This is a genomic window from Caldinitratiruptor microaerophilus, from assembly GCF_025999835.1.
In the GTDB taxonomy this organism is placed as follows: Bacteria; Bacillota; Sulfobacillia; order Symbiobacteriales; family ZC4RG38; genus Caldinitratiruptor; species Caldinitratiruptor microaerophilus.
On the sequence record NZ_AP025628.1, the window covers coordinates 57,672 to 114,341 of the forward strand.

The 56,670-nt window shown below is 70.4% G+C and carries 54 protein-coding genes, 2 pseudogenes and 2 riboswitches (2 of these 58 running past the window's edge); of the genes and pseudogenes, 30 read left to right on the top strand and 26 right to left on the bottom strand.

Annotated features, from left to right (window positions below; all coding sequences use genetic code 11):
* From hutI to caldi_RS00310, 6 genes are all read right to left on the bottom strand, one after another.
* On the bottom strand, positions 1–1,131 hold the 5' portion of the coding sequence (hutI, locus tag caldi_RS00285) for an imidazolonepropionase (protein WP_264843083.1). The gene continues 180 nt to the left of window position 1, outside the view; 1,131 of the gene's 1,311 nt are visible here — the first part of the coding sequence; the start codon lies at positions 1,129–1,131; its stop codon lies off the left edge, out of view.
* Between the two features lie 8 nt (positions 1,132–1,139).
* Complete coding sequence (locus tag caldi_RS00290) at positions 1,140–2,000, bottom strand: cyclodeaminase/cyclohydrolase family protein (protein ID WP_264843084.1); 861 nt, start codon at positions 1,998–2,000, stop codon at positions 1,140–1,142.
* Positions 2,001–2,013: 13 nt separating this feature from the next.
* Positions 2,014–3,681 carry a urocanate hydratase gene (gene hutU / locus caldi_RS00295; RefSeq protein WP_264843085.1) on the bottom strand — a complete coding sequence of 556 codons (1,668 nt, stop codon included), beginning with the start codon at positions 3,679–3,681 and terminating at the stop codon, positions 2,014–2,016.
* A 39-nt stretch (positions 3,682–3,720) separates the two neighbouring features.
* Positions 3,721–4,578: an IclR family transcriptional regulator gene (locus tag caldi_RS00300; protein ID WP_264843086.1), complete on the bottom strand. Its 858-nt coding sequence runs from the start codon at positions 4,576–4,578 to the stop codon at positions 3,721–3,723.
* A 111-nt stretch (positions 4,579–4,689) separates the two neighbouring features.
* Positions 4,690–5,448 carry a hydrogen peroxide-dependent heme synthase gene (hemQ, locus tag caldi_RS00305; RefSeq protein ID WP_264843087.1) on the bottom strand — a complete coding sequence of 253 codons (759 nt, stop codon included), beginning with the start codon at positions 5,446–5,448 and terminating at the stop codon, positions 4,690–4,692.
* Positions 5,449–5,493: 45 nt separating this feature from the next.
* Positions 5,494–6,447, bottom strand: coding sequence for an NAD(P)-dependent oxidoreductase (locus caldi_RS00310; protein ID WP_264843088.1), 954 nt, complete (start codon positions 6,445–6,447; stop codon positions 5,494–5,496).
* Positions 6,448–7,042: 595 nt separating this feature from the next.
* On the opposite strand from caldi_RS00310, the gene caldi_RS00315 reads away from it, so the two are divergent.
* Both caldi_RS00315 and caldi_RS00320 read left to right on the top strand, forming a co-directional pair.
* Positions 7,043–7,345, top strand: a complete 303-nt coding sequence (locus caldi_RS00315; RefSeq protein ID WP_264843089.1) for an autorepressor SdpR family transcription factor — start codon at positions 7,043–7,045, stop codon at positions 7,343–7,345.
* On the top strand, positions 7,320–8,009 hold the full coding sequence (locus caldi_RS00320; protein WP_264843090.1) for an SdpI family protein: 690 nt from the start codon (positions 7,320–7,322) through the stop codon (positions 8,007–8,009). The genes caldi_RS00315 and caldi_RS00320 overlap by 26 nt, the downstream gene beginning before the upstream one ends.
* Before the next feature lie 304 nt (positions 8,010–8,313).
* Here caldi_RS00320 and caldi_RS00325 read toward each other — a convergent pair whose 3' ends face one another.
* The gene (locus tag caldi_RS00325; RefSeq protein ID WP_264843091.1) at positions 8,314–8,667 is read right to left on the bottom strand and encodes a thiol-disulfide oxidoreductase DCC family protein; all 354 of its coding nucleotides are present in this window, start codon (positions 8,665–8,667) and stop codon (positions 8,314–8,316) included.
* A gap of 89 nt (positions 8,668–8,756) precedes the next feature.
* Here caldi_RS00325 and caldi_RS00330 point away from each other — a divergent pair, with 89 nt between their 5' ends.
* Entirely contained in the window at positions 8,757–9,194 is a 438-nt protein-coding gene (locus tag caldi_RS00330) for a DUF420 domain-containing protein (protein WP_264843092.1), read from the top strand.
* 41 nt (positions 9,195–9,235) lie between these two features.
* On the opposite strand, the gene caldi_RS00335 is transcribed toward caldi_RS00330, so the two are convergent.
* The 4 genes from caldi_RS00335 to caldi_RS00350 form a co-directional block, all read right to left on the bottom strand.
* Positions 9,236–10,141 (bottom strand): SDR family oxidoreductase, encoded by a 906-nt coding sequence (locus caldi_RS00335; RefSeq protein WP_264843093.1) that lies wholly within the window; start codon positions 10,139–10,141, stop codon positions 9,236–9,238.
* Between the two features lie 17 nt (positions 10,142–10,158).
* Positions 10,159–10,428, bottom strand: coding sequence for a hypothetical protein (locus tag caldi_RS00340; RefSeq protein ID WP_264843094.1), 270 nt, complete (start codon positions 10,426–10,428; stop codon positions 10,159–10,161).
* 445 nt (positions 10,429–10,873) lie between these two features.
* Positions 10,874–11,908 (bottom strand): homoserine O-acetyltransferase family protein, encoded by a 1,035-nt coding sequence (locus caldi_RS00345; RefSeq protein WP_264843095.1) that lies wholly within the window; start codon positions 11,906–11,908, stop codon positions 10,874–10,876.
* Between the two features lie 19 nt (positions 11,909–11,927).
* A complete protein-coding gene (locus caldi_RS00350) occupies positions 11,928–12,704 on the bottom strand; it encodes an SDR family oxidoreductase (RefSeq protein ID WP_264843096.1) in 777 nt (258 codons plus the stop codon).
* 293 nt (positions 12,705–12,997) lie between these two features.
* On the opposite strand from caldi_RS00350, the gene caldi_RS00355 reads away from it, so the two are divergent.
* The 3 genes from caldi_RS00355 (at position 12,998) to caldi_RS00365 (ending at position 15,406) form a co-directional block, all read left to right on the top strand.
* On the top strand, positions 12,998–13,765 hold the full coding sequence (locus caldi_RS00355) for an SIR2 family NAD-dependent protein deacylase (protein WP_264843097.1): 768 nt from the start codon (positions 12,998–13,000) through the stop codon (positions 13,763–13,765).
* 57 nt (positions 13,766–13,822) lie between these two features.
* Positions 13,823–14,578: a TetR/AcrR family transcriptional regulator gene (locus caldi_RS00360; RefSeq protein WP_264843098.1), complete on the top strand. Its 756-nt coding sequence runs from the start codon at positions 13,823–13,825 to the stop codon at positions 14,576–14,578.
* 156 nt (positions 14,579–14,734) lie between these two features.
* Entirely contained in the window at positions 14,735–15,406 is a 672-nt protein-coding gene (locus caldi_RS00365) for a DUF4346 domain-containing protein (protein ID WP_264843099.1), read from the top strand.
* A gap of 43 nt (positions 15,407–15,449) precedes the next feature.
* On the opposite strand, the gene caldi_RS00370 is transcribed toward caldi_RS00365, so the two are convergent.
* The 4 genes from caldi_RS00370 to caldi_RS00385 all read right to left on the bottom strand — a co-directional run bounded on the left by caldi_RS00370 (position 15,450) and on the right by caldi_RS00385 (position 19,992).
* Positions 15,450–15,998, bottom strand: a complete 549-nt coding sequence (locus tag caldi_RS00370) for a YceI family protein (protein ID WP_264843100.1) — start codon at positions 15,996–15,998, stop codon at positions 15,450–15,452.
* 262 nt (positions 15,999–16,260) lie between these two features.
* Positions 16,261–17,880: a long-chain fatty acid--CoA ligase gene (locus tag caldi_RS00375; RefSeq protein WP_264843101.1), complete on the bottom strand. Its 1,620-nt coding sequence runs from the start codon at positions 17,878–17,880 to the stop codon at positions 16,261–16,263.
* 158 nt (positions 17,881–18,038) lie between these two features.
* Positions 18,039–18,830 carry a 2,4-dienoyl-CoA reductase gene (fadH, locus tag caldi_RS00380; RefSeq protein ID WP_264843102.1) on the bottom strand — a complete coding sequence of 264 codons (792 nt, stop codon included), beginning with the start codon at positions 18,828–18,830 and terminating at the stop codon, positions 18,039–18,041.
* A 13-nt stretch (positions 18,831–18,843) separates the two neighbouring features.
* On the bottom strand, positions 18,844–19,992 hold the full coding sequence (locus tag caldi_RS00385; RefSeq protein WP_264843103.1) for an acyl-CoA dehydrogenase family protein: 1,149 nt from the start codon (positions 19,990–19,992) through the stop codon (positions 18,844–18,846).
* Positions 19,993–20,413: 421 nt separating this feature from the next.
* Between caldi_RS00385 and caldi_RS00390 the strand changes: the two genes are divergently transcribed.
* Positions 20,414–20,671, top strand: a complete 258-nt coding sequence (locus tag caldi_RS00390; protein WP_264843104.1) for a 4-hydroxyphenylacetate 3-hydroxylase N-terminal domain-containing protein — start codon at positions 20,414–20,416, stop codon at positions 20,669–20,671.
* A 164-nt stretch (positions 20,672–20,835) separates the two neighbouring features.
* Here the strand turns inward: caldi_RS00390 and caldi_RS00395 are convergent, their stop codons facing one another.
* From caldi_RS00395 to caldi_RS00415, 5 genes are read right to left on the bottom strand one after another with little or no spacing between them, the layout of a single operon-like run.
* Positions 20,836–21,540: an ABC transporter ATP-binding protein gene (locus caldi_RS00395; protein ID WP_264843105.1), complete on the bottom strand. Its 705-nt coding sequence runs from the start codon at positions 21,538–21,540 to the stop codon at positions 20,836–20,838.
* Positions 21,533–22,297, bottom strand: coding sequence for an ABC transporter ATP-binding protein (locus caldi_RS00400; protein WP_264843106.1), 765 nt, complete (start codon positions 22,295–22,297; stop codon positions 21,533–21,535). Before caldi_RS00400 ends, caldi_RS00395 begins: the two co-directional genes overlap by 8 nt.
* A 4-nt stretch (positions 22,298–22,301) precedes the next feature.
* Positions 22,302–23,351, bottom strand: coding sequence for a branched-chain amino acid ABC transporter permease (locus caldi_RS00405; protein ID WP_264843107.1), 1,050 nt, complete (start codon positions 23,349–23,351; stop codon positions 22,302–22,304).
* Between the two features lie 4 nt (positions 23,352–23,355).
* On the bottom strand, positions 23,356–24,216 hold the full coding sequence (locus caldi_RS00410) for a branched-chain amino acid ABC transporter permease (protein ID WP_264843108.1): 861 nt from the start codon (positions 24,214–24,216) through the stop codon (positions 23,356–23,358).
* Between the two features lie 16 nt (positions 24,217–24,232).
* A complete protein-coding gene (locus caldi_RS00415) occupies positions 24,233–25,468 on the bottom strand; it encodes an ABC transporter substrate-binding protein (protein WP_264843109.1) in 1,236 nt (411 codons plus the stop codon).
* Between the two features lie 354 nt (positions 25,469–25,822).
* Here caldi_RS00415 and caldi_RS00420 point away from each other — a divergent pair, with 354 nt between their 5' ends.
* The 8 genes and pseudogenes from caldi_RS00420 (at position 25,823) to caldi_RS00455 (ending at position 33,612) form a co-directional block, all read left to right on the top strand.
* Positions 25,823–27,571: a sigma-54 interaction domain-containing protein gene (locus caldi_RS00420; protein WP_264843110.1), complete on the top strand. Its 1,749-nt coding sequence runs from the start codon at positions 25,823–25,825 to the stop codon at positions 27,569–27,571.
* 222 nt (positions 27,572–27,793) lie between these two features.
* Positions 27,794–28,189, top strand: coding sequence for a MaoC family dehydratase N-terminal domain-containing protein (locus tag caldi_RS00425; protein ID WP_264843111.1), 396 nt, complete (start codon positions 27,794–27,796; stop codon positions 28,187–28,189).
* A gap of 33 nt (positions 28,190–28,222) precedes the next feature.
* Positions 28,223–28,567, top strand: a pseudogene (locus caldi_RS00430) (MaoC/PaaZ C-terminal domain-containing protein); the annotation flags it as partial.
* 63 nt (positions 28,568–28,630) lie between these two features.
* Positions 28,631–29,389: a beta-ketoacyl-ACP reductase gene (locus caldi_RS00435; RefSeq protein ID WP_264844700.1), complete on the top strand. Its 759-nt coding sequence runs from the start codon at positions 28,631–28,633 to the stop codon at positions 29,387–29,389.
* A gap of 44 nt (positions 29,390–29,433) precedes the next feature.
* Entirely contained in the window at positions 29,434–30,615 is a 1,182-nt protein-coding gene (locus caldi_RS00440; protein WP_319951781.1) for a thiolase family protein, read from the top strand.
* A 27-nt stretch (positions 30,616–30,642) separates the two neighbouring features.
* Positions 30,643–31,107, top strand: a complete 465-nt coding sequence (locus caldi_RS00445) for a DinB family protein (protein WP_264843112.1) — start codon at positions 30,643–30,645, stop codon at positions 31,105–31,107.
* 56 nt (positions 31,108–31,163) lie between these two features.
* A complete protein-coding gene (locus caldi_RS00450) occupies positions 31,164–31,964 on the top strand; it encodes an SDR family oxidoreductase (RefSeq protein WP_264843113.1) in 801 nt (266 codons plus the stop codon).
* A 43-nt stretch (positions 31,965–32,007) separates the two neighbouring features.
* Complete coding sequence (locus caldi_RS00455) at positions 32,008–33,612, top strand: long-chain-fatty-acid--CoA ligase (protein WP_264843114.1); 1,605 nt, start codon at positions 32,008–32,010, stop codon at positions 33,610–33,612.
* Positions 33,613–33,693: 81 nt separating this feature from the next.
* On the opposite strand, the gene caldi_RS00460 is transcribed toward caldi_RS00455, so the two are convergent.
* From caldi_RS00460 to caldi_RS00470, 3 genes are all read right to left on the bottom strand, one after another.
* Positions 33,694–34,560, bottom strand: a complete 867-nt coding sequence (locus caldi_RS00460; protein WP_264843115.1) for a MetQ/NlpA family ABC transporter substrate-binding protein — start codon at positions 34,558–34,560, stop codon at positions 33,694–33,696.
* A gap of 151 nt (positions 34,561–34,711) precedes the next feature.
* Positions 34,712–35,392, bottom strand: a complete 681-nt coding sequence (locus caldi_RS00465) for a methionine ABC transporter permease (protein ID WP_264843116.1) — start codon at positions 35,390–35,392, stop codon at positions 34,712–34,714.
* Positions 35,385–36,419, bottom strand: a complete 1,035-nt coding sequence (locus tag caldi_RS00470; protein WP_264843117.1) for a methionine ABC transporter ATP-binding protein — start codon at positions 36,417–36,419, stop codon at positions 35,385–35,387. Before caldi_RS00470 ends, caldi_RS00465 begins: the two co-directional genes overlap by 8 nt.
* Positions 36,420–36,546: 127 nt before the next feature.
* Positions 36,547–36,659: riboswitch (SAM riboswitch) on the bottom strand.
* A 230-nt stretch (positions 36,660–36,889) separates the two neighbouring features.
* On the opposite strand from caldi_RS00470, the gene caldi_RS00475 reads away from it, so the two are divergent.
* From caldi_RS00475 to caldi_RS17695, 10 genes and pseudogenes are all read left to right on the top strand, one after another.
* Positions 36,890–38,806 (top strand): sigma 54-interacting transcriptional regulator, encoded by a 1,917-nt coding sequence (locus caldi_RS00475; protein WP_264843118.1) that lies wholly within the window; start codon positions 36,890–36,892, stop codon positions 38,804–38,806.
* 198 nt (positions 38,807–39,004) lie between these two features.
* Complete coding sequence (locus tag caldi_RS00480) at positions 39,005–40,237, top strand: CaiB/BaiF CoA transferase family protein (protein ID WP_264843119.1); 1,233 nt, start codon at positions 39,005–39,007, stop codon at positions 40,235–40,237.
* 3 nt (positions 40,238–40,240) lie between these two features.
* Positions 40,241–41,158 carry a hydroxymethylglutaryl-CoA lyase gene (locus caldi_RS00485; protein ID WP_264843120.1) on the top strand — a complete coding sequence of 306 codons (918 nt, stop codon included), beginning with the start codon at positions 40,241–40,243 and terminating at the stop codon, positions 41,156–41,158.
* A gap of 86 nt (positions 41,159–41,244) precedes the next feature.
* Positions 41,245–42,324 carry an ABC transporter substrate-binding protein gene (locus tag caldi_RS00490; protein WP_264843121.1) on the top strand — a complete coding sequence of 360 codons (1,080 nt, stop codon included), beginning with the start codon at positions 41,245–41,247 and terminating at the stop codon, positions 42,322–42,324.
* Positions 42,325–42,336: 12 nt separating this feature from the next.
* Positions 42,337–43,116, top strand: coding sequence for an ABC transporter ATP-binding protein (locus caldi_RS00495; RefSeq protein WP_264843122.1), 780 nt, complete (start codon positions 42,337–42,339; stop codon positions 43,114–43,116).
* A 13-nt stretch (positions 43,117–43,129) separates the two neighbouring features.
* Positions 43,130–43,885: an ABC transporter permease gene (locus tag caldi_RS00500; RefSeq protein WP_264843123.1), complete on the top strand. Its 756-nt coding sequence runs from the start codon at positions 43,130–43,132 to the stop codon at positions 43,883–43,885.
* On the top strand, positions 43,882–44,703 hold the full coding sequence (locus tag caldi_RS00505) for an ABC transporter permease (protein ID WP_264843124.1): 822 nt from the start codon (positions 43,882–43,884) through the stop codon (positions 44,701–44,703). Before caldi_RS00500 ends, caldi_RS00505 begins: the two co-directional genes overlap by 4 nt.
* Positions 44,704–44,858: 155 nt before the next feature.
* Positions 44,859–45,050, top strand: a riboswitch (cobalamin riboswitch).
* A 281-nt stretch (positions 45,051–45,331) separates the two neighbouring features.
* Positions 45,332–46,096, top strand: coding sequence for a nucleotide-binding protein (locus caldi_RS00510; protein WP_264844702.1), 765 nt, complete (start codon positions 45,332–45,334; stop codon positions 46,094–46,096).
* A gap of 145 nt (positions 46,097–46,241) precedes the next feature.
* On the top strand, positions 46,242–46,502 hold the full coding sequence (locus caldi_RS00515; RefSeq protein WP_264843125.1) for a hypothetical protein: 261 nt from the start codon (positions 46,242–46,244) through the stop codon (positions 46,500–46,502).
* Between the two features lie 318 nt (positions 46,503–46,820).
* Positions 46,821–47,204: pseudogene (locus caldi_RS17695) on the top strand (TrpB-like pyridoxal phosphate-dependent enzyme); the annotation flags it as partial.
* Between the two features lie 60 nt (positions 47,205–47,264).
* Here caldi_RS17695 and caldi_RS00525 read toward each other — a convergent pair.
* From caldi_RS00525 to caldi_RS00535, 3 genes are read right to left on the bottom strand one after another with little or no spacing between them, the layout of a single operon-like run.
* A complete protein-coding gene (locus caldi_RS00525) occupies positions 47,265–48,857 on the bottom strand; it encodes an acyl-CoA synthetase (RefSeq protein ID WP_264843127.1) in 1,593 nt (530 codons plus the stop codon).
* A 52-nt stretch (positions 48,858–48,909) separates the two neighbouring features.
* Positions 48,910–49,755 (bottom strand): SAM hydrolase/SAM-dependent halogenase family protein, encoded by an 846-nt coding sequence (locus caldi_RS00530; RefSeq protein WP_264843128.1) that lies wholly within the window; start codon positions 49,753–49,755, stop codon positions 48,910–48,912.
* Positions 49,756–49,784: 29 nt separating this feature from the next.
* Positions 49,785–52,226: a glycoside hydrolase family 31 protein gene (locus caldi_RS00535; RefSeq protein WP_406568112.1), complete on the bottom strand. Its 2,442-nt coding sequence runs from the start codon at positions 52,224–52,226 to the stop codon at positions 49,785–49,787.
* 162 nt (positions 52,227–52,388) lie between these two features.
* On the opposite strand from caldi_RS00535, the gene caldi_RS00540 reads away from it, so the two are divergent.
* The 5 genes in view from caldi_RS00540 to caldi_RS00560 are tightly spaced (at most 5 nt apart) and all read left to right on the top strand, a layout consistent with a single transcriptional unit that may run on beyond the window.
* Complete coding sequence (locus caldi_RS00540) at positions 52,389–52,991, top strand: TetR/AcrR family transcriptional regulator (RefSeq protein ID WP_264843130.1); 603 nt, start codon at positions 52,389–52,391, stop codon at positions 52,989–52,991.
* Positions 52,988–54,070: an HlyD family secretion protein gene (locus tag caldi_RS00545; protein ID WP_264843131.1), complete on the top strand. Its 1,083-nt coding sequence runs from the start codon at positions 52,988–52,990 to the stop codon at positions 54,068–54,070. Before caldi_RS00540 ends, caldi_RS00545 begins: the two co-directional genes overlap by 4 nt.
* Complete coding sequence (locus caldi_RS00550; protein WP_264843132.1) at positions 54,067–54,978, top strand: ABC transporter ATP-binding protein; 912 nt, start codon at positions 54,067–54,069, stop codon at positions 54,976–54,978. The genes caldi_RS00545 and caldi_RS00550 overlap by 4 nt, the downstream gene beginning before the upstream one ends.
* Positions 54,979–54,983: 5 nt before the next feature.
* Entirely contained in the window at positions 54,984–55,748 is a 765-nt protein-coding gene (locus tag caldi_RS00555; RefSeq protein ID WP_264843133.1) for an ABC transporter ATP-binding protein, read from the top strand.
* Positions 55,745–56,670, top strand: partial view of an ABC transporter permease gene (locus caldi_RS00560; RefSeq protein ID WP_264843134.1) — the 5' portion only. The gene runs 205 nt beyond the window's last position; only the first 926 of its 1,131 coding nucleotides appear in the window; it begins with the start codon at positions 55,745–55,747; the stop codon falls past the right edge of the window. Before caldi_RS00555 ends, caldi_RS00560 begins: the two co-directional genes overlap by 4 nt.

Consider the following 56,670-nt stretch of genomic DNA (forward strand, 5'->3'; position numbering starts at 1 on the left):
GCCCAGGGTGGAGGCCACCAGGGCTTCCGCCGGGGTGAGGCCCATCCCGAGGCAGGCGATGGCCATCACCAGCGCCATGTTGCCGGAGGGCTGGGTGCCCGGGTTGTAGTCGCTGGCCAGGGCGACAGGCACCCCCGCCGCAATGAGCTTGCGGGCGGGCGCGAAAGGCTCCCCCAGGAACAAGGCCGTCCCGGGGAGGAGCGTGGCCACCGTCCCGGCCGCGCGGAGGCGCGGGATGTCCTCGTCCCGGATGCGGAGGAGGTGGTCGGCCGAGGCGGCGCCGAGCTCGGCCGCCAGGCCGGCGCCGCCCAGGGGCGCCAGCTCGTCGGCGTGCAGGCGCGCCCGGAGGCCCAGAGCCTGCGCCGCCCGCACGACCCGGCGCGTCTGGTCGAGGTCGAAGACGCCGGCCTCGCAGAACACGTCGACGTACTCCGCCAGGCCCTCCCGGGCCACGGCGGGCAGCATCTCGTGCACGACCCGGTCGACGTAGGCGTCCGGGTCGCCGCGGAACTCCGCGGGGACGGCGTGGGCGCCCAGGAAGGTCGGGACCACCTCGGGCAGCACGAGCCCCTCGCAGGGCCAGGTGCCGTCCAGGTCGTCGCCCGGGTCGGCCGCCCGGCGGATCGCCCGCAGCATCTTGAGTTCGTCGGCGGTGGTGAGGCCGTAGCCGCTCTTGACCTCCACCGTGGTGGTGCCGAAGCGGAGGACCTCCAGGAGGCGCTCCCGGACGAGGCCGGCAAGCTTCACCTCGGAGGCGGCGCGGGTGTGCCGCACCGTGTCGAGGATGCCGCCCCCTGCCGCGAGGATCTCCTGGTAGGTGGCTCCCGCCAGGCGGCGGCCGAACTCCTCGGCCCGCCAGCCGGCGAAGCAGAGGTGGGTGTGCGGGTCCACGAAGCCGGGCAGCACCGTGCGGCCCCGGGCGTCGAGGGTGGCTGCCGGCTCGACCCGGGCGGCCACCTCCGCGTAGGGTCCCACGTCCACGATCCGGCCGCCCCGCACCGCCACGGCGCCGCCGGGGATCAGGCTCAGGCGGCCCTGGGCCGGCCCTGCCGGGGGCCGGCCGTCTCCTCCCACCGGAGTGGCGACCTGGGCGGCCGGACCCACGAGGAGGTCCACGCGCTGGCGCGCCATCGCTGGCCTCACCTCCCCGCCGGGGCCTCGGGGCCCCGGATGTGCGCCTCGGCAGCCGCCAGGACGGGCGGGAGGGTGCCCTGCAGGCGGCCCCGGAGGTCGGCGGCGGCGCCGCGGAATTCCTCCGCGGCCCGGGCGGCCTCCGGGACGCCGAGCCGGACCAGGCTGCCGGCGTTGATCTCCACGTTGAGGAGCGCTCCCAGCACCGCCGTCTGGATGAGGTGGGCGGCCACCGCAGCGTCGCTGGCGGAGGCGGGATTCCCCCGCTCCGCCACGGCGGCCGCCAGGGGCACGAGCTCGATGGCCGTCCGGGCCACGTCCAGGGGCACACGGGCGGCGCCCATGAGGGCGCCGGCGATGGCCGCGGCCCGGGCGGCCTTCTCCGCGTCCGTGTCCTTCGGCAGCTTGTAGGCCGCCATGACCCGGTCGAACGCCGCGCTGTCGGCGTCCGCCAGGTCCAGGAGGCGGGACCGGCGCACGTCGGCCTCCCGGGCGACCCGCGCCATCTCTCCGGCGACCTCCGCGAAGCGCTTCCCTTGGCTCAGGCGGGCGACCATGGCGATGAGCCCTGCCGCCATCGCCCCGGCGAGGGCCGAGGCGGTGCCGCCGCCCGGGGCAGCGGTGCCGGCGGCGAGCGCATCGATGAACGCACCCAGCGCCATGTGGGCGAAGGAGGGGGCGGACGCCTCGCCGGCGCCCCCGGCGCCCGTTCCCGCCTGCCCCGTCGCGGCCAGGAAGGCCTCGGTGACCCGGTTCTCGAGCACCTGCTCCCGGACGCCCGGGCCGCGGCAGGCCGCGACCAGGGCGTCCACCACCTCCTGCCGCCGGCCCTCGCTGAAGTTGGGGACACACTGGACGACCTCGACCACCGGGGCCACCTTCCTACATGTTGATCCCGAGGGACGGCATCTTGATGCCGCGCTCCCGGGCCACCTGCCGGGCGTGCTCGTAGCCGGCGTCGGCGTGGCGGACGACGCCCATGCCGGGGTCGGTGCGCAGGACGTGGGCGAGACGCCACTCGGCGTTCTCGCTGCCGTCCGCCACCACGACCTGCCCGGCGTGGATGGCGTAGCCGATCCCGACCCCGCCGCCGTGGTGGACGGACACCCAGGAGGCGCCGGCGGCGGTGTTGATCAGGGCGTTGAGGATGGGCCAGTCGGCGACGGCGTCGGAGCCGTCCAGCATCCCCTCGGTCTCCCGGTTCGGTGAGGCCACCGACCCGGCGTCCAGGTGGTCCCGGCCGATGACGATCGGCGCCCTGAGCTCGCCGGTCTTCACCATGTGGTTGAACAGGAGGCCGGCCCGGTCCCGCTCGCCGTAGCCCAGCCAGCAGATGCGGGCGGGGAGGCCCTGGAAGGGCACCTTGTGCCGGGCCAGGCGCAGCCACCGGGCGAGGCCCTCGTTCTGGTCGCCGAACTCCTTCAGGATGACCTGGTCGGTCTTGTGGATGTCCTCGGGATCGCCGGAGAGCGCCGCCCAGCGGAAGGGGCCCTTGCCCTCCTCGAAGAGCGGCCGGATGTAGGCCGGCACGAAGCCCGGATAGGCGAACGCCTCCTCGAAGCCGGCCTCCTTCGCCTGGCCCCGCAGGTTGTTGCCGTAGTCGAAGACCACGGCCCCGGCCTTCTGGAAGTCGACCATCGCCCGGCAGTGCACGGCCATGCTCGCCATGGCCCGCTTCACGTAGTCCTTCGGGTCCCTCGCCCGGAGCGCCTCGGCCTCGGCCACGGTGAGACCGGCGGGCACGTAGCCGTTCAGCGCGTCATGGGCCGAGGTCTGGTCGGTCACCACGTCGGGGATCCAGCCCCGGCGCACCAGTTCGGGTTCCACCTCGGCGCAGTTGCCCAGCAGGGCGACAGAAAGGGGCTCCTTCTTGCGCTTCGCCTCATCGACCCACCGGAGGGCTTCCTCGAGGTCGGCCGTCCAGCGGTCGCAGAAGCCCGTGTCGACCCGGCGGCGGATGCGCCGCTCGTCGACCTCGATGATGAGCCCCACGCCGCCGTTCATCGTGATGGCGAGCGGTTGGGCGCCCCCCATGCCGCCGAGGCCACCGGTGAGGACGACCCGGCCGGCGAGCGAGCCGCCGAAGTGCTTCCGGGCGAGGGAGGCGAGGGTCTCGTAGGTGCCCTGGATGATCCCCTGCGAACCGATGTAGATCCAGGACCCGGCCGTCATCTGGCCGAACATGATGAGGCCCTTGCCTTCCAGCTCCCAGAAGTGCTCCCACGTCGCCCACTTCGGGACCAGGAGCGAGTTGGCGATCAGCACCCGCGGCGCCTTCTCGTGGGTCTCGAACACCGCGACGGGCTTGCCGGACTGGACCAGCAGGGTCTCGTCGTCCCGCAGGACCTTCAGAGTCTCGACGATCTTCTCGAAGGCCTCCCAGTTCCGGGCCGCCTTGCCGGCACCGCCGTACACGATGAGCTGATCCGGCTTCTCGGCCACCTCCGGGTCCAGGTTGTTCATGAGCATCCGCATGGCCGCCTCCTGCTGCCAGCCCCGGCAGGTCAGGGTTGAGCCACGGGGTGCCCGGACGGTCCGTGCCACTGCCATGATCTCCGCCTCCCTTGGCTGCGGGTCACCGCAAACGGCTCAGAGCGGCCGATCGGTGCCCGTCGCTCGTTCCCGTGCGGGCGGGCCGTCCGGCCGCGGGGCGACCGGGCCGGCGCGCCGCTGGGCCAGGTCCCGGGTGACCGCGTCCGTCGCCTCGCGGAGGGCGCTCAGGATCTCGGGCACCCGTTCGTCGCCCAGGCGGAACCGGGGGCCCACGACGCACATCCCCGCCACCACCCGTCCCTCCGGGTCCCGGACGGGCATCGAGATCGACCGGACGCCCCGGTCCATCTCCTCGTCGCTGATGGCGTAGCCCCTCTCGCGAACCTCCTGCAAGACGGCCTTCAGGCGGTCCGGGTCGGTGATCGTGTTCTCGGTGTAGCGCGGCAGCCCCACGGAGCGGATGACGGCGTCGACCTCCTCCGGCTCCAGGTAGGCCATCAGCACCCGGGCCGAGGCGCCTGCGTGGAGCGGCAGCACGACCCCCCGATCGAAGGAGAGGCGCACCACTTGCCGGCTTTCCACCCGCTCCAGACAGATCGCCTCGTGGCCGCTCACCTGGGTGAGAAGGACCGTTTCCTCCAGCCGCCGGCTGAGGGCGGTCATGTGCGGGCGAGCCACCGCCACGAGCTCCCTTTCCGCCGGAACCTTCCCGGCCAGGGAGAGCAGGCGGTTGCCGAGCCAGTACCGGCTCGAGCCCGGCGTCGACGTCACGAGGCCCCAGGCGGAGAGCTTCCGCAGGTACCGGTAGACGGTGGAGGCCGGGATTCCGGCCTCCGCAGCGATCTCCGCCGCGGTCAGCCCTTCCGGGAATCGTTCGAGGGCGAACAGGATCTGCAGCCCGCGCTCGAGCGACGCGAGACTGTCTTTATCACTCTGTGATAAATGCTTTCTCATAATATGAGCATTCGTTCCCGACGTGGCAATTCCCTGCTGGCCATGTCAGCGGCGAAGAAAAAACAGGCGCCCCCCGGAAGCTCCGAGGGGCGGGACCGTGGCGCCGGGCGTCTAGACGCCGAGGTACTCCGGCAGGTCCTCCGGTTGGAGGCGCAGGCCCACGTAGAACGGGCCGAAGACGGCGTAGCGGGCGCTCACCTCGTCGAACCGCATCTCGTAGACGAGCTTCTTGAACTGCAGCGGATCGTCCGCGAAGAGCGTGACGCCCCATTCCCAGTCGTCGAGCCCCATCGCCCCGGTGATCACCTGCGTCACCAGACCCGCGTACTTCCGCCCGGTGGCCCCGTGTGCGGCCATGAGCTCGGCCCGCCGCTCCGGCGGGAGCATGAACCAGTTGTCCTCGCCTTCGCGCTTCTTGTTCATCGGGTAGAAGCAGATGTGCGAGGTGTCCGGGATCCGGGGCTTCAGGCGGCGCTGCAGGTACGCCTGTGTTTCCGGGCTTGCCGTCTCCCCGCCGCGGGCGCCTTCCCCGTGCCGGCTCAGCTCGACCACCGAGACGAAGGAGGTCGTCTGGCGGGTGACGCCCGCCAGCCGGGTCTTGTCGAAGGCCAGCTCAAGGTCCCGCAGGTCCCGGAGAGTCGGGCGGAAGTGGAGGATCAGGAGGTCGCCCTTGTGGCCGAGCACGCTGTAGATGGCGCTGCTGCCTTCCGGGCTGTCCTCCACCTTCTGGCAGGATGTGAAGAAGGCAACGGCTTCCTTCACGGCATCGTCCCGCTGGCCGGGGGAGAGGCGCTTCCACGCCTCCCAGTCGACCTTCCGCAGGTCGTGCAGGGCGTACCATCCCTCGAGGGTCTCGGGGGCCGATGGCATGGCAAATCCCCTCCCGTGGGTATCGGTGCAGCGCCGGTGCTCCGCCTAGGCCCGCTCCGGGCCGGCGGGGCCACGCGCTACCGAGCGCGTGAACGCTGCGATCGCTGCGAAGTCCTGATCGCCGAGGCCGGCGGCACGGGCCGCTGCGTACGCCCCGTGCGCCGCAGCCGCCGCGGGGAGCGCCGTCCCCAGCCGGTGGGCCTCCAGGAGGGCCAGACCCAGGTCCTTCTCCATCCAGCGGAGCTGAAAGGCGGGCGGGAAGTCCCCCGACTGCATGAGCGGGGCCTTCATCCGGACGATGGGAGCGCCTGCCGGACCTTCCATGAGCATCCGAACGATCGCGTCCCGCTCGAGGCCGAGCCCGTCGGCCAGCGCCAGCGCCTCGCCCAGCGCGGCGACGAGGGTGCCGGTGAGCATGTTCGCCACGATCTTGGCCGCGGCCCCCTGTCCCGCGGCACCGAAGTGGTGCACGCTCTGGCCCATGGCGTCGAGAACCGGTCGCGCCCGGGTGAGCGCCTCCGGGTTCCCGCCCACCAGGAACGTGAGCGTACCGTCGGTCGCGGGCTTCACGCTGCCCAGGACCGGGGCGTCCAGGTACTCCACGCGGGCTCTTGCAGCCGCCTCCGCCATCTCCCGGGCCGCCGACGGGCCGATGGTCGAGGCGTCGATCCACACGGCGCCACTCCGGCAGGCGGCGAGGAAGCCGTCCGTCCCCAGGGCGACCTGCCGGACCGCGGCCGGGTCGCCCAGCATGGTCACGATGAAATCGGCCCCGCGAACGGCTTCCCGGGGAGTGCCGGCCAATCGCCCGCCGGCCTCCACCAGCGGCTGGCCCTTCTCGGGAGTCCGGTTCCACCCGGTGACGGAAAAGCCCTTGCGCTGCAGGTTCAGAGCCATGGGCAGGCCCATCTGGCCCAGCCCCAGGAAGGCGACGGTGGTCTCCGGCACGGGTCGGCTCGCTCCTCTCTGCCAGCTAGTCTGTCTCAATGATGGTAACACGAAAGTACGTGGCTGACGAAGGCGGGGTGGTACAAGCCATGTCGGTGGCGCCCGGTTCCGCGTGGGTGGCGGATCCCGTAGGCAGTCCGCAGCCGTCCGCCGTGAGCGGTCGGCACGCGCCAGGCATGCTGTGAGCGAAGGCGAGTCCCGAGGTCGATGTGCAGAAGAGGATCCGCGAAGAAAAGTCTAGCGGATCCTCTTCTGCACTACTGGGCCCTCCGTCGGGGGTGTTCGCCCTCGTAGAGTTCACAGAACGTCAGTCATGCGTCCCCATGGTGTCGTGCGAACGCCTCCTTCGGCCCGCTTCGTTGCCTGTCCGGGCTCCTGCTGTGCAAATCGGGAGCCGCTGGCCGGCGGCTTGTGGGTGCTGTACTGCACTACGTACCACGGTGGGGACGCTCGTTCTTCGTAGCGGAACCGCACTAGCACGGGTCGGGGCGGCGCGGGCGGCGCCGGAGGGCGGCCGTGGAGTGGCAACGCACATGGAGTGGCACGTGGAGTGGCAACCCCTTGACGTGCGCCGCGTCGGGACCTATACTGGGCGCGGACAGTTAGACAGATAGCTAATTATACAATCGCCGAGGTGGTGCACGGGATGGGGCCGCTCAACGAGGTGTTCCGGGCCATTGCCGACCCCACCCGGCGGGAGATCCTGCGCCTCCTGCGCCGGGGTGACATGACCGCCGGGGAGATTGCCGGCCACTTCGCCATCTCGAAGCCGAGCATCTCCCATCACCTCGGTGTGCTCAAGCAGGCGGGTCTGGTCCTCGACGTGCGCCGGGGCCAGAACATCGTCTACAGCCTGAACACGACGGTCTTCCAGGACGTCCTCACCTGGCTCGTCCAGTTCACCGAACGGGGAGGGGGTTCCGGTGACGGTGACGCCGCGCCGGTATGACGTGCGTGAGCAGCTTCGCGGCGACTGGCTGCTCCTCCTGCTGCTGGCGGTGGGGCTCGTGGTCGGGATGGTCGTGGCGCCGAATCTGAGCGGACCGGTCCCCATCCACTGGAACGCGCGCGGCGAGCCCGACGGCTTCCTGGCTCCACCCTGGGGCGCGGTGATCCACCCCCTCGTCGGCGCGGCGGTGTACCTCGGGCTCCTCGTGCTGCCGCTGATCGACCCGAGCCGGGCGAACTACCCCCTGTTCGCCGGCACGGTCCGGGCCATCCGCTGGGTGCTGGTCCTGACCGCCCTCGGGCTGCACGCGGTGGGGCTCCTGGTGGCGCTTGGTCACCGCCTCGATTCGGGCCGCGCCGTGATCGGGGCCGTCGGGCTCTTGTTCCTCATCCTGGGAAACGTGCTCGGCCGCGTGCGCCACAACTGGTTCATCGGGATCCGGACTCCGTGGACGCTGGCCAGCGAGGCGGTCTGGCAGCGCACCCACCGCCTCGCCGCCCCGATCTGGGTCCTGGGCGGAGCGGTGGGCATCCTGTCGGCGGCCCTCCTCCCCCCGAGGCCTCGTGCGGCCGTCTTCGGGGCGGCCGTCGCCGTGATGGTCGTCGTACCGGTCGTCTACTCCTACCTGGAGTGGCGGCGGACCGGGGCCGGGGAATCGTCGTGAGGGCCGCCCATGGGAGGCGGGACACGGGCACAGGCTCGAGCGGGAGCGGTTCTACTTCGCGGGGGTCGGGGAAACGAGATGCTTCAGCGAGACTGGCAGGTTGCCCGCATGATGCCCGCCCCCCGCATGCGGCTGGGGTTCTCCCCGGTCAAGGTCGTGTCGAAGCCCACGCCTGCACGCATCCTCCAGCACGTGGCGATTTGCAGCGGGAGCCATGACCCGGCCACGGCGCCGAACACCCCCACCGGTTCGCTTGGTAAAGTGTGCGTACTTCGGGGTGGCCCCGCCTCGTCGGGCACCCGCGTCAGCCTCCAGGTGGCCGGATCCGGCGTCCCACTGCGACCCGATCGTAAAGCCGGCGGCCCGGCGTGGTGCGGGACAGGATCCAGAGGAAAGGAGCGGCCGGCCAAAGGAGCGGCAGCCGCAGGGCGACCTGGACGAGGGCGCTCATCCCCTCGTACGGCCGGCCGCCCTCCGCCGGCACGGCGTGGAGCCGGCGGCGGACCCGCGCCGGGTCCAGTCCCATCGCCTCGGCGATGCCGGGCTCGCGCAGCGACACCACCTCGACGAGGCCGAGCCAGTCGAGCCGGCGGATCCATGCCGCCGCGCGGGAGCACGTCGGGCACCACCCGTCGTAGAGCACGCGCAGGCCGCGCACACGCGCGCACCTCCCGTATCGGTCCCGCCGAACAGGGGGCGGCCCGGGGCAGCAGGAGTTCGGAAACCGGGTGGTCGAAAAAAGAACGCATGCTGCAGAACCCCGTGGCCCTCCTTGCCGGGGCCAACGCGCTGCTGAACGCGACGAGCGCCGTGCTGATGGTCGCCGGCCTCCGGTTCATCCGCCGTGGGGATCGGGACCGGCACATGCGCCGGATGCTGGCCGCCGCCGTCCTGCAGGGGGTCTTCCTGATCCTGTACGTGATCCGCACCGGGCTTTACGGCACCACGCCCTTCCAGGGGCCGGGGCCCCTGCGGGTCGCGTACCTGGCGCTTCTCGGGAGCCACATGTTCCTGGCGATCATCGCCGCGCCGCTCGTCGTGCTGACCCTGTGGTGGGCGCTCCGGGGTGACCTGGCCCGCCACCGCCGGCTGGCCCGGTGGACCTACCCGATGTGGCTGTACGTCTCGGTCACGGGGCCGCTCGTGTTCGTCATGCTGTACGGCTTCGGCCGTCCGGGGGCGTAGCGGAAAGGCTTCCTCAGGCTGCCTCCGGGGCGCCGCGGGCCCTAGAGGCGGCCCTCCCGCCGGAGCCCCTCCACGGCGCCCTGCACCGCTTCCCGGAGGGGGCGCGGGGTGACGCCCAGGTCCCGCTCGGCGGGGCCGGGGTCGCCCACGTTGCCAGCTTCGAGCATGGCGATCTCGTCGGTGGTGGCCGGCGGGTTCGGGGTCAGCCGCTCGAGCACGGCGGCGACCGGCCGCATGACCGCCAGCGGCACGTGCAGCCGGCCCTTGCGGATGCCCATGGCGGCCATGATCTCCGCGATGAAGTCCTCGAAGCTCACGCGCTCGGGCCCCGCCAGGTCGTAGGTCCGGCCGCGAGCCGCGGGGACCTCGAGGGCTCGCCGGAAGGCCCGGGCCACGTCGCGGCGGTCGACCGGCTGGACGGGGTACCGCCCCGTGCCCGGGATCGGGACGAAGGGCGCCTTCCGGATGAGCCCGGCGTACTCCTCCACGAACCCACCGGGTCCGACGACGAACGAGGGCCGGAAGATCGTGAACGGAATTCCGGAGGCGCGCACCGCCTCCTCGGCCTTCTTCTTCGCCTTCATGTAGCCGGTCGTGGGATTGTCCGTGAGGCCCAGGGCGCTCATGAGGACGAAGTGCTCGGCCCCGGCGTCCACCGCGGCCTGGACAGCGTGGACCGCCCCCTGCGCGGTGATCGCCTCGAAGGTCCGTGCTCCCCACTGCCGCCGGATGGCGACGAGATGCACCACCGCACGGCACCCGCGTGCCGCCGCCCGCACGGACGCCGGGTCGGTGACGTCGCCGCGGGCGACCTCCGCCACCCAGGGCCGGATCGGGCCCGAGGTCGCCTCGGACCGGACCAGCGCCCGCACCGGGTGACCTGCCTCCGCCAGCTCCCGCACGATCTCCCGTCCGACGAAGCCCGTCGCCCCCGTGACCAGGATCATGGCACGATCCTCCTTCCCTAGGCCGTGGCCGCCGGCACCGGCTCGAATCGGGCCGTGAAGTGGCGCAGGACCGCAGGCTCGTAGGTGAAACGCATGCCGGGTACCCGGTCCCGGCGTGCGTGGACGGCGATCAGGGCGTCGGCGACCACGTCCAGGTGCCGGTGGGTGTACACCCGGCGGGGGATGGCGAGGCGCGGGAACTCGGGCGATGCGCGCCTCCTTCGCTCCTTCGGGAGGAGGCGGAGGGGCTCCGCCATCCTGGCCTTGAACGGTTCGGCGTCGCGCACGCGCGTCTCCTTCCCGATGCGGCGGGTGCTTCGGAGGACAGCCGCGGGGAGCAGAGAGAAGGCGGCGCGCGACCGAACCCGGCAACCGGTCCAGCGAAGAACTTGGACGGCGTGGGCCGGGTCACCTCTGCGACTGGGGGCGACCTACGGCTCCACGCGGTCCTGTGGTTCGGGGTCCTGTTCGGCGTTGCCGCCGCTGCCGTAGACCCGGCGCGTGGCGATGTGCGCCCAGACCGCGCCGGCATCGGTCCGGGCGAGCACCTGTCCCGTGGGCGATTTCCTCCGCGCCGCCTCGTCGTCGCCGGCGGGCGGCGCCGGCCTGGTCGCCGGGGCCGGGGCGGATTGCGGCGGAGACTGCGAGCTACGCTGCGTGCGAGAAGCGTCCGGCATGTCGGTTCGCCTCCGGTTCGTGTCGCCCGCTAGTGTGCCCCGGCACCGGCACCCATCACGTCTCCGCCAGGAAGCGGCGCACGGCAACTTCGAACCGGTCGGCCTCGACGACGCCGGCCAGGTGCCCCCCATCGGTCTCGACGACCTCGCACCGGGCGTCCTTGCCGAGCCGCTGCAGCCGATCGGCCAGATCCAGGCTGTGCGAGGGCGGGAAGAAGAGGTCCGTGCGGACCGGCAGGAGGAGGACGCCTGCCCGGACACGCGCCAGGGCCGCCTCCAGGCTGCCGTGCGGGGCGGCCAGGTCGAAGGCCTGCCACTTGCGGATCATGGCGACGAAGTGGCTGGCGTGCCAGCCCGCAGCCCGCTCCCGGGCGATCGCCCACACCGCTTCCCGGGGATCGCCGCCCGGAAGGTTGCGCTCCGCCCAGGCGGGACCGCGGGCGGTCACGGTGAGGAGGAACGCGGCGCGCGTGAGGCCGTCCACCGGCTCCGGGCCTCCGTGGTAGTCGCCGCCCTGCCAGCGCGGGTCGGCCTCGATGGCCGCCGCCGCGGCCTCGGCCGGCACCAGCGCGGTGAACGCCGGGGTCCGGGCCGCGGTGACGGCGGCCACGACGGCCCGGGGCACGTCCGGGAACTCGACCGCCCAGGTGAGGGCCTGGTAGCCGCCCATGGACGGGCCGCCGACGAGGGCGAGCCGGTCCACCCCCAGGTGGCGGAGCAGTTCCCGCTGCAGCCGCACGTCATCCCGCACGTTCAGCGGCGGAAAGCGCTTCCCGTACGGCCGGCCGGTCTCCGGGTCGCCCGTGGCCGGTCCGGTGCTGACCTCCTCCCGGTTGAGGTTCGCCAGCATGCTCGGGCAGATCACGAAGTAGCGGTCCGTGTCGATCGCTTTCCCCGGCCCGACGAGCCCCTCCCACCAGCCGCCCGGCCCGGCGGCCCGGGTGTCGCCGCTGAAGTGGTGGCAGACCAGGACGGCGTTGTCGCGGGCCGGGTTCAGCCGCCCCCAGGTGCGGTACCCGATCCGGACCGGGATCTCCGCCCCCGACTCCAGGCGGAACCGGGGCAGAGAGAAGACGGCGCGCGCCTCCAAGCGTTCTTCCCCCCGGGGGTCAGGCGGCGCTCATGCCGCCGTCGACCAGGATGATCTGCCCCGTGATGTACGAGGCGGCCGCGGACGCCAGGAACACGGCGACCCCCATGAGCTCGCCCTCGCGTCCGACGCGCCCCATCGGCACCGTCCGGATGATGGCCTCTTCCGCCTTCTCCAGGACACCCCGGGAAAGGCGGGTGGGGAAGAAGCCGGGTGCGATGCAGTTCACCCGGACTCCGTGCGGCGCCCACTTCACGGCCAGGTCGCGGGTCAGGGCGATCACGCCGCCCTTGCTTGCGGCGTAACCGACCGCATCCAGCACCTGCGGCGGGGTGCCGTACAGTCCGACCACCGACGCCACGTTGATGATCGCCCCCCGCCCCCGGTCGACCATCCGGCGGCCGACCGCCTGGCAGCAGAGGAACGTCCCCGTCAGGTTGATGTCGAGCACCCGGCGCCATTCAGCCAGCGGCATCTCCAGCGCGGGCGCGCCCCAGCTCACCCCCGCGCTGTTGACGAGGACGTCCACCGGCCCCAGGCGGTTCTCGACGGCCTCCACGAGGCGCTGGACGCTGTCCGGATCGGACACGTCGGCTTCCAGGGCCATGTGCTCGATTCCCTGCCGGGCGAGTTCCTCGGCGGCACTGTCGAGCCATTCCCGGCGCCGGGCGGTGACGGCCACCCGGGCCCCCGCCTGGCCGAGGCCGATCGCCATCTCGAGGCCGAGGCCCCTCGATCCGCCGGTCACCAGCGCCACCTGTCCGCTCAGGTCGAAGAGATCTCGGATATCCCTCACGCTGGCCTTCTCCCTTTCCGGTCCCCCACCTTGACTGCTGGCGCGGCGCAGGCCGCGATGGAAGTGGTTGGCCACCCACGCGGCTCTTCCCTCCTTGCCGCGACCCGTGTCGAACAGCGGGGCACGCCGCCGAGCGCCCGCCGCCGACCCGTTGCACCGGGGAGACCGGTCGCTTATAGTGTTAAGTAGATTCGGGCTTTGTCCGGTTGTATCCTGTTTGTGATGTGACGAACAAACTTCGGCGGGGGTCCGGCGCACCGGAGTCGGGGCCGGACCGGGGGAGCGGGTCACGGATGAGCCACTGGACGGCGGCGCTTCACGACATCGCCACGGCCCTGGTCCGGTCGGAGCGCAAGGCGACGGTCCTGACCGGGGCCGGCATCTCCATCCCGAGCGGCGTGCCCTCCTTCCGCGGCGAGAAGGGGCTCTGGGAGCGCTATGACCCGGCCGAGTACGCCCACATCGACGCCTTCCACCGCCAGCCGGCGCGGGTGTGGCAGATGCTGCGCGAGCTCCGCCAGGTCATCGAGCGCGCCCGGCCCAACCCGGCCCACCTCGCCCTGGCGCGGCTCGAGGAGCTCGGCTACCTCCGGGCCGTGGTGACGCAGAACGTCGACGGCCTGCACCAGGCAGCCGGCAGCCGGGACGTGGTCGAACTTCACGGCAGCTACCGGGAGGTCGTCTGCCTGGCCTGCGGGGCCCGGTACCCGTGGGATTCCCTGGAGCTGCTGGCGCCGGACGAGACCCCGCCCCGCTGTACGTGTGGCGGTCTCTTGAAGCCGGACGTGGTCCTGTTCGGGGAACTCCTCCCCCGGTACCCCCTCATCCGGGCGTGGGTGGAAGCCCAGAACTGCGATACCCTGCTCGTCATCGGCACCTCGGCGGAGGTGGAACCTGCGGCCAGCCTGCCCGCCGTCGCCCGGAACGCGGGCGCCCGGATCGTCGAGATCAACCCGCACCCCGCCCTGGATGCCGACTTCACGCTCGCCGCCCCGGCGGAGGAGGTCCTGCCCCGGCTGGTCGAGGTGGTGGAGGAGATCCGCGGCACGTCGGCGGCGTGAGGTGCCACGAAGAACCTTCGGCCTCCGTCCGGGTGGGGCGGAGGTCGTTTCGCGCCGGTGTCCCCGGAGCCGGACCGCACAGGAGGAAACGGAGGCGCGCCTGGCGAATTAGCCTCCACCGGCCGGTCGGTAGAAGCTGGACACCGGCGGGTCACCGGGAACCGTGGGCGGCTGCCGCCCGGCGACAGGGGGGAACGGGCGATCCGGACGCCGAAGGGGACGGAGAAACGGGCGCACAGACGGGCGCCCAGGGAGCAGGAGATCCGGCAGGCGGCCCTGCGCCTGTTTCGGGAGAAAGGGTACCACGCGACGTCGATCCAGGACCTGGCCCGGGCCGTCGGGCTCCAGAAGGCCAGTCTCTACTACTACTTCTCGACCAAGGAGGAGCTGCTGGCGGGGATCGCCGCCGAGGCCATCACGCGTTACACCGGTTCGCTCGAGCAGATCGCCACGGGGCCCGGAAGCGCGCGGGAGAAGCTGCAGGCGGCCATCCGCAATCACCTGGTGACCCTGGCCGCCCACCGGGATCTGGTGACGATCTACCTCCGCGACTCGTACGCCCTGACGCCGGAGCAGCAGGAGCCGGTGCGGCGCGAGGGCCGGCGGTACGTGGAGCTGTTCGAGCGCATCATCCGCGAGGGCATCGAGACGGGGGACTTCGCGAGCGAGGACCCGAAGATGGCGGCGCTGGCGGTGGTCGGCGCCTGCAACTGGTTCTACACCTGGTTCGACGAGGGAGGGCGCCTCAGCCCCGAGGCGATCGCCGAGCGCTTCGCCGCCACCTTCCTCGATGGCCTGGCGGCCCGCAGGTAGCACCGGTCGAGGGGCACCGGTGGTGAGAAAGCGGGGGAGAGCGCCCTGTCGCAGGAGGCCCGCAGCCTCTACGGTGGCCGCGACCCGGGCCCGCGCCGGTACGGCGACGGGCCGGTCGCGCTGTGCACACTCGGGACGGTCGGGCTTGACGAAGCCGTGGCGGCGGCCGACCCTGCCGCCGGGGCCTGCATCGGACTCGCCGGGCCGCTGGTGGTGGGCGACCACGGGGTGGAGCGCCTGGCGTGGGCCCTCCTGGACCGGCCGAGCCTCCGCTTCCTCGTCGTGGCAGGGGCGGAGGCGCCGGACCGCCGGGTGGCCGGAGCCCTCCGGGACCTGTGGGCGGGGCGCTGGCGGCCGCCGAACCTCTCGGAGGCCGAGGTGGCCGCGCTGCGGCAGCAGGTCGAGCTGGTCGACCGGGCCGGCCTCACGGATCCGGCTGCCGTCGCCGGGGCAGTACGGTCGTGCGCCGCCCGGAACCCCGGCCGGTGGCAGGGCCGGCGCCCGCCCGGGTTGCCCGTCGAGGTCGTCGACGCCGGCGAGCCCAAGAAGTGCTTCCTTGCCCCCGACCCGGACGGGTACTTCCTGCTCTCCGTCGACCGCCCGGCCCGGCGGCTCGTGCTCGAGCGGTTCACTGCGGACGGGCGGCGGACCCACGTGCTTCGGGGCACCACGGCGGATGCCGTGGCGGCCGCGCTCGTCAGGCTCGGCCTTGTGCGCGATCCGGGGCACGCCCTGTACCTGGGGCGGGAACTGCAGAAGGCGGAAGTGGCTCTCGCGCTGGGGCTGGCCTACGAACAGGACGTGCCGCTGCGGCTCGAGACGCAGTGAACCACCCCCGGGGCGCCCGCCCCGGGGGTGGTCGTCTCGCCGGTCAGGCGGCGGCAGCCTGCTTGATCGCCTCGACCTCCACGGAGATCCGTACCTCTTCGCCCACCAGGATCCCGCCGGTCTCGAGCACCACGTTCCAGTTGAGCCCGAAGTCCTTGCGGTTGATCTTCCCCGACACGGTGAAGGCGGCCCGTTCGTTGCCCCACGGGTCCTTGGCCTGACCCTCGGACGTGAGGGAGAGCGTGACCGGCCGGGTGACGCCGCGGATGGTGAGATCACCGGTCATCTCGTACTCGTTCTCCCCCTTGCGGCGGATCTCCCGGCTCTTGAACGTGATCTTGGGGAAGTTGGCGGCGTCGAAGAAGTCCGGGGACCGCAGGTGCTCGTCCCGCTGGGGCTCCCGGGTGTCGATGCTGGCCACGTCGATCGTGACCTCGGCCTGGGCGGTGGTCAGATCGGACGGATCGGCGAGGATGTGCCCCTCGACCCCCGCGAAGCGACCCTTCACGGTCGCGATCATCATGTGCCGCACGGCGAACTCCACGGTGGTGTGGGAAGGATCGATCACCCATCTGGACAGGTTGGCGGACATCGGCAGACCTCCTCATGAATCGTGCACTGCAGCCACCGGAAGTGGATGGAGAATCTTAGCTTCCCTACGGGAAGTGGATTCACCTGCTGCAGATTATAGGGTACGGAGGAAGCCTGTGTACAGTACTGACAAAGTATGCACCGAGTAACGACTTCGTAAGGAGTTTTCGAGCCCCGACTCGCCGGTGCGGAGATGGACCAGGGGCGCCCCCTGCGAGTGGGGCGCCCCCGCGCTCCGTGCATGGCCGTCTGCAGCACCGGCCTCACGCGTTCTCCCACCGGTACTCCCTGTACTGTTCCCGCAGGGCGGATTTCAGGAACTTGCCCGCCGCGGTGCGGGGGATCTGGTCCGTGAACACGAAGGCGTCCGGCAGCCACCACTTCGCGAAGCGCGGCTCCAGGAAGGCCCGCAGCTCGTCGGCGGTCGCCTGGGCGCCCTCCCGGAGGACCACCACCGCCAGCGGCCGCTCACCCCACTTCGGGTGCGGCACCGCCACGACGGCCGCCTCCTTCACCGCCGGATGGCCCATGATGGCGTTCTCCAGGTCGACGGAGCTGATCCACTCGCCGCCGGACTTGATGAGGTCCTTCGCCCGGTCGGTGATGCGCACGTAGCCCTCCGGGTCGATGGTGACGATGTCCCCGGTGCGGAACCAGCCGTCGGGGGTGAACTTGTCCGCCTCGCCGGGGTTCTCGAAGTAGCTGCTGGCGATCCAGGGGCCGCGCACCTGGAGTTCACCCATCGTCCGGCCGTCCCAGGGAACGGGGCCGGAATCGCCCACCGCACGCACCTCCACGAACGGGACGGGGCGCCCTTGCATCGCCCGGTAGCGGTACCGCTCCTCCTGCGGCCGATCGAGCAGGTGGGGTTTCAGGGTGCAGATCGTACCCAGCGGGGTCATCTCGGTCATCCCCCAGGCGTGGACGACGTTCAGGCCATGGCGCTTCTCGTACGCCTCGATCATCGCCTGCGGGGCGGCGGACCCGCCCACGACGATCGCCCGGAGGCTGCGGGTGTCGTACTTGCCCGGCTCCCGGTCCAGTCGTTCCAGGACCCCCAGCCACACGGTGGGCACCCCGGCGGTGATGGTCACCTTCTCGCTCTGCACCAGGTCCAGCAGGCTGTCGGGGTCGAGGTGCGGCCCGGGGAACACCTGCCGGGCCCCGGCCAGCACGGACGTGAAGGGGAGGCCCCAGGCGTTGACGTGGAACATCGGCACCACAGGCATGACGGCGTCGTACTGCGAGATGGACAGCGTGTTGGCCATGGCCGACACCAGCGAGTGCAGCACGATTCCCCGGTGGGAGTAGACGACGCCCTTGGGCCGGCCGGTGGTGCCGGACGTGTAGCACATCCCGGCGGCTTGGTCCTCGTCGATGTCCGGATAGTCGAAGGTTTCGGGCTCCGGCTCGATCAGCGCCTCGTAGTCGATGAACCCCTCCGGCACGGGTTGCCCGTGCGACCAGACGATGACGTGGCGGGGGTGCACTTCGGCGCGGAAGCGCTCGAAGACCGGGAGGAGGACGTCGTCCACCAGCAGGACCCGGTCGTCCGCGTGGTTCATGATGTACGCCAGGTCGGAGGGGTGGAGGCGGGGGTTCAGGGTGTGGTACACCGCCCCCATGACGGGAACAGCGAAGTAGGCTTCCAGGTGCCGGTAGTGGTTCCAGGCCAGGGTGGCGACCCGGTCGCCCTTCTGGACGCCGAGGCGGCGCAGGGCGTTGGCGAACTTGAGACTGCGCCGGTAGAAGTCCCCATACGTCGTGTGCCGCACGGACCGGTCCGGCAGGCGGGAGGCGATCCGTACCTCCGGGTAGTACTGTCCGGCCCGCTCCAGGAGATGCACGAGCGTGAGCGGGAAATGCATCATCCGCCCTTCCATCGAGCCTTCCCCTCCGTATGGCAAGCGTGACGTGCAGGATGTACGGTTCGATACCGCCTTGCCCGCCACCTCCAAATCGACGGAACCATTCTGAGGAATGAACGCGACGGGGCCGGCAGGGACGGGACCCCGCCGCCCCGTCGTGCGCGCCGGCTACCCTACCGGGACCCCTTGAAGAGGCCCCGCCCCAGCCACGTGCCCCCGTCGATCGTCAGGACCTCACCGGTGATGAACCCGGCATAGTCCGAGACGAGGTAGGCCGCCGCGTGGGCGATCTCTTCCGGCGTACCCATCCGCCCGAGGGGGACGGCCTGGATCACGGCTTGTCGGGCCTCCTCGGTCGGCCAGAGCTGCGGGGCGGCGCCCGTGCCGTCGACCGGCCCGGGGGCGATGCAGTTCACCCGGATTCCCCGGGGCGCCCACTCCACCGCCAGAGTGCGGGTCATGGCGAGCACCCCCGCTTTCGCCGCGGCCGAGTGCACGGTTCCCGGCCCGCCCGTCCAGGCGTAGGTGGCGATGATGTTGAGGATGTTCCCGCCCCGGCCCTGGCCGATCCAGTGGCGGGCCACGGCCCGCGTGCAGTAGAAGGTGCCGTTCAGGACGATGTTCACCACTGCGTTCCAGCCGTTCACCGAGAGCTCCTCGGCCGGGCAGACGAAGTTACCGGCGGCGTTGTTCACCAGGATGTCGATCTTCCCGAACCGCTCCAGCGTGCGGTTCACCAGGTTGTCCACCTGCCCCGGATCCCGCACGTCGGTGGGCACGACGAGGGCCTCGCCGCCCCGCCCGGCGATCTCGGCCGCCGCCTTCTCGAGGTTTTCTTGCTTCCGACTTGCGAGCACCACCCGGGCGCCGAGTCGGGCGAACTCCAGGGCCATCGCCTTGCCGAGGCCCGTGCCCCCACCGGTGATGATCGCCACCCGGTCCGCCAGCGTGCCAGCCGGTAACATGCCATGCCCTCCTTCAGGACCTCGACTTCAGCAGTTGCCGGGCGATCACGAGCCGCTGGATCTGGTTGGTCCCCTCGTAGATCTGGGTGATCTTGGCGTCCCGCATGAGCTTCTCGACGGGGTAGTCCCGCATGTACCCGTTGCCGCCGAGGATCTGCACGGCGTCGGTGGTCACCCTCATGGCGACGTCGCTGGCGAAGCACTTCGCCATGGCTCCCTCCGCCGTTCCGGGCTGCCCCTGGTCCTGGAGCCAGGCCGCGCGCCAGACCAGGAGCCGGGCGGCGTCGATGTTCATGGCCATGTCCGCCAGCATGGCCTGGATCATCTGGAACTCGGCGATCGGCCGGCCGAAGGCGTGCCGCTCCCTGGCGTAAGCCAGCGCCTCCTCCATGGCCCGTCGCGCCACGCCCACCGCCGCAGCGCCGATACCGGGGCGTGTGCGGTCGAGCGTCTGCATCGCCAGCTTGAATCCCTGCCCCTCGGCACCCAGGCGGTTGGCGGCCGGGACGACCGCCTCCTCGAAGATCACTTCGCCTACGTGCGAAGCCCGGTCACCCATCTTCCTCTCCTTCTTGCCCGCTCTCACGCCCGGGGTGTCGCCCGGGACGATGAACGCGCAGATGCCCTTGTGGGCGAGGCTCCGGTCCAGGGTCGCGAAGACCACGTAGAGGTCGGCCACGCCGCCGTTCGTGATGAACGTCTTTGTCCCCGTGATGACGTACTCGTCGCCCACCCGCCTGGCACGGGTGTACATGGCTGCCACGTCGGAGCCGCCGGTGGCCTCGGTGAGGGCGAAGGCCGCGAGCCGGGGCTCCGCGCAGAACCACGGCAGGAACTTCCGCTTCTGCTCGTCGGTACCGGCGAGCAGGATGGGCTCCAGGGCCAGGTTGTTGGCGCTGATCGAGCCGCTGATGCCCAGGCACCCCCAGGCCAGTTCCTCCTCGATCAGGCAGCCCTCCAGGTTGCCGAGGCCCTGCCCGCCGTACTCCGGCGGGACGTGAACGTTCATGAGCCCCAGTTCGTGCGCCTTCCGGATGACTTCCCAGGCCGGCTCCTCGGTCTCGTCGTGCTTGGGCGCGATGGGCTTGATCTCCGTCTCGGAGAACTCGTGGGCGAGGTTCCGGAGGGCCTCCTGCTCCGGGCTGAGCTGGAACGTGACCATGTTTTCCCCTCCACGGCGAGCGTTGACCGCTCCCACTTCACGCAAGACCCATGCCATCCTGGTGCTGCTCCGGTACCCGGCGGCGCGAGCCTCCCGACACCCTCTCCTGCCGGTGCAGGTTCCACGGCGGGGAGATGTACTCCTTCATCGCCCGTGATGCAAGCCCCCATCGCGCGAGCGCCCACGGCACGTACCGCCCGACCCGCCCACCCGGGCCCCGTGCCCGAAGGTGCTCCAGGCCCGCATCTCTGGCACCCGAGTTCGGGAGGGGGGCGGGGGCGCGACTGGCATGAACATTGCAACGCGGGGTGTGACAGACACCCGGGGCGGGGGAAGCTGCCGGGAGAGAACGGCACCGGAGGGGGTGGGAGACCAACCTTCACCCATCACCCACATCGGATGGGAGAGGAGGAATCGGTTCATGGCACTGCGTTCTCCGGAGCAATACCGCGAGAGCCTTCGCGACGGCCGCAACGTGTACGTGGCGGGCCAGCGAGTGGAGGACGTGACCACTCACCCGGCCATGACTGCCTCGGACTTCGCCGGTTACATCGAGGTGGGGACCGTGCACGGGGAAGGGTCCCTCCAGGCGCAGCTCCTGGGCATCTACCGGGATTACGATTTCAACCGATCGCGGTCTCTGGTGCAGGACATCCTGGCGCGCTCCGTTGATGCGTAAGGGGGGGCCCTTGTTCACCCTGCACCACAAGGTCTGTCCGCCCCACCTGCCCAAGACGCTTGGCCGGGTAGGCCCGGTGGCCGCGAGGCAGGCGGCGGGGTGCCCTGGTGACTGGGCACTCCGCCGCCCACGTTCGCGGCTCCACGGGCCCCCTACACTCCGACCTAGGCGCCGATGTAGGCTCGGCGGACGTCCTCGCTTCTCACCAGCTCCTCGGCGAGGCCCGTCATGACGATCTGCCCGTTCTCGATCACGTAGGCACGGTCGGCGAGTTTCAGCGCTGCCTGGGCGTTCTGCTCGGAGAGGAGCACCGTGGTCCCCCGCTCGTGGATGGACCGGATGATCCGGAACATGTCCCGCACCACCAGGGGAGCGAGCCCCAGCGAGGGCTCGTCGAGGAGGAGGAGCTTCGGCCGGGCCATGAGCGCCCGCCCGATGGCGACCATCTGCTGCTGCCCGCCGCTGAGGGCCCCCGCCGGCTGGTGTTGCTTCGCGCGCAGGGCCGGGAAGAGGTCGTACACCTCTCGCAGCGTCTCGACCACCTCGCGGCGGTCCCGGCGAGTGTAGGCACCGAGCAGAAGGTTCTTCTCCACGGAGAGATGCGGGAACAGATGGCGGGCCTCGGGGCAGTGCGACATGCCCAGCCGCACGATCTGATCGGGGCGCAGCCCGTCCACTCGCCGACCGTCGAACTCGACCGTACCCGAGACCGGCCGCCGGAGCCCGCTGAGGGTGCGGAACAGCGTGCTCTTGCCGGCCCCGTTGGCGCCGAGGATGACGACCAGTTCACCCCTGGCGACCTGGATGTGGATATCCCGGAGGGCCAGATAGCTGCCGTAGGCGACGGTGAGGCCCTTGACCTCAAGCAACGTGCTCCCCCCCGAGGTACGCCTCGACCACTGCCGGGTCCGACGCGATCTCACGGGGTGTGCCCTCGGCGATCTTTCGGCCGTAGCTCAGGACGACGATGCGGTCTGCCAGGCCCATGACCATCCGCATCTTGTGTTCGATCAGGCAGACCGTGATGCCGGAGGCACGGATCTTCTCGATCAGCCGGGCGATGGTGCCCGTCTCGTCGGCGTGTAGCCCGGCCGTGGGCTCGTCGAGGAGGAGGAGCCGGGGCCCCGTGGCCAGCGCCAGGGCGATGGCCAGGCGCTTGCGGGCCTCCTGGGAGAGCGACCGGACGGGCAGGTCGGCGGCATGGTCAAGGCCGACCGTCTCCAGCGCCGCCATCCCCCTCTCCAGGCTCTCGTTCTCTTCGCGGCGGTGACGGGGGGTGCGCAGGATCGCGTCCCAGAAGCCCGAGCGGGTGTGGAGGCGGTGGCCGACCATCACGTTGTCGATGACACGACTCTCCATGAACAGGGTAGGGGTCTGGAACGTCCGGGCGATGCCCCGGCGTGCGACCTCGTGGGCCGGCAGGTGCGTGATGTCCTGACCCCGGAACATGACGCGTCCCTGAGTCGGGCGGAGGAGCCCGCTGATCACGTTGAAGAACGTCGTCTTGCCGGCTCCGTTCGGGCCGATCACGGCGAGGATCTCGCCCTCCCGGACCTCGACGTCCACCCCGTCCAGGGCGGCCATCCCGCCGAAGTGCCGGGTGAGCCCTTCCGTTCGGAGAAGCACGGCGTCACCCCCTCCCTTCCGCCGTCTCCACCGGGCGTTCGGTCGCCATGCCCACAAGGGGGTGTGCGGAAGCACGTGCCCGCCTCCCGAGGTACCCCCAGGCGTCGGCCAGCGCCCCGGCCAGCCCCTTCGGGAAGTACATGACGATCAGGATGAGTATGGGACCGAAGATCAGCATCCGGTACTCCTGCAGGAGCTGCAGGCTCTCCGTCAGGAGCGACACCACCAGGGTCCCCACGAGCGGCCCCGCCACGGTTCCCTGGCCCCCGACGAGCAGGAAGAGCAGGAGGTTGAAGGTGACCCCGAAGTGGCTGACCTCGGGTCCGATGAAGCGGATCTGGGCCGCGTAGAGACCCCCGGCGATGCCGGTCAGGACCGCCGAGATCACGAAGGCGAGCCGCTTTTCCGCCATGACTCGGATCCCGAGCGACTCGGCGAGGACCTCTCCGCTGCGGATCGCCTGAAACGTCCGCCCCACGAGCGAGTGGACGAGCCGGTAGGTGACCATCTGCGTGAGGAGAAAGAAAAGCAGGACGAGGTAATATTGGGCCCGGGGCGACCGGAACGTGATGGGCCCGACCACCGGCAGGGGGATCGGCGACGGGAGCGGGATGCCGATGAGGCCCCGCACACCCTCCGTGAGCGAATCCCACTCCTCGATGACCAGTCCGATGATCACCCCCACGCACAGCGTGAAGATGGCGAAGGTATGACCCCGGGTGCGAAGGGACACCAGCCCGACGGCATAGCCTACCACCCCGGTCAGGAGGGCGGCGGCCGGCAGGGCGACCCAGAAGGACAGGCCCGCCTTGGTCGTCAGCAGCCCCACGGTGTAGGCGCCGATCCCGAAGAGCCCACCCTGGGCGAGGGACAGCTGTCCCGCATAGCCCAGGATCACGTTGAGCCCCTGGGTGGCGATCGCCCAGATGAGGGCCATGCGGATGACCTGCAGGTAGTAGCGGTTCGTGACGGCGTACGGCAGAACCAGGGCTGCGGCCAGGAGGAGGAGGAGGCCCACGTGGCGCCGGTACCGGTTCATGATCGCGCTCGCCATGGCACTACCCCGCCTCCCTCGAGAACAGACCCGCCGGCCGCAGCGAGAGGATGGCGACCAGGAGGAGGAAGGCGACGACGTCCTTGAACTCGGCGGGCAGGAACGTCACGCTCAAGCTTTCCGCCAGACCGAGGATGTAGCCGCCGAGGACCGCTCCGGGGAGGCTACCCATGCCGCCCAGGACGATGATGACGAAAGCCTTGAGGGCCACCATGGCGCCCATGCCCGGGTAGACGAGGAAGATCGGCCCGGCCAGGGCGGCGGCGGCCGCGGCCAGGGCGGTGGCGACTGCGAACGTCACCATCGTGACCGTACCCACGGGAATGCCCACGAGGGCGGCTCCGTCCCGGTCCTGCGCAACGGCCTCGATGGCCGCGCCGAGGCGGGTTCTCTTGAGAAACAGGTACAGCAGCAGCATCAGCACGACCGCGGCGACGACCACGACGAGGCGCTGGCCGGTGATCTGAAGGCCGAGGATGCGCACGGTGGATTCGAAGACCGGGGGCATCCGCCGATAATCCGCGCCCCAGAGGGCCTGGGCGAGCGCTTCCAGGAAGAGCAGGAGTCCGACGGCGGCGATGAGTACGCTCGTCTGCGGGGCGTCACGCATCGGGCGGAAGACGACCCGCTCCACCACGAGCCCCACCAGTGCCATGAGGGCCATGGCGAGGACGAGCGTGACCCAGTAGTTGACCCCGGCGAGGAGGAGGAACAGGACGACGTAGGCGCCGATCATGTAGAGGTGCCCGTGGGCGAAGTTCGGAACCTCCATGATCCCGTAGATGAGGGAGAGGCCCAAGGCCACGAGGCAGTAGATGCTTCCCAGCACGAAGCCGTTCAGCACCTGCTGGGCGAGGATGCCCATCCGGACGATCCCTCCGCTAATAGCTCTCCTGCACCGGGATCGGGATCTGCTGGTCGTACTTCCCATCCTTCACCATGACCCCGATGACCTCGCCCACGATGCCGCCCTTGTCGTTGAGCTTCCGCCAGATGATCGGCACCTTGTCGCGCGGCAACTGTTGGATGGCGTCACTGAAGCTGGCCATGATCTTCTCGACGTCCGTGACGGTACCGGCGCGTTCGAGCGCCTTGGCCACCAGGTACATCGCCTGGTAGTGCTGGGCCTGCTCGTACGTGGGCCTCTTACCGAAGCGGGCCTTGTACTGCTCGACGAACTGCTGGGTGGCGGGGCCCGGATAGCGGTAGAGCGGCATGAGCCCGACGGCGCCGTTGAGCATCTCGATCGGCACGATCTCTTCCATTTCTTCGAACTTCGCCTGGTCCATGACGACGAAGCCGCCCTTGAAGCCTTGCTCCCGGGCGGTCTTGATGACGAGGGCCGTGGGCTGAGACGGACCACCGACGAAGAGCACGTCGGGGTTCGTCGCCAGGGCCTTGGTGACGAACGGCGTGAAGTCGGTCTCCGTGTTGTAGTTGGCCGCGAAGTTCCCCGTCACCGTGCCGCCCAGCGACTCCCACGCCTTGGTGAACACCGCAGTCCAGTCCTTGGCGTACTGGTGCGTACCGGGTACGAGAGCCACCTTCTTGCCGAAAGCCTCCATGACGGCCTTCGAGTACGGCACGGCGTAGGCGTCATACGGGGCCGGGATGCGCAGGGTCAGCTTGTTGCCGCGCTGGGTCACGCGGGGCTCGCTGGTGTACGCCGCGATGATGAACCCATCCTGCTCGTTGAACTCCTGCATGGCGAAGACGCCGCCGCTGTGGGGCGTGAAGATGATGGGCGTCTCATACTGCTCCAGGAGCCGGCGCGCGTTGGTGGCCGTCTCGTTGGGCAGGTACTTGTCATCCAGCGGCACCAGGTTGATGGCATAGCGCTTGCCGCCCACGTTGATGCCGCCACTCTTGTTGATCTCGTCGGCCGCCATCTGCAGTCCGTTCAACGTGTTCTGGCCGTAGATCGCGGCCCCTCCACTCAGGGGACCGGAGTAGCCGATGTTGACCTTGGCCTCTGGCGGTCCCTGCTGCGGCTGGGCTGGCCTGGCCGGCTGGTTCTGGGCCGACGCCGCCGGCGCGCTGCCGGCCTGGGGGGCGGAACCGCCGGCAGCGGGCTGCTGGGAGGGGGTACGGGTACCGCACCCGGCGACGAGGAACAAAACAACCAGCGGGACGAGGCTGCGCTGCCAAAGCCCTCCCGAACGGTGGCCCTCATGGCATTGGGCCTGAACGACTGGCATCCGGTCCGCCTCCTCTCCGTGAAGCCCGGGGCGGGGGAAATCCGGGGGAGAGGGCGAAGGCCAGAGATGCCCCATCTATTTGGCGGATGGAAGCAATTCGGCGAAGATCCTCCTGTCCCCTTCGCCAGAGAAGTCCGAAATCAGTCTGGAAGTCCAAATGGAGACAGACCCAGGATTCGGCTCCCCTGTTGGAGAAATCTCACCCCTGACCGTCTCCGCAGGCCTGGGCGGCGCCAACCCTTTCCTTTGAGGACCCTTTCAGGAGGGACCGCCGTGGCGCTCGCGCATCCGCATGCCGGCCGTACCGGCAGCAAGTTTCTGCTCGCGTTGGAGCGGGCCGGAATCGGCGTCGTGATCCTGCGGGGGGAGCGCATCGTCACAACCGGCGGCGCCCTGCGGACCATCCTGGGGCGCCGGGTCGACCAGTGGCCGGGCTTGCCCATCGAGACGGCCCTGCCGGACGCGGCCCTCCTCGCGGCGCTGCGCTCGGCGGGCGGCGTGGGTCCGACGCTCGTGTCGGTGGGAAGCCGGATGGCACTCGTCGCCGGCGCCGGGGACCAGAACTCCGCAGTCCTGCTGTTCCAACTGGCCCAGATGCCGGGGGCGCAGAGATTCCACGTGGCCGACCCCTGGGTCTTCGAAGAGCTGGAGGCCGTGCTCCGGACCGTGTGCGACGGGGTGCTGGTCACGGACGGACAGGGGACCATCCTGCGTTACACGCCCTCCTGGGGCCAGGCGCCAACGCCGGAGGAGCTCCTGATGATGGGCAAGAGCGTCGCGGAGCTGGAGGCCCGGCGGATCTTCTACCCATCCGCGACCCGACAGGTTCTGGCCACCGGGACCAGCCAGCGGGTCCTCCAGGACACCGCCCCGGGCCGGCGGCTCGAGGTAGTCGGCATCCCCGTCCGGGATGGGAGCAACCGGATCGTGCGGGTCGTGTCGCTCATCCGGGATATCACCGCCGAGGAACAGCTCCGCCGCCGGCTGGCGGAGATCGAGTCGCTCGCGGAGCGCTACCGGCAGGAGCTGGCGCGCCTGCGGAGCGCGCAGGCCGGTGACGGGGAGCTGGTCTTCCGGAGCGAGCGCATGCGCCAGGTGCTGGCGGTCGTCGACCGCGTGGCGGCGACGGACTCCACCGTGCTCATCCTGGGGGAGACGGGGGTCGGGAAGCAGCTGGTCGCGCGCCGCCTGCACCAGGGCAGCAGCAGGCGGGACGGCCCCTTCGTGGTCGTCAACTGTAGCGCCGTGCCGGAAAGCCTCCTCGAGTCCGAGCTGTTCGGCTACGAGGGCGGGGCCTTCACGGGGGCCGGCCGGCACGGGAAGGTCGGCCTGCTCGAACTGGCCCACAAGGGGACGCTTCTCCTCGACGAAGTGGGGGAACTCCCTCTTCACCTTCAGGCAAAGCTCCTGCACGCCCTGCAGGACCGCCGCTTCTTCCGGGTGGGCGGCACCCGGGAGGTGCGGGTGGACGTCCGGATCGTGGCCGCCACCAACCGGGATCTGGAGGAACTGGTCCAGGAGGGCGCCTTCCGTCGTGACCTGTACTATCGTCTGAACGTGGTCCCGGTTTCGATTCCGCCGCTCAGGGAGCGGCCCGAGGACATCCCGGTCCTGGTCGAGCACTTCCTCCGGCGCCACTCGGACCGGTACGGTCGCCACGTCGAGTTCACCCCTGCGGCCATGGAGGCGCTGGTGCGGTACCCGTGGCCGGGCAACGTGCGAGAGCTCGAGAACCTGGTGGAGCGCCTCTTCGTCACGGTTACGGATCCGGTCATCGACGTCGTTCACCTGCCCGACCAGGTACGCGTGCCGGCCCGGCCGCGCCGGGGCAACGTCGAGGTTCACCGCATCGTTCCCCTCCGGGAAGCCGTGGAGGAGCTGGAGACGAAGCTCATCGCCGAGGCGATGGCCCGTTACGGCTCGACGCGGCGGGCCGCCCGGGTGCTGGGGGTCGACCAGTCAACGCTGGTGCGGCGGCTCCAGAAGCTGCATCACCGGCACGACCGGCCGCAGCCGATGTAAGGCTCCATCGCGGCCGATGAGGAACTGCATCGCGGGATGCCCGGCTGCGGTGCCGACCCGGTTCGCGTCCGCCCGGCCCGGGCGCCCTCAGGCACGGGGATGCTCGTGGCATAACCTTTGCTTTCAAGAGCGGGCGTGGGCCCGCAGTGGATTCCGGCTGCGCCGCGCCCGGACCGTGAGGCCGAGTCCCGGCGGCTGGGAAAGAACGGAGGGTGTAGCAACATGTCGGTTGACCGTTCGATGGTCGGACGGGAGCTGGAGCCCGTCCTCGTCGAGGTGGAGCGGGGGGCGATCCGCCGCTTCGCCGAGGCGCTGGGCGACCCGAACCCGGTGTACCGCGAAGGGCGGGTGGCCCCGCCCACGTTTCCTACCACTTTCCGTTTTCCGCTGACCGAGCTCGGCATCGAGCCGTCTCGGGTCCTCCACGGTGAGCAGGAGTTCGAGTACACGCGGCCGCTTCGGGCCGGCGACCGCCTCGTCTGCCGTACCCGGGTGGCGGACGTGTACGAGAGGACCGGACGGCTCGGCCGCATGACGTTCGTCGTGGTCACGACGGAGGGACGCGACGAGAAGGGCGCTCCGGTCTTCACCGCCCGCAGCACGCTGATCGTCCGGTAGGGGGGGCTTGGGGTGTACTTCGAGGACGTCCGGGTGGGCGACCCGCTGCCCACGATCGAGAAGCCTCCGGTCACGAAGGTACAGCTCGTCCAGTACGCCGGTGCATCCGGGGATTTCAATCCCATCCACACGGACGACGAGACCGCCCGCCGGGTGGGCCTGGACGGCGTGATCGCCCACGGCATGCTCAGCATGGGCTTCCTGGGCCAGCTCCTGACCACCTGGGCCGGGCCGGAGAGCGTGCGGCGTCTGAAGGTGCGCTTCCGGGAGATGGTGCGTCCCGGTGACGTGCTGACGCTCCACGGCACCGTGACGGGTGCCCGGCCGGACGGGGCCGGGGGGCTCGTCACCGTCGAGGTCTGGGCAGAGAACCAGCGGGGCGAGCGGGTCACCGTCGGTGAGGCGGAGGTGTTCCTTCCGAGCCGGACCCCTCGCGGAGCCGTGGCCGGGCGCTTTGCCGGCCGGGTCGCGCTGGTGACCGGTGCGGGAAGAGGCATCGGCGCCGCGGTCGCGCGGAAGTTCGCGCTGGAGGGCGCTGCCGTGGTGGTGAGCGACCTCGACCGGGAGCCTGCCGAGGAGGTCGCCGCCGGGATCACGGCGGAAGGGGGGCGGGCACTGGCCATCGCCTGCGACGTGACGGACCGCGCGCAGGTGGAGGCGATGGTGGAGCGCACCCTCGCCGAGTTCGGCCGCCTCGACATTCTCGTCACCTGTGCCGGGATCATCCGCGACAACCTCATCCACAAGATGACGGACGCCGACTGGGACGCGGTGATCGACACCCACCTCAAGGGCACGTTTCTGTGCTGTCAGGCCGCCCAGCGCCACATGGTCCCGCAGCGATACGGCAAGATCGTGGTGCTGTCGTCGACGTCCGCCCTGGGGAACCGCGGCCAGGCGAACTACTCCGCCGCCAAGGCCGGGCTGCAAGGGTTCGCACGGACGCTGGCCATCGAACTCGGACCGTTCAACATCAACGTGAACGCCGTGGCACCGGGCTTCGTCGAGACCCGGATGACCCGGGCGGTGGCCGAGCGGATCGGCGTGGACTACGAGGAACTCAAGCGGCAGGCCGCCGAAGCCACCCCCCTGCGCCGGGTGGGCCAGCCGGAGGACATCGCCAACGTGATCGCCTTTCTTTGCAGCGACGAGGCCAGCTACGTCACGGGCCAGACCATTTACGTTCGCGGCGGTCCGTGAGTGCCTGCGCCCGAGCGCTGTGAACCGGTGAGGAGCCGACAGGGGTGGGAGAACGCGTGGATGAGGCGGTGATCGTCAGCGGGGCCCGGACCGCCGTCGCGCGGGAGAACGGGGCGCTCCGGGACCTCGCCCCGCACCAGTTCGGGGCGCACGTGGTGAAGGCCGCGCTGGCGCGGGCGGGCGTGGACGGCCGCGAGGTGGACGAGGTCCTTTTCGGGAACGTCATGGCCGGGGGCGGCAACATCGCCCGGTTGACGGCGCTCGAGGCCGGCCTGCCGTTCGAGGTGCCGGCCATGACCGTGGACCGGCAGTGCGGGAGCGGTCTTCAGGCCATCTGCACGGCCGCGCAGGGCATCCGGCTCGGGGAGTGGCGGATCGTCATCGCCGGCGGGACGGAGAGCATGACTCGGGCGCCCTACCTTCTCGAGCGCCCGGCGGCGCCGTACTCCCGGGTTCCGCCCCGTTTCGTCCGGCCCCAGCTGTCGCCGGAGTGGATCGGCGACCCGCCGATGGGCATCACGGCGGAGAACGTGGCCGAGCGCTACGGCATCTCCCGGGAGGACCAGGACGCCTTCGCCCTCCGCAGTCAGCAGAACGCCGCCCGAGCCCTGGCCGACGGCCGGTTCGCCGGGCAGATCGTCCCCATTGATGTGCCGGCCGGAAAGGGAGAGACCCGGCGGTTCGAGGTCGACGAGCACCCGCGCCCCGATACGACCATGGAGAAGCTCTCCCGCTTGCCTCCGGCCTTCAAGCCCGGCGGCACCGTCACGGCCGGGAACAGCTCGGGCATCAACGACGGGGCGGCGGCTGTCATCGTGATGTCTTCCCGGGAGGCCGAGCGGCGGGGGCTGCGACCGCTCGGGCGGCTCGTGGGATGGGCCGTGGCAGGGGTCGACCCCAACATCATGGGCATGGGACCCGTCCCGGCGGTGCGCAAGGTGCTCGAGCGCACGGGGCTCGGACTGGATGACCTGGACGTCATCGAGCTGAACGAGGCCTTCGCGGCGCAGGCAGTGGCGTGCATCCGCGAGCTCGGGCTCGACATGGAGCGAGTGAACCCGAACGGCGGAGCGATCGCCCTCGGGCATCCGGTGGGGGCGACCGGGGCGATCCTCACGCTGAAGGCCCTGTACGAGCTGCGCCGTAGCGGCGGGCGGTACGGCCTCGTCACCGCCTGCATCGGCGGCGGCCAGGGGATCGCGGCGATCTTCGAGCGCATCGACTGAGAAACTCGTTGCAAAGAGGTGGAGCCTGTGCGCGCAAGCGACTTCTTTCCGTTCCGCCACCAGATCCGAGAGGGAACACGGATTGCCATCGACGGCCTGACGCCCGAGCAGCTGGAGTGGAAACCGCCGGGCGGGGTCCACTCGATCCTGGGGTGGCTTCGTCATGTCGCCCAGGCGGAGGACTGGTGGGTCCGGCGTGTGATCCTCGGTGAGGCGATGACCCCGAAGCGGAAGGTCGAGGTGCCGGACTTGGAATCCGTCATGGCCTACCTGGAGGAGACCCGGGCCCGGACCAACCGCCTCCTGGAAGAGTGGCCCGCTGAGAAGCTGCAGGAGATCCGGCCCATCCCGCCCGACCACAACGGCCCTCCCATCGAGGAAGCGCCCATTCACTGGATCATCCAGACCGTCTTCAACCACGAGATCCACCACCGGGCCCAGATCCGTCTCTACCGGCGCCTCATGGGAGTGCCCGCGGCGCCCTCCTGGTGACGGGGGGCGCCGCAAAGGGGAAGGACGGCAGCGACGCGGAGGTGGTGGATTGGAACATGGTGCTACCCGAGAACGCATCCCCGCATGTGTGGGAACTTTTCAAACTCACGGGCAAGGTGGCCCTCGTGACCGGGGCCTCTCGGGGCCTGGGGCTCGAGATCGCCGAGGGGCTCGGCGAGGCCGGTGCCCGGGTGGTGATCACGGCCCGGCGGCGGCCAGCCCTGGATGAAGCGTACGAGGCCCTGCGGGCCCGGGGGATCGACTGCCGGGCGTTTCAGGGATCGGTCGCCAGCCCGGACGACGTGGCGGCCCTGGTGCGTCAGGTGCTCGAGTGGTACGGGCGGATCGACATCCTGGTGAACAACGCCGGGCGGACATGGGGCGCGCCGACCCTGGAGATGCCGCTTGACCGGTGGCAGGAAGTCCTGGACACGAACGTGACCGGAACGTTCCTCCTCTCGCAGGCCGTGGCCCGGGAGATGGTCCGGCAGGGCGAGGGCGGCCGGATCATCAACATGGCGTCGGTCGCCGGGCTGCAGGGATCGAACCCCCAGCACCTCTCGGCAGTGGGTTACAGCGCCAGCAAGGCGGCCGTGATCGGGCTCACCCGGACGCTGGCCACCCACCTGGCGCAGTTCGGCATCACCGTGAACGCCATCGCCCCGGGCTTCTTCCCCACCCGGATGAGCGAGGGCGTCCTGGAGAAGGTCGGGGACGAGGTGGCCCGGGGCATTCCCCTCGGGCGAGTGGGCCGGCCCGGCGAGCTGAAGGGCGTCGCCGTGTTCCTGGCCTCGCCTGCGAGTTCCTACATCACCGGTCAGGTCATCGTGGTCGACGGCGGCGCGACCGCCTGGTAGCGTTCCCCCGGACCTACGGTTGCGGAAGGAGGTGGCTCGGACCGTGACGCGTCCGTGGCTGAAGCATTACCCGGAGGGCGTGCGAGCGCACCTGGAGTACCCGCGAGTCCCGCTCTACGCGCTGCTGGACGAGACCGCGGCGCACCACCCGGACCTGACCGCCCTTCGCTTCTACCAGCACCGGCTGACCTACCGCGAACTGGCCGAGCGCGTGAACCGGTTCGCGGCGGCGCTGGCCGGCCTGGGCGTGCGCAAGGGCGACCGGGTGGCACTGATGCTCCCGAACTCGCCGGCCTACGTGATCGGGTACTACGGCACCCTGAAGGCCGGTGGCATCGTGGCCCAGGTCAACCCGCTGTACACCGGCCGGGAGCTGCTCCACATCCTGAACGACTCCGGCGCGGAGACCATCGTCGTCGCCGATGTGCTGTACCCGAAAGTGCAGTCCGTCCAGTCCGGCAGCCCGCTCAAGAACGTGCTGGTCGCCCGCCTCCAGGGCGGGGTCGAGCCGGGTCCGGGAGCCCACTCGATGGAGGCGCTCATCGCCGGTGCGGCACCGCAGGCTCCGGAGGTGGCGGTGGATGCCGGCGACGTCGCCGTCTTGCAGTACACGGGCGGAACCACCGGCGTCTCGAAGGGCGCCATGCTCACGCACTTCAACCTGGTGGCCAACGCCCTGCAGGTGAAGGAGTGGATGGCCGGGCCGGCGGAGCCGGGCCAGGAGCGTATCCTCACGGTCCTGCCCCTCTTCCACGTGTACGGCATGACGGTCTGCATGAACTTCGGGCTGGCCACCGCCTCCGAGCTCATCCTGCTCCCGCGCTTCGAGATCGCCGAGGTCATGAACACGATCCGGGAGACCCGGCCGACGTTCTTCCCCGGCGTCCCCACCATGTACGTGGCCGTGAACAACTTTCCGGACGCCGAGAGCTACGGCGTTTCGTCCATCCGGCGGTGCAACTCCGGCGGCGCCCCGCTGCCGTTCGAGGTCATGCAGGCCTTCGAGCGCCGCTTCGGGTCGGTGCTCTTCGAGGGCTACGGCCTCTCGGAAGCCTCACCGGTCACTCACGCCAACCCGGTGGTCGGGCTGCGCAAGCCGGGCACCATCGGCATCCCGTACCCGGACACGGACGCCGAGATCGTCGACATCGAGACCGGCGAGCGCGTTCTGCCCCCTGGCGAGGTGGGCGAACTCCGCATCCGCGGACCGCAGGTGATGGCCGGGTACTGGAACCGGCCTGACGAGACGGCGAAGGCCCTGCGGAATGGGTGGCTGTACACCGGCGACATCGCAAAGATGGACGAGGACGGGTACTTCACGATCGTCGAACGGAAGAAGGACATGATCATCACGTCCGGCTACAACGTCTTCCCCCGGGAAGTCGAGGAGGTACTGTACGAGCACCCCGCCGTCCTGGAGGCCGCCGTTGCCGGCATCCCCGATCCGTACCGGGGCGAGGCGGTGAAGGCGTACGTCGTGCTGCGCCCCGGGATGCAGGCGACCGAGGAGGAGATCATCGCGTTCTGCCGGGAACGCATCGCCCCGTTCAAGGCACCCCGGGCAGTGGAGTTCCGCGACAGCCTGCCGAAGAGCGCCGTCGGGAAAGTGCTCCGGCGGCTGTTGACGGAGGGTGAGCGGCAGGCGTGAGGTTACCGTCACAGTGCCCAGTGCTACGAGGCCCCTGCCGGATGAACCGGCAGGGGCCTTTCCACGGGCGCCCGGCAGGGCTCAGAATCCCGGTACCACGGCGCCCTGGAAGGTCTCCTCGATGAACTTCCTGATCTGGGGCGAGTGGTACGCCTCGACGACCTTCCGGAACTCGGGCCGGTCCTTCTCCTTCTCCCGCACGGCGATGACGTTCACGTACGGCGAGTTCTGCTCGACGAAGATCGCGTCCTTCCTGGGGTTCAGGCCCGCCTCCATCGCGTAGTTCGTGTTGATCACCGCGGCGTCGACGTCCGGCAGGACCCGGGGCAGCTGGGCGGCGTCGAGCTCCTGGAACCTCAGCCCCTTCGGGTTCTCGACCACGTCCCGGGGGCTCGCCAGGATCCCGGCCTCCGGCTTCAGCTTGATGAGCCCCGCCTGCTGCAGGACCAGCAGCGCCCGGCCGCCGTTGGTCGGGTCGTTCGGGATCGCCACGGTGCCGCCCTGGCGGATCTCGTCGAGCTTCTGGATCTTCCGGGAGTAGACGCCCATCGGGAAGGTCACGGTCCTGGCGATGGAGACCAGGTGGAAGCCCCGCTCCTTGTTCTCGGTGTCGAGGTAGGGCTGGTGCTGGAAGGAGTTCAGGTCCAGGTCGCCGGCCTCCAGGGCCTGGTTCGGGATCTTGTAGTCGGTGAAGACCTTGATGTCCAGGCGGATGCCCTGGGGCTCAAGGAGCTTCGCCACTTCCTTCATGATCTGCTCGTGCGGCCCGGCGGTCACGCCGACCCGGAGCACCACCGGGCTCGTGGCGCCGCCGGCGTCGGACGCACCCGCCACGGGAGCACCGGCGTTCGCCGCGCCGGCGGCGCCGCCCGCGGGCTTCGAGCCGCACCCGGTGAGAAGGGCCAGGGTCGTGAGGGCTACCGCGAAGGAGAGCCAGACTCTGCGCATCGTTGGATACGACCTCCCAGTGCGTGGTGAGGACCCGTGAAGAGGGAGAACCGGTGGGCGCCGGTCCAGGCGCGCGGGCCTGCCGGCCGCCGCGCCGGTGGGGGATGCCGGCCTCCCCCGCCCGCCTCGCGGCGTCCGGATGCAGGGCTCGCTAGCGCCGGTCGAGCGCCCGCACGGTGCGGTCGCCCAGGGCCTGCAGGGCCTGGACGATGACCACCAGCAGGATCACGGTGGCGATCATCACGTCGCCGCGGTACCGGTAGTAGCCGTAGTTGATGGCGAGCTGGCCGAGCCCACCCGCCCCCACGGCGCCGGTGATGGCCGAGTAGGCCACGAGGTTGACGACGAGCACGGTGGCGCTGTGCACGAGTCCCGGCAGGGCCTCCGGGAGCAGCACCTTGCGGACGATCTGCCAGGGGCTGGCGCCCATGACCAGGGCCGCCTGGATGACGCCGGGGTCGACCTCCCGCAGGTTGCCGTCCACGAGGCGGGCGAGGAACGGAGTCGCCGCCACGGTGAGGGAGACGACCGCGGCGGTGGGGCCGATGGTCGTCCCCACGATGAGCCGCGTGAGCGGGATCAGGGCGACCACCAGGATGATGAAGGGTACGGACCGGACGGTGTTCACTACACTACCCAGGAGGCGGGCCAGGCCCGGGGATTCGAGGACGTGGCCCCTGTCGGTCACGGTGAGCAGAACGCCGAGCGGTACCCCGAGGACGACGGCGAACAGGGTGGACAACCCGACCATGTAAAGGGTCTCCAGGACGGCCTTCAAGAGGTCAGGGCCCATCTCGTCCAGGAAGACGGCCAGGCTCCACGGCTCAGGCATGATGCAGCACCTCCACGATGAGTCCCTGATCGGTCAGGAACTCGGTCGCCCGGGCGACGTCCTGCGGCGCTCCCCGCAGCTCCAGGGTGAGGGCGCCGAAGGGGGACTCGCCGATCTGGTCGACCTTCCCCCGCAGCACGTTCGCCTCGACGGCGAAGCGGCGGACCATGCGCGAGATCACGGGTTCGGCGGCCGTGGGGCCCACGAACGTCACGTGCACGTAGCGGCGATCCTCGCCCGCCGGATGGGGCTTGCCGTTCACGGTCACCCACGCTGGTAGCGGGCCGTCACCACGCAGGTCCTCCAGGAAAGCCCGCGTGACGGCGGAGCGGGGGCGGCTGAAGACCTCGAGCACGGGCCCTTCCTCCACGATCCGCCCGCCCTCCATCACCGCGACCCGGTCGCAGACCTGACGGATCACGTCCATCTCGTGGGTGACGAGCACGATGGTCAGCCCCAGCCTCCGGCCCAGGTCCCGGAGGAGCGCCAGGATGGAGCGGGTCGTCTGCGGGTCGAGGGCGGAGGTGGCCTCGTCCGACAGCAGCACGGCCGGGTCGGTGGCCAGCGCCCGGGCGATGGCCACCCGCTGCTTCTGGCCGCCGGAGAGCTGGGATGGATAGGCACCGGCCCGGTCGCCGAGCCCCACCAGGTCCAGCAGTTCGGCCACCCGCCGGCGGATCTGCGCCCGCGGCACCCCGGCGATCTCCAGCGGGAGGGCCACGTTCTCCGCCGCCGTGCGGGAGCGCAGGAGGTTGAAGTGCTGGAAGATCATCCCCAGGCGGCGGCGCTCGGCCCGCAGCGCCGCCCCGCGCAGGTGGGTCACGTCGCGGCCGTCGAGGTAGACGGCTCCCTCATCCGGCTGCTCCAGAAGGGCCATGGTCCGGATCAGCGTGCTCTTGCCGGCTCCGCTCAGGCCGATGATGCCGAACACCTCGCCCTTCCGGACGTGGAGGTTCACGCCGACCAGGGCGGGGACGGTCCCGGCCGGTGTGCGGAAGGACTTGCTGACGTTCTTGAGGACGATCACTGCCGCATCGGCACTCCCTTCCGTGGAGCTGCGGGCGCCGGTGCCCGGCGGTCCCCGCAGCGGCCCCTGCGGGACAAACGAAGAGGCCCTCGCGAGAGCGAGAGCCAACGCAAGCGGGCCTGCGTCACTCTCATCTCTCAGGACCCGTCGGGTCCTGCAGGAATTAGCACCGCCACGCCCTCATGGGCGCCGGTTGCCGGGCGTCATCGGGCCAGTCCCTCAGCCTGCTCTGGATAAGAGTGGGCCGTATCAAGTTCTGGCGGTAACTTTATCAGGCTGTTTCGCTGGACGGCAAGCAGGATGTCGAACCGCTCGAACCCCGGAGGATGGATCTGGAGGTGCCGCCGCGGCCGGGGAGGGCTTTTCTTGTCGTTTCAGGCTGTGGCTCAAGCCGCCCACCGTTTGCCATAAGGCTGTAGAAGGTGCTGTTTTCCACCGTACAGAACTTAAGGAACTCGGTGATCGTACCGATGCGGACGCGCTTGGCCATCTTCGGGCATCCCCTCATCACTGGCCAGTTGCGTGAGGTTGCGGCAGAGTTCGGCCCGGCGCTCGAGGTCAGGCTGGTCGATCAGGTACTCCTGTCGGAGGCCGTGGCCCTGGCGCGACAGTGGGAGGCCGAGTCCGCCGTGGACGTTTTCGTCTCGGGCGGGGCAAACGCAGCTCTGCTGAAACAGTCCGTGACCCTGCCCGTCGTGGCGTTCCGGGTCAACTCTCTTGACCTCTTGGCGGGCATCTCCAGAGCCATGGCCCTTTCGCCGGTGGTGCCGGTGGTCACCTATGGCGAGCCGCTCCACGGCCTTGGGGAGGTCTCCCATCTTTTTCGTGTGCGGGTGCTCGCCCTCGCCTATGCCTCGCGGGACGAACTCCCGAAGCGCCTCGACGAGGCCCGGCGCCTGGGAGCACGCGCCGTGGTCGGGTCGAGCCTCGTTTGCGAGTGCGCGGCCGCCGCCGGCATGCACGGTGTGCTCATCTACTCCCGCGCCTCGTTCAGGGAAGCGATCGCCAACGCCCTGGACCTGGCGGCTGCCCGCCAGCGGGAACTCGAGCGTGCGGAACGCTTCAAGGCCATCCTCGACTTCGCCTACAGCGGCATCGTGGCTACGGACGAGGACGGCCGTATCACAGTATTTAACCCGGTGGCCGAGAAAATCGTGGGCGTATCCGCCCGAGACGCGATGGGGCGCCGCCTCGACGAAGCGGTGGGGCCCGATTGCAGCCTCATCCCCGCCATCCGGGCCCGCCAGACCGAACTGAACCAGGTTCACCGCATCGGCCGCGGTGAGGTATTGGCCAGCCACGTACCCATCGTGGTGGAAGGGCAGGCGAGAGGTTGCGTACTGACCTTTCAGGACGCGGCGGTCATCCAGCGCGGAGCCGAGCGGCTGCGGGGGCAGTCGGAGAGCCGGGGGCTCACGGCACGTTACACCCTCGCAGACGTGGTCGGGGAGAGTCCTGGGATCCGATCGGCGATTGACAAGGCGGCCCGCTACGCGCGGGTCGACTCGACCGTCCTGATCGAGGGGGAAACCGGAACCGGCAAAGAGCTGTTCGCCCAGGGGATCCACAACGCCAGCTGCCGCCAGGACGGTCCCTTTGTCGCCATCAACTGTGCCGCGCTGCCGGAGGCCCTCCTGGAGAGCGAACTCTTCGGTTACGAGGAGGGGGCGTTCACCGGCGCCCGTAAGGGCGGGAAGCCAGGGCTGTTCGAACTGGCCAGCCGTGGAACTATCTTCCTGGACGAGATCGGAGAACTTTCCCCCGGCCTGCAGGCGCGCCTGCTGCGTGTCCTTCAGCAGCGCCAAGTCATGAGGGTGGGCGGCGACCGAGTCATTCCAGTCGACGTTCGCGTGATCGCTGCTACGCACCGAGACCTGCGGGCCGAGGTCACGGCAGGCCGTTTCCGCCGGGACCTCTTCTTCCGGCTCGACGTGCTGCGTCTAACCCTGCCCCCGCTTCGGGAGCGGATCGAGGACGTGCCGCTTCTGGTGGAGACCATCTTGCGTCGTTTCGACCCCGTCCTCGCAACCGAACTCCGCCCGCTCCTCGGCCGTGTCGTGCCGGTGGCGAGGCTGTACACGTGGCCCGGCAACGTGCGGGAGCTGGAAAACGTCGTCGAACGCTTCGCGGTGACCATCCAGGGGAGTTCGTTATCGCCGCGCGAGGCGCTTGTGCGGTTTCTCACGCTGGTGGAGGAGCACATTTCTGGCAGCGGCACAAGCCCGCGCGGCGTATCCGGCCGCCCCGGCACGACTGCTTCGCGTCCGACTTCCCCCGACGACATCCGCCGCATGGTGGCCCTTGCCGGCGGTAATCGGTCAGAGGCTGCCCGCCGCCTGGGTATCAGCCGGACGACGTTGTACCGGAAACTGCGCGAAAGCAAGTAACACCTGTACTGTGACGGGTGGACGTTACACGTAACACACCGGGATCACGGCGCGGCGCCGCGTCTTTCGTTTTGTGGCGGGACCCGGTCTTGGCACAGTTGTTGCTGTATACGGACGAAAGGCATAGCTCCTGTGACGACACCGGGTCGCCCGGGAACCCGTGGTCGTGCGCATTCCGTGGGTCAGGAAGTGATTCGGGTGCCAAGAAGCGATGCGGTCCAGTCGGCCGCCCGGGGTCCGCTCGCCGGCGTGCGCGTTGTCGAACTGGGAGTGCTACTCGCCGGGCCGTTCGTCGGTCGTCTGCTCGGAGACTTCGGCGCGGAGATCATCAAGGTAGAACAGCCTGGCAAGGGAGATCCCCTTCGAGAGTGGGGGCACCACCGGTACAAGGGCCGCACCCTATGGTGGCCGGTGCAGTCCCGGAACAAGAAGTGCATCACGCTGGACCTGCATACCGAGAAAGGCCGAGAACTGCTCAAGCGCTTGGTGGCGGTCTCGGACGTCCTGGTGGAGAATTTTCGCCCCGGTGTGATGGAGGGGTGGGGGCTCGGTTGGGAAGAGCTCTCCAGGATCAACCCGCGTCTGATCATGGCCCGCGTGTCCGGTTACGGCCAGACGGGACCCTACGCGTCTCGTGCGGGCTTCGCGAGCGTCGGCGAGGCGATGGGCGGCCTCCGGTACATCAACGGCTATCCTGGGCAGGCGCCCCCCCGGACGGGCATCTCGCTCGGCGATTCCCTCGCTGCCATGTTTGCCACCCAGGGGATCCTCATGGCTCTGTACTGGCGTGACGCGCTCGGCGGTGGGCGCGGGCAGGTGGTGGATGCCTCCATCATGGAGTCCTGCTTTGCCTTGCTGGAGAGCGCCGTGCCCGAGTACGACCGGCTGGGCGTCATCCGGGAGCCGTCAGGGACCGGCTTGCAGAAGGTGGTCCCGTCGAACCTGTACAGGTCGAGGGACGGCAAGTGGATGGTGATCGCCGCCAACGCCGACAACGTTTTCCGCAGGTTGTGCCAGGCAATCGGCCGCCCGGAACTGGCGGACGACCCGCGTTTCGCCACCCACGCTGCCCGCGGCGAGCACGCGGAGGAGATCGACAGTATCATCGCCGAGTGGGCGGCCGAACGGGACGCAGCGGAGATTGACCGAATCCTCAACGACGCAGGGGTCGTCTGCGGGCCGATCTACACCATCGCGGATATCTTCCGAGACCCGCATTATCGAGCTCGGGAAATGATTATTCAGATGTACGACCCCGACATCGGTCCGTTCGCGGCGCCCGGGATCATCCCGAAGCTCTCCGTGACGCCGGGGGCCGCACTTTGGGCCGGCCCGTCGCGGCTGGGCACCCACAACGAGGAGATCTACTGCGGGCTTCTCGGCCTCTCGAAGGAGGAACTGGCGGAACTCGAGCGGCAGGGGGTGGTGTAGGCCGTGGTGACCGTGTGCGAGGTGGGTCCGCGCGACGGCCTGCAGAACGAGCCGACCTTGCTGCCGCTCGAAGTGAAGGCCGAGCTGGTTCGACGTCTGGTGGACGCGGGCCTACGCCGTATCGAGGTGGGCAGCTTTGTGCATCCCAAGGCCGTGCCCCAGATGGCCGATACCGACCGTCTATGCGAACGGATCCCCCGCAGTCCGCAGGTGACGTATGCCGGGCTCGTGCTGAACGAGAAGGGTTTCGACCGGGCGGTGTTGGCGGGTGTGCAGCAGGTGAACTTCGCCTTCGCCGCGACCGAGACGTTCAATCAGCGCAACCAGCGCGCGTCCACGCAAGAAAGCCTGGACGCTTTCCAGCAGATCGCCCGAAGAGCCCGAGAGGCCGGCATGCGCTGCGCCTTAACCATCGGGGCCGCGTTCGGCTGCCCGTTCGAGGGGGAGGTGCCGGAGGAGCGGATCGTCGGGTTCGCGGTTCGAGCTGCCGAGGCAGGCGCGGACGAGATCGTGCTTGCCGATACCATCGGCGTGGCCGTTCCCTCACAGGTTTCACGGCTCCTGCGGCATGTCCGGGAAGCTGTGGGAAACTCCCTCCCCGTCGGCGTGCACCTCCACAACACCCGCAATACGGGGTACGCCAACGCGTACGCGGCGCTGGAGGCCGGCGCCACGATCGTGGACGCCGCTGTCGGCGGGACGGGGGGCTGTCCGTTCGCCCCTCGGGCCACCGGCAACATCGCCACCGAGGATCTCGTGTACATGCTGCACCGGATGGGCATCCAAACCGGTATCGATCTCGACCGCCTCATCGAGACGGCGCAGTGGCTGGAGGCGCAAATCGGCCGTACGCTACCGGGACAGTTGATGAAGGCGGGCGGGTTCCCTCCCCCGGGCACCGGGTTGAGCAGGGCAGGGTGAGGACGGTGTTGGGGCAGGCCAGCCAGCCAGGACGGTGTTATGAGTATACGTTTTTCACTACTCACAAAGCAGGGAGGCGAGTGTTCATGCGGCGGCGTGAGTTCCTGAGGCTCATCGGACAGGCTGGGGTATTGGCGGCGGGCGGTTACCTGTTCGGCTGCGCCGCGCCGCGCCAGCAGGCCCAGCAGGGCGGGGCGCCACAGGGCGGTCAGGGGGCCGGAGCGGCGGCAGGAGGGTCGGGTCCCCTCCTTTCGGCCGAGATCACGGTCACGCACTGGCCGTCCCTTCTCTACGGCGTTCCCTGGATGGTGGCGCTGGACAAGGGCTACTTCAAGGAAGAGCGGATTGAACTGAAGGGCATCGTGGGGTCGGACGGCGGCGGCACCACGGTGCGGAACGTGGTGACGGGGGGCCTTCCCATCGGTGAGGTGGCCACCGCCGCGGCTTACCGCGCCTGGGCCGCGGGAGCCCCGCTGATCGTGGTCGGCGGCGGCGTGCGTAGCGTCTCCGAGATCAACTGGGTCACGCGGGAGGACCGCTCGGACATCCAGACGATCCAGGACCTGCGGGGAAAGAAGATCGCTTTCACGAGCCCCGGCTCCGTAACAGAGGCCGTGCTCACGTTGAGCCTGAAGAAGGCAGGGCTCGACCCACTCAAGGACGTCCAGATGATCGCCGCCGGTGGCGTGTCCAAGGGGCTCACGGCGCTGAAGGAGGGCGCTGTCGATGCGGCCGCGGACATGGAGCCGGTTTACTCGGCCAAGCCGGAAGGGCTGCGGGTAGTCTTTTGGGCGCGCGACTTCGTGCCGGCATTCCAGCAGACCGTGCTCATCGTGGGCCCCGATCTGGTCAAGCAGGGCGGCGAGGCGATCCGGGCGCTCTTGCGGGCGCGGCGCAAGGGCATCGAGTACGTGGTGGCCCATCGGGACGAGGCGGCCGAGATCTTCGCGCGGGAGTCCAAGCTGCCGGTCGAAGCGTGCCGCAAGGCCCTCGAGACGGTGAAGCCGGACGTCTACTACACGGCGGGGCTCGACCCGGCCGGCCTGCAGGCGGTCGAGGAGCAGCTCCGGATCATGGGGCTGGCCCCCGCGGACGGCAAGGTGCCGTGGAAAGACTTCGTCAACCAGGACTTCCTGCCGGACGGCGTCGGCAAGATCACCCTCTGAGCGGGTGGGCCCATGCTCGAGCTCATCGACGTGCGCAAGGTGTTCCGGCCGGAAAACGGTGAACCCGTCGAGGCCGTGGCCGGTGTCAGCCTGACGGTGGAGCGGGGCGAATTCGTGTCCATCGTGGGGCCGAGCGGCTGCGGGAAGTCGACCCTCCTGGAGATCATCGCCGGGCTCACGGAGCCGACCTCAGGCGAGGTGCGCCTGGACGGCGTTCCGCTCGCCAGCCCGCACCCGTCGGTCGGGGTCGTGTTCCAGGAGGACTCGACGTTCCCATGGCGGACGGTGCTCGAGAACGTGGAATTCGGCCTCGCGATGCGCGGGGTTCCACCGGCGGAGCGGCGGGAGAAGGCGCGGCGGATGATCCGGGCGGTGGGGCTCGCGGGCTTCGAGAAGGCCTACCCCCCGGAACTGTCCGGGGGGATGCGGCAACGGGTCGCCATCGCGCGTACTCTTGTGCTCGAGCCCGCCCTGCTGCTGATGGACGAGCCGTTCGGCGCCCTCGATGAGCAGACACGGCTTGTCCTCGGTGAGGAACTGCTGCGTTTGTGGGCGCAGACAGGGTCCACGGTGGTCTTCGTGACTCACTCGCTGGACGAGGCGGTGCTCCTGTCCGACCGCGTGTGCGTGATGAGTGCCCGTCCAGGGCGGGTGAAGGACGTGGTGCGAGTCGGCCTGCCTCGCCCCCGGGACTCCAGCGTCATCGGTACGCCGGCATTTGGCGCCCTGACCGGCCGGATCTGGGAGAACCTGCGGGAAGAGGCCCTGCGCGCCATGGGTCGCGACGCGTGAGAGGGCGGTGACCATGAGCCACCGGCGCAAGGTTCAAGCGGCTCGGGCGATCGCGCTGGTCGTCGGGCTCGCCTTCCTGGAACTGGGCCCGCGCCTGGGGTGGGTTGACCGCCTCACCCTGGTGCCGCTGTCCGAAGTCTTACGTTCTCTCCACGCTCAGCTTGTTCAGGGAAAACTGACGGAACACCTCGGGGCATCCGCCGTCACTGTCGTTACGGCCTTCGGCCTAGCGGTCCTGACGGGTGTCCCGGCGGGGTTGCTGCTATGGCGACTTCCCAAGGTCCGGGCCTTACTAGAACCGTACCTGGCCTCGTACTACGCGGTGCCGGTGTTTGCCCTGTACCCGCTTCTCATCTCGCTCCTGGGCATGGGCTACCTGCCGATCGTGGCGATTGCCTGGGGCTGGTCGGTGGTCGCCGTGGTGGTGAACACGGCGGTGGGATTCACGCAGGTCCGGCCGGTGTACCGGAAGCTTGCGGTCACCCTGCGTCTCACCCCATGGCAGACCTTCCGCCACATCCTCTTCCCGGCCGCCGCTCCGTACGTCTTCAACGGGATCAAACTGGCCGTGACGTATTCCGTGATCGGGGTCATCGCGTCGGAGTTCATCCTGGCCCCGAGGGGGCTGGGGTGGCTGATCTCTTACCACTACAACAATTTCAGCCTGCGGGAGATGTACGCGGCGCTCGCGCTGGTCCTCGTTCTGGCCACCGGGATCTACACGGCTGTGGGGCGCGCCGAGCGCGCGGTCAGGAGGCGGGCCGGATGATGCCAGCCGCCGCGCGTCTGGAGCGTTGGCGACACGTGCTCGTGCTGGGCGTGCTGGTGGGCGTGTGGCAGGTTGCGGCGATGGAACTGGGCGGGTTCGTCGTCGCCTCGCCCGCCGAAACCCTCCGCTCCCTGGGCGAAGGCCTGCGGGACGGGTGGCTTCCCACTGCCACCTGGGTGACGCTGAAGGAGACGGTGCTGGGTTACGCACTCGCCGTGGCCACCGGCGTCTCTGCCGGCATCCTGCTGGGGCGCCACCGCTTCTGGGGAGAGGTCTTCGACCCCTTGATCGCCCTGGTGTACTCCATTCCGAAGGTCACCCTGTACCCGGTGTTCCTGCTGCTCTTCGGACTCGGCTACGCCTCCAAGGTCGCCTTCGGTTGGTTCCACGGCGTCTTTCCGATCCTGATCTTCACAGCCGCAGGCATCCGGACGGTGCGGCCGGTCTACCACAAGCTGGCGCGCACGCTCGGCCTGAGCCCGTGGCAGCGGTTCTACCACGTCGAGTTCCCCGCGGCGCTGCCGGCCGTACTCACCGGCCTGCGCTTCGGCTTCAGCCTCACCTTCCTCGGGACGATCCTGGGCGAGATGTTCGCCTCCAAGCACGGCCTCGGCTTCGAGCTGATGCAGGCCACCACGGTGCACGTGGTCCCACGGATCTTCGCCCTCATCCTCGTCATGGTCGTGCTTGCGGTTCTCGCCAACGGCCTTCTGGTGCGGTTCGAGGGGACGGTGACGCGGCAGGGTGGCCCCAGCTCGGCGGCGCGCCGGGCGAGCCCGGGTGCTCCCGGGGAGGTGGGATTCCGTTCGGCTTCTTGATCCTTCCACCCACCCAGGATCTCGCCCCCTGGCTCCGGTCGTGGGGTACCCGTGGGTCAGAAGGAGCCCCGGCGAACCCGTGATCCCGCACTAACCCCTGGTCTCTATGGACAGCCCCGCCGGACGCACGGTAAACTGCCGGTAATTGCACAACTACATATGCAAATCGACCGGGTGGCCTGCGCCGCCGGCACAGGCTGAAAAAGGGAAGTGCGGTGAGAATCCGCCGCGGTCGCGCCACTGTGAGCGGGGAGTTCCCGGCACGAGGCCACTGTCCGAACGGACGGGAAGGCGCCGGAGGGCGACGATCCGCAAGCCAGGAGACCGGCCCGGTCGGTTCTGGCTCGGGTCCCCTCGCGGGATGGGGGATAGGGCTGAACCGGTGTCTTCTTGGCCGGACGAGTCCCGGGCACCGGAAGAAACGCGCTGAGGCGCCGCATCCCGCGGCGCCTTTTCGGTTCCCCGGGTCCGTGGCCGACCGGGTTGCCGTGTTGCGGCTTGGACCCCGGATTCCTGCATCTACTGGAAGAGCGGGCCTGGTGGGCGGCGGAGGCCTGCCCGACAGGGGCCATTCACCTGAGCCAGGTCCCGGCCGGCGGGTCGGAAGGGGAATGCTGAGGTGGCGGTCATGCGGGTGCCACGCCTTGTCGTGGCCGGTACGGAGAGCGGAGCCGGCAAGACCACCGTGGCGCTGGGGCTCATGCGGGCCCTCCGGCGGCGCGGGCTCCGGGTGCAGTCGTTCAAGGTCGGACCGGACTACATCGACCCCGCCTACCACACCACCGCTGCCGGCCGCCCCAGCCGGAACCTGGACGGGTGGATGTGCGGCGAGGACCTGGTGCGCGCCCTCTTCGCCCGGGCGGCCGGCGCGGCCGACGTGGCGGTCATCGGGTGGGTCATGGGCCTCTTCGACAGCGCGGGCCCGGCCACCGACAGCGGCAGCACGGCCGAGGTCGCCCGCTGGCTGGACGCGCCCGTGATCCTGGTGGTCGACGCCTCCGGCATGGCCCGCATCGCTGCCGCGATGGTCCGGGGATACGCGACCTTCGACCCCAGGGTGCGGATCGCCGGGGTGGTCTTCAACCGCGTCGGCAGGTGGCCGACGCGGTGGCGGCGACGGTCGACCTCGGCCGGGTGTTGGCCATCGCCCGGGACGCGGCCTTCCACTTCTACTACGAAGACGGGCCTGGCGGCGCTCGGTGTGGAATGGGCTCCTTTCAGCCTCCTCGCCGGAGAGTCCATCCCTGCCGGCAGCGACGCCCTGTACCTGGGCGGCGGCTTTCCGGAGGTGTACCGGGCCGAACACGCAGCCCACGACCGGCTCCGTGCCGACGTAGAGGCCGCGCATCGAAGCGGCATGCCGATCTACGCCGAGTGCGGCGGGCTCATGTAGCTCGCCCGGGCCATCGTGGACCTGGACGGCCGGGCCTGGCCCATGGCCGGCCTCCTGCCGGTCTCGGCCCGCATGCAGCCCCGCCTCGCCGCGCTCGGCTACGCCCGGGCCACCTTCCTCCGGGAGACGTTCCTCGGCGGCCCCGGTGAAGGAGGTGGTGGGGCACGAGTTCCACTGGTCCGTCTCCGATCCCCACCCGCCCGACTGGCCCCCCATGTACCGTTTCTTGGGGCGCCGGGTCAACGGTCAGGAAGAAGGTTTCGCCCGGCCCGGTCTCCTCGCCAGCTACCTGCACCTGCACTTCGCCGCCAACCTGGCCGCGGCCCGGCGGTTCGTCGAGGCCGCGGCGGGCTACCGCTGCCGCCGGCTTGGCCCGCAGGGCGGTGGGACAGGGCCAGTTACGTGATAGGCAGGGGATTTCCCGGACGCGTGCCGGCGCGCGCCGCAGGGAGACGCCACACGGATGTCGAACTCCGGCGGCCAACACCTGTCTCGTCTACGAGGGGGTTCAGCCCTTGACCGCGACCTCCTGCCCGAGTCTGAGATCCCGCAGGCCTGGTACAACATCCAGGCCGACATGCCGCGCCGCCCGGCGCCGCCCCTCCATCCGGCCACGAAGAAGCCCGTGGGGCCGGACGACCTGGTCCCGATCTTCCCGATGGCGCTCGCCGAGCAGGAGGTGTCCACCGAGCGGTGGATCCCCATCCCGGAGGCGGTGCGGGAGGACTTCGCGCCGCCCGGGATCCACGCCGGCGGCCTTCGCTTCCACGGGGCGGCGCCGCTCGTGAGCCAGCTCGTCGAGGACGGCATCGTCGAGGCCCGGGCCTACGGGCAGCTCTCGGTCTTCGAGGCGGCCGTCCTCTTCGCCCGCAGCGAGGGCATCCTGCCGGCGCCCGAGTCGGCGCACGCCGTGAAGGCAGCGGTCGACGAGGCCCTGCAGGCCAAGGAGGCGGGCGAGCCCCGGGTCATCCTCTTCGGCCTCAGCGGCCACGGCCACTTCGACATGGTGGCGTACGACGCTTACCTCCACGGCCGGCTGGAGGACTTCGACTATCCCGGGGAGGCCATCGAGGAATCGCTCCGGGCCATCGCGCCGCTGCAACCGTGATCCGCAGCCGGCAAACCCGGGAGGCGGCCGGGCGGAGGTCCTCCCTCCGCCCGGCCGCCGTCACTCCTTGGCCAGACCGGCGTACATCTGCCGGAGCTCCCGCTTGAGGATCTTCCCGCTGGGGTTCTTGGGGAGCCGGTCGACCGTGACCACGTACTTCGGTACCTTGAACCCGGCGAGGTGCTGGCGACAGAGGGACAGGATCTCCTCGGGGTCGATCCGCTCCCCTGCCTTGGGGACGACCACCGCGGTCACGGCTTCGATCCAGTAGGGGTGGGGGATGCCGATCACGGCGACCTCGGACACCTTCGGGTGCCGGTAGATGACCTCTTCCACCTCGCGGCTGGCGACGTTCTCGCCGCCCGTCTTGATCATGTCCTTCTTGCGGTCGACCACGGTGAGGTAACCGTCCTCGTCCATCACTCCGAGGTCACCGCTGTGGAACCAGCCGCCCCGGAAGGCCTCGGCGGTCTTCTCGGGGTCGTTCCAGTAGCCCAGCATGGCGTGGGGGCTGCGGTGGACGATCTCACCGACGGTCCCCGGCGGTACGGGCCGTCCCTCGTCGTCGACCAGGATCGTCTCCACGTTCAGGCAGGCTTTGCCGGCCGAGCCGGGCTTGGTGAACTGCTCCTCGGGCTTGAGGATCGTGGCCACGGGGCTCATCTCGGTCTGCCCGTAGAAGTTCCACAGGCGCACGTTCGGGAGGCGGCGGGAGAGCTCGCGCAGGACCTCGACGGGCATGATGGCGGCGCCGTAGTACCCCTTGCGCAGCGAGGACAGGTCGTGGCGGTCGAACTCCGGCGAGCGCAGCAGCGCGATCCACACGGTGGGCGGGCAGAAGAGCTTGGTGACCCGCTCCTGCTCGATCGTCTGCAGGATCGTGGCCGGGTCGGGCCCCGTCAGGATGATGCTGGTGGCGCCCAGGTAGACGTCCGGCGTGAGGAAGCAGTGCAGCTGCGCCGAGTGGTAGAGAGGGAGGGCGTGGATCTCGACGTCGTCGTGGGACATCTCGCCGTCGACGATGGCGCTCACGTACTGGGCGATGAGCGAGCGGCTGGTGAGCATCACGCCCTTGGGCCGGGACTCGGTGCCGCTGGTGTAAAGAAGCTGGATGGGATCGTCGTCGCCGACTTCGGCCTGGGGTTCCGAATCGTCCGGGTGGGCCATCCAGGCGTCGATCGGCTCCCACCCCGGGGGCACCGGCAGGCCGTTCAGGTCGATCCAGCCCCGTACCCGCCCGGCGTCGGTCCCCTGCCGGGCGGCCAGGCGCAGGGCTTCCTCGGCCACCGGCGCCAGGGCGTCTTCCACCACGATACCGGACGCCCCTGAGTGGTTCAGGATGTAGGCCACTTCCTCGCCCTTGAGCATGAAGTTCACGGGCACCGAGATGGCGCCGAGCTTGGCCAGCGCGAAGTAGAGGACGGCGAACCCGTGGCAGTTGTGGGACAGCAGGGCGATGCGATCGCCCTTCTGCACGCCGCGCTCACGGAGGGCATGGGCGGTGCGGTTCACGGCGGCATTGAAGTCGGCGTATGTCTGGCGGAGGTCACGGAACACGACGGCGGTCTTTGTGGGATAGCGGGCCGCGGTGCGCCGAAGCAGATCTCCGATGGTGTGCCGGCGGGCCAGGGCGATCGCTGCTGGCAGTTCCACAGAATCTTCCACCCTTTCCGTCGAAACTGGTGGGCAGGATGCTGCGGACTTTCTACGACAGCGCCCCGCCCGGTTCCTGCGCCGGCTGGCGGTCGCCGGCGCGGCGGAGGGTGACCGGCTGATCGACGCGCAGGCCGAGCCGCTCCCGCGCGCTTCCCCGGTTCACGGCGATTGCCAGGTCCCACGAGGAGTCGATGAGCAGGCAGACCTCGCCGGGGGGGACGTCGGCGTAGGTGGTCACGAAGGGCGCGCGGAGCGGGCGGCCATCCAGGTCGACCTCCACCGGGTCGCCGGGCCGGACCCGGAGCTGGGCCACGACGTCCGCAGGGATGTTCGTCCGGGCCGAGCCGAAGGAGTCGAAGGTAAGGATCTGCCCCCGGAGGACCCCTTCCGACATTACCGGTTCGGGCAGGTCCGGCCGGACCAGGTCGGTCAGGTCGACGGCCGGGCCGAGGGCTTCGAAGGGCAGCCCCGCCGCCAGCCGGGCGGCGGCAGGGCAGAACACGTCCCGCCCGTGGAAGGTGGCAGAGGTGGGGCGAAGGAGCACGTCGGGGTTCTGGATGGTGACGGCCGCCTGCGCCCCGCCGAGGCGCTCCGCGCCCGGAAGCAGGACGCCCGAGTCGGGACCGACGAGCACGTCCCCGCGGCCGGTGCGGAGGGCGAGCGCCCGCCGCGCCGAACCCACCCCGGGGTCGACGATGACCACGTGGATCCCCACCGGCAGGTAGGGCGCGGCATCCCGCAACACGAGGGCCCCGGCCCGCACGTCGAAGGGCGGCACGGCGTGGGAGATGTCGACGATCTCGGCCTCCGGGCAAAGCCGCTTGATGACGGCCCGGCAGATGCCGGGGAACTCGGAATGCCCGAAGTCGGTGGTGAGCGTGATGACCGGCCGCACGGCGAGCCTCCTTCCTGCCCCTGGACCGGTTACCACTCCAGCCGCACGCGCAGCGCGGCGGTCGCTTCCGGCACGGCCACGCGCACCGTGCGGGTCCGGGGGTCGTAGTGCCAGCCGCCGGGAGATTCCCGGAGCGCCCGGGCCGACGGCTGCCGGCGGAGTTCGTGCGGAGCCCGTCCGGGGTGGCCCCCTGGGTGGAAGACGACCCGCCCGGGCGGCTCGGGGACGCGGACCTGCACGGACCAGCGGCGCAGCGGTCGAGCGTGGCCATCCCTCCCCTCCGGTTCGGCGCTCACGGTCAGCGCCCCTGCCTCCTGCCACCACCGGAGGCGGGTGAGGGTGTACTGCCCGTCCCGGTACGCCTCGGTCTCGCCGTCGTCCTCGTACACGAGGGACTCGCCCGCGCCGGGCGGCCCCGGGAACACGGCCAGGTGAAGGGAATCCCACGGCAGGGGGCCCGCGTGCGCCCCGGGTTCGGTCAGGGGGAGGATCGCACCGGCCCGCACGAAGACGGGGGGCTGGCCCAGGGGCGCCCGGGCGAGGCGGTGGCGGCCCCCCTGGCGGAGGCGGGCCGTGTGCCACTCGTACCACTCGCCGCCGGGCAGGTACACCCGCCGCCGGCGCGCCCCCTTCTCGAGCACTGGTGCAACGAGGAGGTCCGGCCCCACGTAGAACTGGTCGCGCAGGTCCCGGACTCGTTCGTCGTCGGGGTGGGCGAGCACGAGCGGCCGCATGAGCGGGAGGCCGGTGCGGTGCGCTTCCCAGGCGCACGTGTACAGGTAGGGCAGCAGGCGGTACCGGAGCCGGATCACCTCCCGGGCGAGCCGCTCCGCCTCCGGCCCGAAAGCCCAGGGCTCCCGGGGCTGGAAGGCCGCGTGGGGCCGCAGAAGGGGGGTGAAGGCGGCGAACTCGAGCCAGCGCAGGTAGAGTTCGGGATCGACCTGTCCGCGGTGCTCGAGGAAGCCCCCGACGTCGCTGTTCCAGTACGGCACCCCCACCAGGCCCATGCCCAGGCCGAGCGCCGGCTGGGCGCGCAGCGCCTCCCACGTGGTGTCCACATCCCCGCTCCACACGGCGGCGCCGTAGCGCTGCATGCCCATCCAGCCCGACCGGCTCATGACGAAGACGCGGCGTTCCGGGAAGGCCGCCTTCTGGCCGCGGTACACTGCCTCGATCATCCGCAGGGCCTGGAGGTTGTGCACCGCGGCGGCCGGGCCGCCGTGGTGGATCATGTCCGGGTAGTGCTGCTCGGGCTCGTTGAGGTCGGTCCACCAGCCGTCGATCCCCATGCGGGCCAGCCGCTCGTGCTCGGCGGCCCACCACCGTCGGGCCTCGGGGTGGGAGAAGTCGACCAGGGCGGCGTCGCCTCCGGCCCAGAACGGGAAGGTGTACGGATCGCCCCCGTCTGCCTCCGGCCGGCGGACGAGGAACCCGCGCGCACGGCCCTCCTCGAAGACGCGGGTGCCGACCAGCACGTAGGGCTCCTCGATGACCACGACGCGAAAACCCGCCCGGTGCAGGTCGCGCAGCATGCCCAGCGGGTCCGGGAAGGCCTCCTCGTCCCAGTCGAGCTCGCCCATGCGGCGGAACCAGTACAGGTCGAGGATGAGCCCGTCACAGGGGATCTGGCGCTCCCGCATCTCCCGGGCCACGGCCTCCACCTCGGCCCGATTCCGGTATCCGTACCGGGACTGCAGGTAGCCGAGGGCCCAGAGCGGGGGCAGCGCGGGCCGCCCCGTGAGGCGTGTGTAGCGGTCGAGCAGGTCTGGGAGGCCATCGCCGGCGAGGAAGTAGAAGGCAAGGGAGCCCCCGTCCGCCCGGTAATGCCAGGGCCCGCCCTGCCCCGGCCGTACCGCGCGGAAGTCGATCTCGGCCGGCCACGGGCTGTCGAACACCACGCCGTAGCCCCGCAGGCTCCAGAACACCGGGAAGAGCAGCCGGGCGGCGGGCCCGGGCAGGTGCTTGTTCCAGATGGGCGCCCGCCGTCCGCTCCACTCCAGCCACGGCGGCCCCTCGAACTGGCCGGGGGCGCCCCCGCCGTAGAACCGGTCGGCCGGGCCGGCCGTGAAGTCCGTGCCGACCTGCCACCCGTCCCAGCCGACCGTCACGCCCGCCGTCAGGAGTTCCGCCCGGGCCGGCGACAGGGGTTCCGCGTCCGGCGGGAGCCGCTCGAAGGTGAGCCGCACGGGCTCCGGGTCGATGCGGATGCGCAGGCCCCCGCCAGCGTCGACGGTGAGAGAGCCGCCCTGTTCCCGTGCGCTCAGCGTGGGGCGATCCTCCCCACCGTCCGGCACGGGCTCCTCGATCCCCCGGGCCGGGGGGTGCAGGGGTTGCCAGCGCACCTCCCGCTTCAGCTCCACCCGCACGACGCCCGGCAGGACCGGTCGGATGCGCAGCGCGGTCTCCCCGTCCCGGATCTCGACGCCGTCTGGCCCGGCGTCTGTGTGGTACCAGCGGTAGAAGTGTTCCAGCGCTTCTCACCCCAGTCGGAGTGTCCCTGTCTGACCGCCTTTCAAACCGCCGCGAACGATTCGAGCCCCGCCTTGACTCGCCCTTTGGCACGTGCTACCATGAGGCACGGCCTGGTTAACGATCGTTCGCTCACCGCCGTTTCCGTGAGGGGGCATGCTCCGGTGACCGATGAGCCTGAGACACGCAGCACCCGGGACCGCATCCTGGAGGCGGCGCGGGACGCGTTCCTCCGGTCAGGCTACCACGGCACGAGCATGCGAACCCTCGCGCAGGCCTGCGGGCTGTCGGTGGCCGGCATCTACGCTCACTTCGAGAACAAGGAGCAGATCCTTGAGACCCTTCTGGCGGACAATCCGTTCCGGACCCTCATCGAGCAGGTCGCGGCGCTCTGGAATCCGGATCGGCCGGACGAAAGCCTGCGCCGCATCAGCCACCTGATCGTGTCGCGGCTTGACGAGCACGTGGCCTTCTACCGCCTGGTGTTCCTCGACGTGATGGAGTTCGGCGGGCGGCACATCCGGGACGTGGCGGCAGGCAACTTTCAGCGAATCGGCGTCTCCCTGGTGCCTCGCCTGCGGGAGGCGATCGAGCAGGGGAAGATCCGGGACGTGCCGCCGCTCCTCATCCTTCGCGCATTCCTGGGCCTCTTCATTTCGTACGTGGTCACTGACCGCCTCATCTTCAGCGGGCTGTTCCCGTTCTCCGAAGAGGAAACGGTGGACGCGCTCATCGACATCTTCCTGCACGGAGTGGTGCCGAGATGACCGCTTCGCGGAGTTCTGCGAACGATCGTTCGCTCAGCAGGCGCATCCCCCGGTCGGCTCTCCTCGCCGCCTCCGTGGTCCTGGCCGTGACCGCCCTCTCTGCCTGTGCCCGCACCCGGGCACCCCGCCCGCTCACCGCCTCCGGGACCGTGGAGGCGGATACGGTCCGGGTGGCCGCCGAAGTCGGCGGCCGGGTGCTGGAACTCGGCGCGCGGGAGGGAGAAGTGGTGCGGGCCGGGCAGGTGGTCGCCCGCCTCGACAGCCGACTGGCGGAGGCCCGCGTGCAGGAGGCGGAGGCCGCGCTCGCCACCGCCCGCGCCCGGTACGAGGAAGCGGCCGGTGGAACCCGGGACGAGGTGATCCGCCAGGCCCGGGCGGCGCTCGATCAGGCCCGGGTCCAGCGGGATGCGGCGGCGCGCGAGCGCGACCGCCTCCGCGCGCTGGTCAGCGGCGGAGCGGCGACCGCGGCGCAGCTCGACCAGGCCGAAGATCGCCTCCGTGCAGCCGACAAGGCGCTCGCCGCCGCGCAGGCCGCCTACGACCAGGCGCGGGCCGGGGCCACCCGGGCTGCGCTCGCGGTGCTGGAGCGGGCGGTGGAACAGGCGGAGGCCGCGGTGAAGCTGGCCCGCCTCCAGGCCGACCTGTCCACGGTACGGGCCCCGGTCGACGGGGTGGTCTCGGCGGAGCTGGCCCATCCGGGCGAGGTGGTCGCACCCGGCGCGCCGCTGGTCGAGATCGTCGACACCCGCCGGCTCTGGGTGCGCGTGTACATCCCCGAAGCCGACCTGGTCCGCCTGCGCACCGGTCAGCCGGCGGAGGTCCGGGTCGACGGGCTTCCGGACCGCCGGTTCCCGGCCTCGGTTCGCTGGATCGCCCCCGAGGCCGAGTTCACCCCCCGCAACGTCCAGACACCCTCCGAACGCACCCGCATCGTGTTCGCCGTGAAGGTCGCGGTCACCGACCCCGAGGGGCACCTGAAACCCGGCCTTCCGGCCGACGTGACCTTCCTGGATGTCGGCGCCGCCCCCCCGCCGGTGGGCGGGCCCGATTCCTCGCGGGGGGAGAGCAGCAGGTCATGATCGAGGTGCGCGGGCTGCGCAAGCGGTTCGGCGCCGTGGAGGCGCTGGCCGGGATCGATCTGCACGTACCTGCGGGGACCCTGTTCGGCCTGCTCGGTCCGGACGGGGCGGGCAAGACCACGACCCTTCGCTGCCTTGCCGGCGTGCTGGCGCCGGACGGGGGCCAGGTGCGGGTGGCGGGGCAGGATCCGGTCTCCCCCGGCGCCAGGCGGCGGCTCGGCTACGTCACCCAGCCGCCGGGGCTGTACGGCGATCTCACCGTGCAGGAGAACATCGTCTTCTTCGGGCGAGTGTACGGCCTCGAGCCGGGCGTACTCCGGGAGCGGATCCGGGAGGTCCTGGACTTCACCGGCCTCGGGCCGTTCGCCGGGCGTCTCGCCGACCACCTGAGCGGGGGCATGCGCCAGAAGCTGGCGCTGGCGTGCGCGCTCGTCCACGAGCCCGACGTGCTCCTGCTGGACGAGCCCACGACGGGGGTCGACCCCCTTGCCCGTCGGGATTTCTGGACCCTGCTCGACCGCCTGCGGGCCCGCGGCGTGGCCGCGGTGGTGAGCACGCCGTACCAGGACGAAGCCCGGCGGTGCGACCGGCTGGCCTTCCTCTGGCGCGGCCGGCTCCTGGCGGAGGGAGCTCCGGAAGAGGTCCGGCAGCTGGCGCCGCCCGGCGTGCTCCGCCTGACCGGTGCCCCGCTGGCCGCGTTGCGCCAGGTCGCCGCGGGCTGTCCCTCCGTGCGGGTGGCGTACGCGGACGCCCGCGGGGTCACCGCGCTGGGGGACGACCCGGAGCGGATGCGGATCGAGATCGAAGAGGGCCTGGGACGGGCCGGGCTGTCCGCCGCCGTGGCTCCGGCGACGGCCGTCCTCGAGGATGCCCTCATCGCCCTCACGGTGGCGGGTGAGGGGGCATGACGGCCGTGGCGGCCATCGAGGTCCGGGGACTCACCCGCCGCTTCGGAGATTTCACGGCCGTCGACTCCGTCAGCTTCCGGGTGCAGACCGGCGAGGTGTTCGGCTTCATTGGCCCGAACGGGTCGGGGAAGTCGACGACCATCCGGATGCTGTGCGGTCTCCTGGAGCCTAGCGCCGGCGAGGCCCGGGTCCTCGGGCTGGACGTGCGGAAGGACACCGAGGCCATCCGGGCCCGGATCGGCTACATGTCGCAGCGCTTCAGCCTCTACGAGGACCTCACGCCGGCGGAGAACCTGGAGTTCTACGGGTCCGTCTACGGCCTGGCGAACGCCCGCCGGCGAGAGCGTGTGGCGCGCCTCCTCGAGGAGGTGGTGGGCGACCCTGCGGTCCACCGGCGCCCCGTCCGAGGGTTGCCGACGGGCTACCGGCAGCGGCTCGCCCTCGCCTGCGCCCTCGTGCACGAGCCCGAATTGCTGTTCCTCGACGAGCCCACCGCCGGGGTCGACCCCCTGTCGCGCCGCCGCTTCTGGGAACACATCTATGCGCTGGCGGAGGCGGGTCTCACGGTCTTCGTCACGACCCACTACATGGACGAGGCGGCGCTGTGCCACCGGCTCGGCCTGATCCACGCCGGACGCCTCCTGGCCGTGGCAGCGCCGGCCGACCTGGTCCGGGACCACGGGAGCGTGGAGGAGGCCTTTGCCTCGCTGGTGGCGGCGGGGCCGGCCGCGGTCGCGACCCCGGGCGGCGCAAAGGAGGGGCCGGCGTGAACCTGCGACGCATGTGGGCCATCGCGGCGAAGGAGGCCCTGCACATCCGGCGCGACCGGGCCACGCTGATCATCATCCTGGTCATGCCGGTCATGATGATGCTGATCTTCGGGTACGCTGTCTCGACCGACGTCGATCGCATCCCCACCGCGGTCCTGGACCGCGACCACTCCGCCGCCGGACGGCTGCTGGTCGACAAGCTCGCCTCGACCGGCTACTTCGTGTTCAGCGTACCGGCGGAGGACGAGGAGGACCTGCGGCGGCTGGTCGACTCCGGACAGGCCCGTGCGGGCCTGGTGATCCCGGCGGGCTTCGGGCGCCGGCTCGGCCGGGGGGAGCCCGCGCAGGTGCAGATGCTCATCGACGGTTCCGATCCCCTGATTGCCCGCACCGCGCTGGCCACCGCGCAACTGGTCGTGCAGGCCCACTCCGCTTCCCTGCTCGCCGAGCGCGTGGTCCGGGCGGGGGGGACCCGCCCCTCCGGGGCCATCGACTTCCGGCCCCGCGTCTGGTACAACCCCGAGCTCGACTCGGTCCGCTTCAACCTCCCCGGCCTCCTGGGGGCGGTGCTGCAGAACGTCACGACGCTGCTCACGGCCTTCGCCATCGTCCGGGAGCGGGAGCGGGGGAGCATCGAGCAGCTGATCGTCACCCCCGTCCGCCCCCTGGAGCTCATGGTGGGCAAGCTCCTGCCGTACTCCGCCATCGCCTTCCTCGAGGTCGCCCTCACGCTCGCCGTCTCGGTGTACTGGTTCGGTGTCCGGCCGAGCGGGAGCGTGCCCCTGCTCCTGGCGCTCTCCACGCTCTTCCTGCTGGCGGCGCTGGGGTTCGGTCTCCTGATCTCGACCGTGGCCACGAACCAGCTCCAGGCCATGCAGCTGGCCTTCGCGCTCTATCTCCCCAGCATCCTGCTCTCGGGGTT

What these genes read in the sequence shown, in the direction of transcription:
- caldi_RS00450 (WP_264843113.1), top strand. Translation starts at nt 31,164, where the DNA reads ATGGTGCTACCCGAGAACGCATCCCCGCATGTGTGGGAACTTTTCAAA.
- caldi_RS00315 (WP_264843089.1), top strand. Translation starts at nt 7,043, where the DNA reads ATGGGGCCGCTCAACGAGGTGTTCCGGGCCATTGCCGACCCCACCCGG.
- caldi_RS00425 (WP_264843111.1), top strand. Translation starts at nt 27,794, where the DNA reads ATGTCGGTTGACCGTTCGATGGTCGGACGGGAGCTGGAGCCCGTCCTC.
- caldi_RS00375 (WP_264843101.1), bottom strand. Translation starts at nt 17,880, where the DNA reads ATGGAAGGGCGGATGATGCATTTCCCGCTCACGCTCGTGCATCTCCTG.
- fadH (WP_264843102.1), bottom strand. Translation starts at nt 18,830, where the DNA reads ATGTTACCGGCTGGCACGCTGGCGGACCGGGTGGCGATCATCACCGGT.
- hutU (WP_264843085.1), bottom strand. Translation starts at nt 3,681, where the DNA reads ATGGCAGTGGCACGGACCGTCCGGGCACCCCGTGGCTCAACCCTGACC.
- caldi_RS00330 (WP_264843092.1), top strand. Translation starts at nt 8,757, where the DNA reads ATGCTGCAGAACCCCGTGGCCCTCCTTGCCGGGGCCAACGCGCTGCTG.
- caldi_RS00405 (WP_264843107.1), bottom strand. Translation starts at nt 23,351, where the DNA reads ATGGCGAGCGCGATCATGAACCGGTACCGGCGCCACGTGGGCCTCCTC.
- caldi_RS00335 (WP_264843093.1), bottom strand. Translation starts at nt 10,141, where the DNA reads ATGATCCTGGTCACGGGGGCGACGGGCTTCGTCGGACGGGAGATCGTG.
- caldi_RS00505 (WP_264843124.1), top strand. Translation starts at nt 43,882, where the DNA reads ATGATGCCAGCCGCCGCGCGTCTGGAGCGTTGGCGACACGTGCTCGTG.
- caldi_RS00355 (WP_264843097.1), top strand. Translation starts at nt 12,998, where the DNA reads ATGAGCCACTGGACGGCGGCGCTTCACGACATCGCCACGGCCCTGGTC.
- caldi_RS00460 (WP_264843115.1), bottom strand. Translation starts at nt 34,560, where the DNA reads ATGCGCAGAGTCTGGCTCTCCTTCGCGGTAGCCCTCACGACCCTGGCC.
- caldi_RS00475 (WP_264843118.1), top strand. Translation starts at nt 36,890, where the DNA reads ATGCGGACGCGCTTGGCCATCTTCGGGCATCCCCTCATCACTGGCCAG.
- caldi_RS00370 (WP_264843100.1), bottom strand. Translation starts at nt 15,998, where the DNA reads ATGTCCGCCAACCTGTCCAGATGGGTGATCGATCCTTCCCACACCACC.
- caldi_RS00465 (WP_264843116.1), bottom strand. Translation starts at nt 35,392, where the DNA reads ATGCCTGAGCCGTGGAGCCTGGCCGTCTTCCTGGACGAGATGGGCCCT.
- caldi_RS00495 (WP_264843122.1), top strand. Translation starts at nt 42,337, where the DNA reads ATGCTCGAGCTCATCGACGTGCGCAAGGTGTTCCGGCCGGAAAACGGT.
- caldi_RS00300 (WP_264843086.1), bottom strand. Translation starts at nt 4,578, where the DNA reads ATGAGAAAGCATTTATCACAGAGTGATAAAGACAGTCTCGCGTCGCTC.
- caldi_RS00500 (WP_264843123.1), top strand. Translation starts at nt 43,130, where the DNA reads ATGAGCCACCGGCGCAAGGTTCAAGCGGCTCGGGCGATCGCGCTGGTC.
- caldi_RS00385 (WP_264843103.1), bottom strand. Translation starts at nt 19,992, where the DNA reads ATGGTCACGTTCCAGCTCAGCCCGGAGCAGGAGGCCCTCCGGAACCTC.
- caldi_RS00510 (WP_264844702.1), top strand. Translation starts at nt 45,332, where the DNA reads ATGCGGGTGCCACGCCTTGTCGTGGCCGGTACGGAGAGCGGAGCCGGC.
- caldi_RS00545 (WP_264843131.1), top strand. Translation starts at nt 52,988, where the DNA reads ATGACCGCTTCGCGGAGTTCTGCGAACGATCGTTCGCTCAGCAGGCGC.
- caldi_RS00550 (WP_264843132.1), top strand. Translation starts at nt 54,067, where the DNA reads ATGATCGAGGTGCGCGGGCTGCGCAAGCGGTTCGGCGCCGTGGAGGCG.
- caldi_RS00390 (WP_264843104.1), top strand. Translation starts at nt 20,414, where the DNA reads ATGGCACTGCGTTCTCCGGAGCAATACCGCGAGAGCCTTCGCGACGGC.
- caldi_RS00490 (WP_264843121.1), top strand. Translation starts at nt 41,245, where the DNA reads ATGCGGCGGCGTGAGTTCCTGAGGCTCATCGGACAGGCTGGGGTATTG.
- caldi_RS00410 (WP_264843108.1), bottom strand. Translation starts at nt 24,216, where the DNA reads ATGGGCATCCTCGCCCAGCAGGTGCTGAACGGCTTCGTGCTGGGAAGC.
- hemQ (WP_264843087.1), bottom strand. Translation starts at nt 5,448, where the DNA reads ATGCCATCGGCCCCCGAGACCCTCGAGGGATGGTACGCCCTGCACGAC.